Genomic DNA, 57671 nt, shown 5'->3' on the forward strand with positions numbered 1-57671 from the left:
GTCAGGGCCACCATTGGTCAGATCGAGGGCGAAGCCACGCACCCGAGCCTGTTGATCGGCAACGCTGCCAGCGCGCGGCGCGGCCGGTCGTGCCTTCTTTGTCGGAGCCGCGCCGCGCGACGGAGCGGGCTTGCGCACCGGGGTCGACTTGCGGCCACCGTTCTCGATGCGGAAGTAGGCGATGCTTTCCTGAAGCTCCTCGGCCTGGCTGGCGAGTTCCTCGGAGGTCGAGGAGATCTGCTCGGAGGCGGCGGCGTTCTGCTGCGTCACCTTGTCGAGCTGCTGGATCGCCTCGTTGATCTGGCTGGCGCCGATGTCCTGTTCACGGCACGCCGCGCTGATCTCCGACACCAGTTCGGCGGTCCGGCGGATGTCCGGCACCAGCTTCGTCAGCATCTCGCCGGCCTGCTGCGCGGCCTGGACGGTATCGGAGGACATGCCGCTGATCTCGCCCGCCGCCGTCTGGCTGCGCTCGGCCAGCTTGCGGACCTCGGCGGCGACCACCGCGAAGCCGCGACCATGTTCGCCGGCGCGTGCCGCCTCGACCGCCGCGTTCAGCGCCAGCAGGTCGGTCTGGCGCGCGATCTCCTGCACGATGCCGATCTTTTCGGCGATCGTGCGCATCGCGACCACCGCCTTCTGCACCGCGTCGCCGCTCTGCTCGGCCGACTGCGACGACTGGCGCGCGATCTTCTCGGTCTGCGACGCATTGTCGGCGTTCTGCTTGATGTTCGCCGCCATCTGCTCCATCGACGCCGACGCTTCCTCGGCCGCCGCCGCCTGCTCGGTCGCGCCCTGCGACACCTGCTCCGACGAGCTCGACAGCTGCTGGCTGCCCGCCGCCACGTTCTGCGCCGCCTGGGTGGCCTGCCCGATCGTGTCGCGCAGGCGGCTGGTCATGACGTTGACGGTATCGACCAGGTCCTTGATCTCGTCGTTGCTGGACACCGAGATATCGCGCGTCAGGTCGCCCTCCGCGATCGCGTCGACGGCCGTGGCGATCGTGCCCAGCCCCTTCGACACCAGCAGCGCGATCCAGAACGCACCCGCGGCGGCGATCAGCAGTGCGACGACCGCGGCGGTCAGCATCGTCGTGCGCGCCGAGGCGTACAGCGCGGCGGCTTCCGCGTTCGCCTTGACCATCTGCCCCTGGGTGATGGCGGCCAGCTTGGCCAGCGTGTCGCTGATCCTGGTCGCGATCTCACGGCCTTCGGTCGCCGATATCTGTCCGGCCTCGGCGTTGCGGTTCTGCATGGCCAGCGAGCGCGCACGGTCGCTGATGCTCCGATAGGCGCGCCATTCCTCCAGCGCCTTCGTCCACACCGGGCGGCCCTGCTCGGTAGCGATCTTCAGCCCCTTGTTGAGGCCGTCGACGATCTTGCCGTCATATTCCATGAACCGGGAGTCGAGCTGCCGCATCGCGGTCACGTCCTCGGTCAGCATCATGTTCTTTTCAGCGCGGATCGCGCGGCCGATATCGGCGTCGGCGGTCAGCGCCAGCTGGATACGCTGCGCCGGGCCGTTGACGATCTCGGCGATCATGTCGTTCAGCGCACTGATCCGTGACACGCCGAGACCGACCACCAGGCACAACAGAAGGATCACCATCGTGAACGTTCCGGCCAGCTTTAATTTGATAGTTGCTCGCATGTCATTCCCCCCGGGATGTGGATGCGGTGAATGGAAGCGGCCGAAGACCGCAAACGTACCTACGATTCTCAGTTAACCGCGAAGACGTGAAAGATTGGTTTTGACCGCAAAGAAAAATCGGGTCCGGCTCCAAGTATCGCGCAAGACATGACGAAGCCCGCGTCGCGACATGACCGCGCGACGCGGGATGCGTCTACCTCATTGGAAACAGGCACCTTACCGGCGAAGGCCGGGATGTTGCGGTCATGGCGTGGCGCAGAAGCCGCGCCAGGCCCGGCCTTCGCCGGGACGACGGTTGCGACCGGATGAATGAAGCGGCCGGGACGCTCGCGCACCCGGCCCACCCCGTCAGGCGGCGTGATTGAAGTTGTCGTCTTCGTGATCCGGACCGCCGGTGTTCATATCGAGCGCGAAGCCGCGTACCCGCGATTGCTGGTCGGCGATCGAGCCGGACCGGGCCGCGGAACGCCCCTTCTTCGCCGCCATGACCGCGTGACGCGTCGCGGCGGGAATCGCCGGCTTGCGGACACTCGACGCGCGCGCCGGCTCCGCGACGCGGAAGAAGGCGATATTCTGTTCCAGTTCCTCCGCCTTTCCGGCGAGCGATTCCGACGTCGAGGAGATCTGCTCGGAGGCGGCGGCGTTCTGCTGCGTCACCTTGTCGAGCTGCTGGATCGCCTCGTTGATCTGGCTGGCGCCGATGTCCTGCTCACGGCACGCCGCGCTGATCTCCGACACCAGTTCGGCGGTGCGGCGGATGTCGGGCACCAGCCTGGTCAGCATCTCGCCGGCCTGCTGCGCGGCCTGAACGGTATCGGAGGACATGCCGCTGATCTCGCCCGCCGCGGTCTGGCTGCGCTCCGCCAGCTTGCGGACCTCGGCGGCGACCACCGCGAAGCCGCGACCATGTTCGCCGGCGCGTGCCGCCTCGACCGCCGCGTTCAGCGCCAGCAGGTCGGTCTGGCGCGCGATCTCCTGCACGATGCCGATCTTCTCGGCGATCGTCCGCATCGCGACCACCGCCTTCTGCACCGCGTCGCCGCTCTGCTCGGCCGCCTGCGACGACTGGCGCGCGATCTTCTCGGTCTGCGACGCATTGTCGGCGTTCTGCTTGATGTTCGCCGCCATCTGCTCCATCGACGCCGACGCTTCCTCGGCCGCCGCCGCCTGCTCGGTCGCGCCCTGCGACATCTGATCGGCGGTGCTCGACAGTTGCTGGCTGCCGCTGGCGACCTGCGCGGACGCGGTCGCGACCTCGCCGGCGAACTTCGACAGATTGTCGACCAGCCCGTTGATCGCCTTCTTCATCCGCTCATGATCGCCCTCGCAGGTGATATCGACGCGCTGCGTCAGGTCGCCATCGCTGACCTGCGCCAGGACGCGATTGCCTTCCGCGATCGGCAGCAGGATGGCATCGAGCATCCCGTTGATGCCGCCGACCAGCGCGCCGAAATCGCCGGGGAAGCGCGTCGCGTCGCCCCGCTCGCTCAGCCGCCCCTGCGTCGAGGCGACGATCAGGCGCTGGATCTCGCCGATGATCTCGCGCAGGTTCCCGCGCAACTCCTCGATCGTGTCGTTGATGAACGCCTTCTTGCCGGGGAAGCTCTCCAGCGCGGCGTCGAAATTCCCCTCGCCGAACTGCTTGATGCAGGCCATCGCCTTCTTCTTCACCGCGATATGGCCGGCGACCATGTCGTTGATGCCCTGCGCCATCGTCGCGAAATCGCCGTTGAAGCGCGCCGCCGGCACGAAGGCGTCGATCTCTCCGCGATCGTGCTCGCTCGACATCTGTCGCATCTCGGCGATCAGCCCCTTCAGATTGCCGCGCAGCGTCTCGATCGTGTCGTTGATGAACGCCTTCTTGCCGGGCAGCCGGTCCAGCGGCGCCTCGAAATCGCCCTCGCCGAAGCGGCGGACGCACGCCATCGCCTGCTTCTTGACCGCGATATGCGCGCCGACCAGCGTGTTGACGCGCGTCGCGAGCTGCGCCAGCTCGCCGCGGAACACGGTGACGGGCACGACCACATCGATGTCGCCGGCATCATGTTCGGCGGTCATGTGATCGATCGCCTCGCGGAGATGCACGACCGGCGACAGCACCCTGTCGAGCAGTTCGTTGACCGCGACCATCACCTGACGCGCGTCGCCGTCGGCGTTGTCGGTGCGGAGACGATGCGTCAGGTCGCCGTCGGCGAACTGGTGCGCCAGATCGCGGATGGCGGATACCGCCCATTCGGGGCGCGACGTCTTGCTGAACTGCGACAACAAGGACATGAAAGTTACTCCACTGGACTGGAAAGAGCGCGACCCCCTGCACGCCGCGCTCTTTCCGGGTTCGTTCAGGCCGCGCGACCGAATTCGGCATCCTCGCCGTCCGGGCCGCCATTGGTGAGGTCGAGCGCGAAGCCGCGCACCCGCGCCTGCTGGTCGGCGACCGAATTCGGCTTCGGTGCGGACTTCGCCTTCTTCGCGGCGGGCGCGGGGGCCGCGCTGCGCGACGGCGCGGGCTTGCGCACCGGGGTCGACTTGCGGCCACCGTTTTCGATGCGGAAGTAGGCGATGCTTTCCTGAAGCTCCTCGGCCTGGCTGGCGAGTTCCTCGGACGTCGAGGAGATCTGCTCGGACGCGGCGGCGTTCTGCTGCGTCACCTTGTCGAGCTGCTGGATCGCCTCGTTGATCTGGCTGGCGCCGATGTCCTGCTCACGGCACGCGGCGCTGATCTCCGACACCAGTTCGGCGGTCCGGCGGATGTCCGGCACCAGCTTCGTCAGCATCTCGCCGGCCTGCTGCGCCGCCTGCACCGTGTCGGACGACATGCCGCTGATCTCGCCCGCCGCCGTCTGGCTGCGCTCCGCCAGCTTGCGGACCTCGGCGGCGACCACCGCAAAGCCGCGGCCATGTTCGCCGGCGCGTGCCGCCTCGACCGCCGCGTTCAGCGCCAGCAGGTCGGTCTGGCGCGCGATCTCCTGCACGATGCCGATCTTCTCGGCGATCGTCCGCATCGCGACCACCGCCTTCTGCACCGCGTCGCCGCTCTGCTCGGCCGACTGCGACGACTGGCGCGCGATCTTCTCGGTCTGCGACGCATTGTCGGCGTTCTGCTTGATGTTCGCCGCCATCTGCTCCATCGACGCCGACGCTTCCTCGGCCGCCGCCGCCTGCTCGGTCGCGCCCTGCGACACCTGCTCCGACGAGCTCGACAGCTGCTGGCTGCCCGCCGCGACATTATGCGCGGCCTGGGTGGCATCGCCGACGACGCCGCGCAGACGATCAACCATCGTCACCAGCGCATGGCCCAGCATGTCCTTGTCCGACAGCGGCTGGTGATTGACGGTCAGATCGCCCGAGGCGATCGTGTCGGCCAGCTGCGCGGTCTTGCGCAGGTTGGCGGTCATGCGGTTGACCGTTTCGATCAGATCCTTGATCTCGTCGTTGCTGGTGACGGTGACGTCATTCTCCAGATCACCGATCGCGACGGCTTCGATGGCGTCGCTGGCCCGCTTCAGGCCGATCGACACGATCCGCGAGATCCAGAACGCGCCGGCGATGGCGATCAGCAGCGCGACGACCGATACCGCGATCGTCAGCGACCGGGCGTTGCCGTACAGTTCGTCGGTATCCTTGTTGGCCTGATCCATGTCGGCCTTGGCGATCTTGACGAGCTGGCTCGCCGCATCGCTCAACTGGGTTGCGGTCAGGCGCGATTTGGTGATCGAAAGCTGGCCGGCCTCCGCATTCCTGTTGGCAAGCGCCAACTGCCGGATCTGATCGTCGATCTGCACCCAGTTGTTGTAGGTCGACTGGATCTGCGTCCAGATCGGCCGCGACTGATCGGTGGCGCCGGCGAGGCCCGCCCCGATCAGCGCCTGGGCGTCTGCGCGCGTCTTCATCAGCGAGCGATCGAATTCCTGCGTGAGCTGCGTATCGTCGGTCAGCGCCATGTTCTTTTCCTGGCGCAGCGCGAAGCTGATGCGCTCGCTCAGGGTTTCGGCGCGGTCGAGCCGCGCCGCCGGACCGGTGATGACATCGCTGATCGCGGTGTTCAGCGTGCTCATCTTGGTAATACCGACGCCGGCGACGGCGATCAGCAGGATGATTACGGCGGCGAAGGTCGCACCTAGCTTCAGTTTGATGGTTGCGCGCATTATGGGCATCCTATGGAGGAAGAGCCGCGGTTACGACCGGGCGGCGGAGGAAGCGCCGGATAACGCGGGCGCGAAGATGGCATGGAGATCGGGCAGGACGACCAGGTCGTCGCGCCACCGGACCAGTCGGCGGACATGTTCGCGCTGCCAGCGGACGCCGACGATCGGCGCTTCCTCGCTGCTGGCGGCGGAGAAGGTCGCGACCTCGTGGACGTGGTCGGTGCGCAGGCCCAGCAAGGTCGGCTCACCGTCCAGCGGCAGTTCGATGACGACGATCCGACTGTTCGCGGTGACGTCGGTGGCTTCCATCCCGAACGCCAGCCGCAGGTCGGCGACGGGCACGATGCGGCCACGGAAGTTGACGACATGGCTGACCAGCGGCGGCGCACCCGGCACATAGGTTTCGGGCAGCAGGTCCAGGATTTCGCGGACCAGCGTGGCTTCGAGCGCGAAGGTCTCGGTGCCGATGTCGAAGGTCAGCACCTCCAGCTCGCCACGCTCATCCCACACGATCGTGTTCGGACCGCCGCTCTCGGCGGCGTTGACGGCGTTAGCTCGCGGCACGAAGCGTCTCCTCACGGGGTTGCGCCATCGCGACCAGTTGGCCGACGTCGAGGATCAGCGCGACGTTGCCGTCGCCCAGGATCGTCGCGCCGGAGAAGCTGTTGACGCCGCGATGGAAAGCGGACAGCGACTTGATGACCGTCTGATGGTTGCCGATGATCTGATCGACGACCAGCCCGACGCGCTCGCGCCCGGTGGCGACGACCACGATCTTCTGATGGGCATCGGGACGGGTGCCGGTGGAAAACAATTCGCGCAGCCGCAGGAACGGCACCAGCCGGTCGCGCAGCGTGATGAGGCTGCGCCCGCGCGAGCGGAGATCGTCCTCCAGCGACAGTTCGAGGCATTCCTCGACCGCCGACAGCGGGATGACGTAGCGGCTTTCGCCGACCCGCACGAGCAGCCCGTCGATGATCGCCAGCGTCAGCGGGATGCGCAGCGTGATCGTCGATCCCTGCCCGTCCGTGCTGGCGACGCTGATCGAGCCGCGCAGGCTTTCGATCGTGCGCTTCACCACGTCCATGCCGACGCCGCGCCCGGACAGGTTCGTGACCTGCGCGGCGGTCGAGAAGCCGGGATGGAAGATCAGGCCGAGCAGATCCTCGTCCGAAATCTGCGCGCCCGGCTCGATCAGGCCGTTGGCCTCGCCCTTGGCGCGGACGCGCTCGCGGTCGATCCCGCGCCCGTCGTCGGTAATGGTGATCAGCACCTCGCCACCCGCCTGATGCGCGCTGAGGCGCACCAGCCCGGAGGCGGGCTTGCCCGCCGCCAGCCGGTCCTCGGGCTTCTCCAGCCCGTGATCGCACGAGTTGCGGATGATATGGACCAGCGGATCGAACAGCCGCTCGATGACGGTCTTGTCGACCTCGGTCGTCTCGCCTTCGGTGCGCAGCTCAATCGCCTTGCCGGTGTCGCGCGCCAGATCGTGGATCAGGCGACGGAAGCGGCCGAACAGCGTCGAGACCGGCACCATGCGCAACACCATCATCGTGTCGCGCAATTCGCCGGCCAGCCGCTCGATATCCTCGGATACCGAACGCAGCACCAGGTCGTGACGGTTGCCCGCCAGCTGCGACAGGCGGCTCTGCGCGATCACCAGTTCGCCGACGCGGTCCATCAATTCGTCGAGTCGCTCGGCGGGAACGCGGACGTTCTCGCCCGCCGGCTGGTTGGCCGCTGCGGTCGCGGCCGGGCGATCGGCGGCCGGCGTCGGTGCCGCCGCGGGTGCCGGCGACGCCGCCTGCGTGTCGGCGGCGGGGGCCGGCGCGCTCGTCGCGGTGGCCGCCTCCGCTGCCGTCTCGGCCGGCGCGGCGTCCAGCGGGCTCATCTCCAGCGTCATGTCGTCCATGACGAAGATGAAGACGTCCTCGATCGCCTCGCGGCCGATGTCGCCGCGCAGCGTCACGTCCCAGCCCAGGTGGCATTCGTTGGGGATCAATTGCCCGAGCGGCGGCAGCACGTCGGTGCGCACCGCGACCTCGCACTCGCCCAGATCGCGCAACTCATCGAGCAGCATCAGCGGGTTGGTGCCATTGGCCATCGCGTCGACGGGCAGGCGGAAGAACAGCTTCCAGCCCGGCGTCCCGGCCTTCGCCGCCGGTACGGGCGCATCGGCGGCACCGCCGCCCCGCGCCTTCTCCACCGCGTCGGCGAGCCGCGCCAGGATCGCGTCGCCATCGGCGGGCGAGGGGTTGCCGTCGACCAGCGCGCGCATATGGTCGCCCGCCGACAGGATCACCGACACCAGCTCCGGCGTGGCGGGCACCTCCCCCTTGCGGACGCGGTCGAAGGCGCTTTCGCAATGATGGGTAAAGCCCGCCAGCGCGTCGAACCCGAACATCGCGCCCGAGCCCTTCAGCGTGTGCAGGCCGCGGAAGACCGCATTGACCAGACCCATGTCGTCGAGCCGGTGCCCCAGGTCGAGCAATCCCTGCTCCACCTGGTCGAGCAGTTCGCCCGCCTCGACCCGGAATGTGGCTGTGGGATCCTCGCTCATTTGCCCAGTACCTTCTGCGCGACGCGGATGAGCTGGTCGGGCTGGAACGGCTTCACCAGCCAGCCGGTCGCGCCCGCCGCCTTGGCCTGCGCCTTCATGTCCGCGTCCGATTCGGTGCTGAGGAAGATGATCGGGATGCCGGCCTGCGACGGCTGCTCACGCAGCGCGCGGATCATCGACAGCCCGTCCATGTTGGGCATGTTCAGATCGGTGACGATCATGTCGAAGCGCGTCGAGGTTGCCTTGGCCAGTCCGTCCGTCCCGTCGACCGCCTCGGTCACGGTATAGCCGGCGCCGGTCAGGGCGATGCGGATGGCCATCCGCAGGCTCGCACTGTCGTCAACGGTGAGGATCGATGCGGTCATTGGGCGGCGTCTCCATGGAACCAGAATTGTGCGTCGTCGGCGGACGCGGTGTTGAAGCCCGCGCGCACCAGCAGCGCGCCGAAGCGCGCATCGACCGGCGCGGCGAGCGCGAAGTCATGACCACCGTCGCGCGCGGCGATCCGCGCCGCCGCCACCAGCTGCACCAGGCTCAGGTCCGGCGCGGTCACGTCGGACAGGTCGAGGCGGATCGCCTCGCTGCTGGCGAAGGCGTGCGACAGTTCGTCGGCAAGAACCCCGATCGTCGGCAGGCATGTCTCACCTGCCGCGACCACCGTGGTGATCGACATCTCTTTGACTACCCCAATCAGAGGATGCCCTTCGACGCGGTCGCGCCCAAGGTCGCATCACGAAGCGTTTGAACGCGCCACTCACAACCCATCTTGCGGGGACGGGCTACAGATTCCCTTGCTAAACATCCTAATCGGAAGGGAAATTTATTGCCCGGCCTGCATCCTTCCCCGTACAATGCACGTTGTATTGTGTAAGTGTGAAATGAACATTAACTGGGAACCGTATCGTGCCGACCAGTACCCGCTTCGTCCTGTCGCTGCACATGCTGGCGCTGGTCGCGAACAAGGGCGGCGCACCATTGCGATCGGACGATATCGCCAGCAGCGTGAACACCAACCCCGCGTTTGTACGCGCTATTTTCTCTCGGCTCGCGGCGGCGGGGCTGACGACGTCGCAACTGGGTCATCGCGGCGGCGCATTGCTGGCGCGCGAACCTCGGGCGATTACCTTGCTCGACGTTTTTCGCGCGGTGGAGGATCGCGACCTGTTTCCCTTCCCCCGCGCCCGGGCCGGCGCGGCGGCGAATCGCATCGATCGTCACATGACGACAACGCTCGAACGGGTGCTCGCGCCGGTCGGTAACGCGCTGGAGCAGGCGCTGCAGCAGGTCAGCCTGGATGACGTGCTGGACGACATTGTCACCCGCGAGCAGGTCGGCGCGCTGGTTTCGGATCACTAATCAACGTAGTTACAGAAACTTAGATCGATGGCTACACCGGAGAACGGAGGTAGGCCATGCGTATCCATCACCTGAACTGCGGAACCGACTGTCCCCTTGGCGGCGCCTTTTTCGACGGGCGAAGCGTGGGACCGCTGGGCCGGATCGTCTGCCACTGCCTGCTGATCGAAACCGATGCGCACGGGCTGGTGCTGGTCGACACCGGCTATGGTCTGCGCGACGTGGCGCATCCGCACGCGCGCCCCGATCCGCGCATCAGTGTGCCATGGCGAATGATGCTCAACATCCGCCTGCACGAGCGCGATACCGCGATCCGGCAGGTCGAGGCGCTGGGCTACCGGGCCCGCGACGTGCGGCACATCATCGCGACCCACCTCGATTTCGACCATGCCGGCGGGCTGGAGGATTTTCCCGATGCCGCGGTGCACGTGATGCAGCGCGAATATGACGATGCGACCGGACCGCGCGCCGGCGTGGTCGCGCGCAACCGCTGGCGGCCCGCGCAGCTAGACGGGGTCCGGCGCTGGCAGGGTTATGGCGCGCAGGGGGAACGCTGGTTCGGTTTCGACGCGGTGCGCGATCTGGTCGGACTGCCGCCCGAAATCCTGATGGTACCGCTGCCCGGCCATACCTGGGGCCATGCCGGGGTGGCGATCCGCAAGGGGGACGGCCGCTGGCTGCTCCATGCCGGCGATGCCTATTTCTACCGTGGCGAGATGCGCGGCGCGCGGCGACGCTGCACGCCGGGGCTGCGCGCCTATCAGCGGCTGATGGAGGTCGATGCCACCGCGCGGATCGACAACCAGCAACGGCTGCGACGGCTGTCGGTCGACCGGCGCGACGCGGTGACGGTCACCTGCACCCACGATCCGGTCGAGCTGGAGCGCCTTCAGGCCGGGCGCGCGCTCTGAGCCGCCAGTACCTCGCGTTGCGCAGGATAATTGAGCGCGCAGCCGGCCAGGAACGCAGCGACGTCCCGTTGCGCATGGAAATCCACGTCGTCGCGCGGCGCCTCGCTGACCGGCGGGAAAGCGCCATAGCCGGCGAGCAGGCAGTGCCATGACAGCTCGCCGAAGTGCGACGCATTCCCCTGCCGCCGCAACGCCTCCGCCAGATCGCCACGCCGGAACCAGGTGTCGAGGATGTCGAGCAACGGGTCGGGCAGCGCGACGTTAGCGGCATTGGCACGCCAGTAATCGCTGTCGGTGCGCGTGGTCAGCTTGTAGTGCGCGACGATATAGTCGCGGACCCCCTCGATCCGGGCATTGATCGTCTCGTTGAAGGCGCCCCTGTCTTTCGCGGTGCCCTTGCCCCGCGCGTAATGGCCGATGAACTGCTCGACCGTGTTCAGCACCAGATGCAGCGCGGTCGCCTCCAGCGGCTCGATGAATCCCTGCGACAGCCCGACCGCGACGACATTGCGCTCCCAATGCCGCGCCCGCCGCCCGACGCGGAAGCGCAGGTGGCGCACCTCATCCGCATCGACCAGGCCCAGCCGCGCGCGCAGCTCGGTTTCGGCGGCCTCGGCCGACTGGAAGGCGCTGGCATAGACATAGCCGTTGCCGACCCGGTGCTGGAGCGGGATCGACCAGCACCAGCCGTTCGACAGCGCGGTCGCCACCGTCTCGGTCGCGGGCGCCGCGACCGGCGGCGTCGGCGCGACCACCGCGGCGTCGTTGAACAGATGGTCGCCGAAACCGTGGAACGGCACGTCCAGCACCTGTTCGATCAGCCGCCCGGCAAAGCCGCTGCAATCGACGAACAGCTCGGCCGCGATCGCCTCGCCCGCGTCGGTGACGAGGGCGGCGACATCGCCATTCGCGTGCCGCGTGACCTGCTCGACGCGTGCCGCACGGTGCACGACGCCGCGCGCCACCGCGACGTCGCGCAGGAACGCGCCCAGTAGCGCGGCATCGAAGTGATAGCCATATTCCATACGGAACGGGAAATGCGGCGGGGCGATCGGCGCCTTGCCCTCCGCCGACAGCCTCGCGCCCAGCAGGAAGGCGTCGGGGTGGACCGGCACGTCATGCCCCAACCGCCGGTTCCGGCAGTTGAGGACGAACGCCTCGCGCGTGTGCACGTCGACCTGCGTGATGAACGGATGGCGGTACGACGGCCATGGCGCGGCCGGACTCCACCCGTCGAAACGGATCCCCGCCTTGTAGGTCGCGTGGCAGCGCGGCATCCACTCCGCCTCGGCGATGCCGATCACCTCGAAGAAGCGCTTGAGCGTCGGGGTGGAGCCCTCTCCGACGCCGATCGTCGCGATGTCGGGCGCCTCGACCAGCGTGATCGCCGCATCGGGCCACGCGTGGCGCATCAGATGCGCGGTGATCCACCCCGCGCTGCCGCCCCCCAGAATGACGACGCGCGGTGGCGTCACGCCGCCATCCCGCCGCACGCGCGCAGGAAGTCGTCGTGGAGCGGCATCTGTTCGACCGGCGCACGCTTCGCCGCCGCCAGATCGCGCAGCTGCGCGGCCAGTTCGTCGGCGCCGACGCCATCGGCCAGCGGATGATGCGCGGCGGGCACCACCCCCTGCCCCAGCAGCACCTGCACCCACGACGGCTCCATGAAGATGTCGAGCGGATCCTGGTTCAGCACCCCGCTCGCGCGGAACAGCTCCAGCTTGGCGGCCAGCCGGTCGGGCACCGGCATCGCGCGCAGATCGCGCCAGAAGGCGGAATCGTCGCGACGCGTGGCGTGATAGTGCAGGATGATGAAGTCGCGGACCGTCTCATACTCCAGCTGCGACTGGCGATTGTACTCGCGCACCAGCGCCGGCGCGATACCGCCCTGCGGGAACAGGTGGAGCAGGCGGACGATCGCCGACTGGATCAGATAGATGCTGGTCGATTCCAGCGGCTCCAGAAACCCGCTCGACAGCCCGACCGCGACGACGTTGCGATCCCATTGCCGCCGCGCGCGCCCGGTACGGAACGGGATGATGCGCGGTTCATCCAGCGCGCGCCCGTCGAGGTTGCCGAGCAGCAGCGTCGCCGCCGCCTCGTCGCTCAGATGGCGGCTGCTGTAGACCAGCCCGTTGCCGTTGCGATGCTGGAGCGGAATGCGCCATTGCCACCCCGCGCCGTGCGCGATCGAACGCGTGTAGGGTGCGGTCTGCGCGAAGCGTTCGGACGGCACCGCCATCGCGCGATCGCAGGGCAGCCAGTGCCCCCAATCCTCGAAACCGACGTTCAGCTGCTGCTGGATCAGCAATCCGCGCGCGCCCGAGCAGTCAATGAACAGGTCGCCCGCGACCCGCCGTCCGTCGCGCAGGACCAGTGCCGTGATGTCGCCGCGCTCGCTGTGGCGCTCGACGGCACTGACCATCCCCTCGACGCGGGTGACGCCCCGCGCCTCGCTGTAGCGGCGCAGGAACCGGCCGTAGAGCGAGCTGTCGAAATGATACGCGTAGGGCAGCGCAAAGGTGGGATCGTCGCTGCGCAGCTTCGCGAACTTGCCGTCGCGCGCGCACAGCGCGTTCAGGTCATAGTCCCAGTAATCGCGGTCCTGCGCACGATGCCAGAAGTGATGGAACGGGCAGAAGGCGATGTTGCGTCCCGCCGCGCCGAACGTGTGGTAATAGGAGTCGCCGATCGCGCCCCAGTTCTCGAAGCGGATCGCCAGCTTGATCGTCGCCCTGGTCTCGCGCAGGAACTCCGCCTCGTCGATGCCCAATGTCGCGTTGACGTGCTGGATCGGCGGGATCGTCGCCTCGCCGACGCCGATGATCCCGATCTCCTCGGATTCGACCAGCGTCGTGCGGACCTGATCGCCCAGCACCCGCGCGATCAGCGCCGCCGCCATCCATCCCGCGGTCCCGCCGCCGACGATGACGACGCGTTCGATCGCTGCTGGCATGTGGTGGCTCCCCGGTTCGTTCGTCATCTTAGTCACCAACCCCAAACACGACCACCCCGGCGGACGCCGGGGTCCAGTTGGGAGACTGATGTGGCGAAGCGCGACGCGTCACAACGACAGCTTTCCCAGCTGGACCCCGGCGTCCGCCGGGGTGGCAGCGTCGGGGATTGTCCGACCGACGCGATCAGAAGATCGCGTAGGTCAGGTTCAGCATGAAGTTGCGACCGAACTGTTCGTTGCGCAGGAACAGCCCCGTCTCCGAGTCCGAATAGGTATCGCGCGCGTTGGTCAGGTTCATCGCCTGCAACGACACGCGCAGTCCCTTGAGGTAACGGATGTCGGTGCCCGCGAAGTCATAACCGATCTGCGCATCGACCAGCGTCTGGCCGCTGCGGTTGAGCGGGGCGATCGTGTTGCTGCCGCCGCGATCTTCCGACACCCACTTCGAGCGGCTGTTGGCCGACACGCGCGCCGAGAAGCCGTACTTCTCGAAATAGGCGGTTCCCTGGAACACCCGCGCCGACAGGCCGGGGATGTCCTGACCATTGTCCAGCCCGCCGTCGGTCAGCGCCGCCGCGCCGGTCAGGCCGAAGCCGTCGAGCGCACCGGTCAGGATGCGCAACGGGAACGAGCCCTGAAGCTCGATACCCTTCACCTCGCCGCGCAGGCCGCCGCGATAGGTGGTGTCGACGCCCAGGAACGTGGCGGGCGTATAGACCGTCTGCCCGTCGCTGCTGACCGCCTGGTGATAACCGGGGATGTAGAACTGGCGATAATCGCGGATCGTGCTGCTCTGGATATTCCAGTTCACCAGCTTCTTGTAGAAGCCCGAGGCCGACACGAACCCGTCCGGGGCGAAATAGAATTCGTAGGACAGGTCGAGCTGGTTGGCCTCATACGGCCGCAGGCGTGCGTTGCCGCCGGTGGACAGCCACGGCCCACGCGCCGGATCGGTGCTGGTCACTTCCGCCACGTTGTTGCGGAACTTCACCGACGACCCCGGATTCAGGAAGTCGATGCGCGGGCGGCTGACCACCTTCGACGCGGCGAAACGCACCGTATGGCCGTTCCCCAGGTCGAAGTTCAGGTTCATGCTCGGCAGCACGCGGGTATATTTGGCGCCATCCGCGATCGGCGTCGCCTGCACGCGCAGGTTCGGGCCGACCAGCGAGGTGAAGCCGGTGCCGCGTTGGTCGGTGATCAGCGCCTGCACGCCGACGTTACCGAACATGCGCACCGCATCGGTCGTGACCTCGAAGTCGGCCTTGATCGACGGCTGCCACACCTTCTCGCGGATCGCATAGGTGTCGCCCAGACGATCCGGCTCCAGCGCGCCCGCGTCCCAGCGGCGATAGAAGTCGCTGTTGATCAGGCCCAGCGCGTCATAGGCGACGACATTGCCCAGCCCCGCCCAGCCGAGATCGGCGACGCCGCGCCGCGCGTTCTCGGGGATCGGACCGTCCGACGGATAGGTCTGCGCGGTCAGGAAGAAGCCCTGATTGGTCTTCGACTTCTTGTGATCGGAATAGCGCAGCGCGACGCTGATCGACTTCAGCACGCTGTCGTCGAAGCGATAGTTCGCCTGCAGCCGTGCCGCGTTCAGGAATTCGTCGAACAGTGCGGAGTTGACGAAGCCGTCCTGCGCCTGCGCGAACCCGATCCCGGCCGCGCGCGCGGCGGGCGTGTCCAGTTCGGTGATCGGCGCCAGGCTGCCGCCCCACGATTGCGGCCCGGCCAGCTTCACCACGCCGTAATTGTCGAACGACTGGCTGTTATTCGAGAACATAAGCCCGCGGTCGGTGTAGTTCCACTGACGGATCGTGTTCGGCCCCTGCGACTTCAGGCCCGCACGGCCCAGCCCCGAATAGCTCTCGCCACGCGTATCGTTCTTGCTGCTCTCGGAATGCGAGACGTCGAGCGTCAGGTCGAGGTTGGAGGTGGCGGCATAATCGAAATTGCCGCCGACGACGAACAATTTGCCCTGCTTGTCGAGCGGATCGCTGCGCAGCACCGAATTATAGCCGGTGGTGCGCGCCGACGTGACGAGGTTGCCGCTCGATCCCAGCACGCCGCTGCCGTTCGAGGCGACCGGCAACTGCTCGATGAAGCCGCGCGAAATGCCCTTGTCGGAGAAGTCGATGTACAGCGCATCGGCGGTGGCGGTGAACTTCTCGTCGGGGCGCCATTGCAGCACGCCCGCGATCGTGTTGCGCTTCAGCACGCGCGAGCGCGCCGCCGCCTCGTACCCCGACACCACGTCCTTGCCCGCGTTCGGGCCGGACGTGATCGCGCCGTCGTCATAGCCCCAGACGCTGGAGAACTGGTTCTGCACCGGCGACGAGGTGGTCGCGGCGGTCAGCGCGACGCCGATCGTGTCGTTGGCGAACTTGTCGCTGAACGACAGCGCGACGCGATAGCCGCGGTTGCTGAAATCGGGGTTGCGCGACGGCTGGCCGTTCTGCTCGACGCTGCCGTTGACGATCAGCGCGCGCTTGCGCTCCAGCGGACGGACGGTGCGGATGTCGACGGTGCCGCCGACGCCCATCGCGGTCAGCCCGGCGTCGGGCGTCTTGTAGACGACCGCGCTGCCGACGATCTCGGCGGGATACAGGTCATATTCGACGCCGCGATTGTCGCCGATGCCGATCAGTTCGCGGCCGTTGAGCGTGGTGCCGACGAAGTCCTCGCGGAAGCCGCGCACCGAAATGCCGCTGATCCGGCCCGAGCGGCGCTCGCCCGCCAGACCGGCGAGGCGACCCAGCGAGTCGGCGACGCTCGACTGCGGCAGCTTGCCGATATCCTCGGCGGAAACCGCCTCGACGACCGAGGTGCTGTTCTTCTTGATCGCCTGCGCGCGCTCCAGGCTGGCGCGCAGGCCGGTCACGATGATGTCCTGCGGCGCCGACGCATCCTGGTCGACCGAGGGCGCGACGGCGGGATCGGTGGCGGGCGCGGGTTCGGGGACGACATTGGTCTGCGCGAGCGCCGCGCCGCTTGCGAACAGCGCGAAGGCGGCGGTCGAGCAAGCGAGCAGGTGACGTGTCGTGGTCATCGCGGAAAAATCCCCTCCCAGTGACGGGCCCGGCGTTATTGCCGTAGCGTCAAGTAATGCGAATCAGATAACGATCTACGCAATCGTTTGCAATCGTCAAATTTGCCGTTATCGTTCCTATTTGAACGAGATGGCCCGGCGCCGCCTAGAGAGGATGCAGTCCATGCGAAAGAGCTTGTTGCGATTATCATCGGCGATAGCGCTATCAGTGGTAGCACTGTTGCCAAATTGCGTCAGTGCACAGGCACCTGCTGCTGTCAGGGCCGATAAGGTTGCATGGTGGAAACACGCCGTCATCTATGAAATTTACCCGCGCAGTTTTCAGGACACGAACGGCGATGGCGTGGGCGACCTGCGCGGCATCACGGCACGACTCGATTATCTGAAGTCGCTGGGCGTGGATGCGATCTGGGTGACGCCGTTCTTCCGCTCGCCCAACGCCGACTTCGGTTATGACGTATCCGACTATACCGCCGTCGATCCGCAATATGGCACGATGGCCGACTGGGACACGCTGGTCGCGGAGGCCAGGAAGCGCGGTATCCGCGTGATGGTCGATCTGGTCGTCAACCACAGTTCGGCGGAACATCCGTGGTTCAAGGAATCGCGCAGTTCGCGCACCAATCCCAAGGCGGACTGGTACATGTGGCGCGACGGTACGCCCGACACCCCGCCCACCAACTGGCAATCGATCTTCGGCGGGCCGGCATGGACGTGGGATACGACCCGCAAGCAATGGTATTACCATATCTTCCTGCCCCAGCAGCCCGATCTCAACTGGTCGAACCCGGGCCTGAGGAAGGCGATGTTCGACGTCGTGCGCTTCTGGCTGGATCACGGCGCGGCGGGCTTCCGCCTCGATGCGACGCCGTATCTGTTCGAGGATCCGAACTGGCCGCAGGATCCCGATCCGAAGGGCGGCGATCCGGTCTGGCTGAAGCCCTATAATTCGCAGCTTCCCGGCACCAATCAGGTGCTGCGCGAGATGCGCAGGATCGTCGACGCCTACCCCGGCGATCCGGTGCTGCTGGGCGAATCCTCGACCCGCAACATCCAGCAGCTTCGCGCGGTGTACGGGAAGAACAAGGACGAGATCCACCTGCCGATGAACTTCCTGGTCGGCAACATCGACAAGCTCGACGCCGCCACCTTCAAGCGGCGGTATGACGAGGCGGCGACGCAGCTCGACGGTCTCACCCCGGTCGAATTCTTCAGCAACCACGACCAGTCGCGCCAGTATAGCGAGTTCGGCGACGGGCGGCACGACGCGCTGATCGGCAAGATGACCGCCGCGCTGACCCTGCTCAACCCGGGCACCGCGCTCCTTTATTACGGGGAAGAGATCGGGATGGGCGACATGGACAAGGCGACGCTGGCCAAGGTGCCGCTCGGCCCCAACCGCCCGCGCACCGACGAGCGCGATCGCGCGCGCACCCCGATGCAATGGAGCGCCGCGCCGCACGCCGGCTTCACCACCGGCACGCCGTGGCTGCCGGTCAACGCGCGCTACACGGTCGCCAATGCCGAGGCGGAGGCGCGCGATCCGGCGTCGCTGCTCAACTGGTATCGCCGGCTGATCGCGCTCAGGAAGACCGACCCGGCGTTCCGCGACGGCGCCTATGTGCCGCTGGACAGCGGCAGCGGCGCCGTCTTCGCCTTCGCGCGCGAGAACAGGGACGGCAGCGGCGCGCTGGTGATGGCCAATACCGGCGCGGCGGCCGCGACGGCGCGACCGACCGGCTGGACCGGCAAGGCACCGACGTTCGGCACCGCCACCTGCGCCTCGGGGGCGACGGGCGCGGGGATGACGCTGGCGCCTTACGACACCTGCATCATCCGTTACCGGCGCTGAGCGCGATCGGCCTTCAGCACCGCCACGATCGGGAAATGGTCCGAGGGATAGCGCGCGCCGTCATGCGTGGTCAGCACCGTCGCCGACACGGGGCGAAAGCCCCGGACCATGATATAGTCGATCCACTTCCCCGGCTCGGGCGTCCCGGTGAAATCGTGGAAGGTGCCGGTCGGGGCCTCCTTCGTCCGCGCCAGTGCCGAGGCGTCGGTCAGGAACGCGGTCAGCCGGCCGATCGCCGCGCTGTCCGGCGTCGTGTTCAGGTCGCCGGTCAGCACGATCGGCAACCCCTTCGCGATGCCGGGCAAACGCTCTGCGATCAGCGCGGCGGAGCGGTTGCGCGCCTCGACATCCTCCGCGCCGCGATGCGCGAAATGCGTGTCGGCCATCAGGAAGCGGAACGGCGTCCGGCCCGTGCCGCCGATCGTCTCGAACACGCCCCATGTCACCATCCGCGGCAGGTTCGCGCCCCAGCTCATCCGGCCCGGCACGTCGGGCGTCTCGGACAGCCAGAAATCGCCGCTCTTCACCAGCCGCAGCCGGTCGCTGCGATAGAAGATGCCCATATGCTCGCCGTCATGCCCGCCGTCGCGGTCCCGCCCGAACCAGCGATAGGCGGGCAGGGCGCGCACCACGTCGTCGCCCTGCGTCTTCAGCAGTTCCTGCGTACCGATCAGGTCCGGATCCGCCTCGCGCACCGTGCGCACGAACACGTCGCGGCGCGCGGACCAGACGTTGGCGCCGTCGGCCGGATTGGCGAAGCGCACGTTGAAGGTCATGACGCGCACGTCCTGCGCCGGCGCGCCGCTTGCGCCCACCAGTGCCGCTGCCGCCGCGACCACCATCATCAAGCGCTTCATCTGCAACCCTTTCCTGTCCCGCATCCGGTCGTCTCCCTATCAATGCCGTGGCGCATGAAAAAGCTGCCGTTGGCGCGCGGCAACCAAATCCACGCCCCACGCGCCGGCATTTCCGCGCAAGGGATGACACGCGCATGACGGACCGGGCGCCGTGCCCGGCATAGAGGTTAGTGGATGTCACCGACGATCGATCACGAACGGCTCACCCATCTCCAGCGGCTGGAGGCCGAGGCGATCCATATCATGCGCGAGGTGGTGGCCGAGGCGGACAACCCCGTCATGCTCTATTCGGTGGGCAAGGACAGCGCGGTGATGCTGCACCTGGCGCGCAAGGCATTCTATCCCAGCCCCCCGCCCTTCCCGCTGCTGCATGTCGACACGACATGGAAGTTCCGGGAGATGTACGCCCTGCGCGACCGGATGGCGGCGGAAAGCGGGATGACGCTGCTGGTCCACCGCAACCCGGAGGCGATCGAGCGCGGGATCAACCCGTTCGACCATGGCGCGCTGCATACCGACATGTGGAAGACCGAGGGGCTGAAGCAGGCGCTGGACCATCACGGCTTCGACGCGGCGTTCGGCGGCGCGCGCCGCGACGAGGAGAAGAGCCGCGCCAAGGAGCGCATCTTCAGCTTCCGCACCGCCTCGCACGGCTGGGATCCGAAGAACCAGCGCCCGGAACTCTGGAACCTCTACAACGCGCGCAAGAACAAGGGCGAGAGCATCCGCGTCTTCCCGATCTCCAACTGGACCGAGCTGGATATCTGGCAATACATCCACCTGAACGACGTGCCGATCGTCCCGCTCTATTTCGCGGCCGAACGCCCGACCGTGGAGCGCGACGGGATGCTGCTGATGGTCGATGACGATCGCTTCCGCCTGCTGCCCGGCGAACAGCCGGTGATGCGCTCGATCCGCTTCCGCACGCTCGGCTGCTACCCGCTGACCGGTGCGGTCGAAAGCCGCGCGACCACGCTGCCGCAGGTGATCCAGGAAACGCTGCTGACCACCACCAGCGAGCGACAGGGGCGCGCGATCGACAAGGATGCCGGCGGCGCGGGGATGGAAGTGAAGAAGCAGCAGGGGTATTTCTGATGAGCGACGCACCTGCTCCCCAGTCGGCTTACGTCGTCGACGAACTGGTCGCGCGCGACATCGACGCCTATCTCGACAGCCACCAGCACAAGACGATGCTGCGCTTCATCACCTGCGGATCGGTGGACGACGGCAAGTCGACGCTGATCGGGCGGCTGCTGTACGATTCGAAGATGATCTTCGAGGATCAGCTCGCCGCGCTGGAAAGCGATTCGCGCCGGCAGGGAACGCAGGGTGGCGAGATCGACTTCGCGCTGCTGGTCGACGGCCTCGCCGCCGAGCGCGAACAGGGGATCACGATCGACGTCGCCTATCGCTTCTTCAATACCGAGAAGCGCAAGTTCATCGTCGCCGACTGCCCCGGCCACGAACAATATACGCGCAACATGGTCACGGGCGCCTCGACCGCCGACCTGGCGGTGATCCTGATCGACGCGCGCAAGGGCGTGCTGACGCAGACGCGGCGGCACAGCTACCTCTGCCACCTGATCGGCATCCGCAACATCGTGCTGGCGGTCAACAAGATGGATCTGGTCGATTACGATCAGGGGACGTTCGACGCGATCGTGGCGGATTACACCGCCTTCGCGCGGTCGATCGGGATCGAGACGTTCACCGCGCTGCCGATCTCGGGCTTCAAGGGCGACAATATCACCACGCGCTCGCCGAACATGCCGTGGTACGCCGGGCCGACACTGGTCGAGCATCTGGAAACCGTCGAGGTGCTGTCGTCGGTCGATGCTGACAAGCCGTTCCGGATGCCGGTGCAATGGGTCAACCGCCCGCACCTCGACTTTCGCGGCTTCTCCGGCCTGATCGCGACCGGGCGCGTCGCGGTCGGCGATGCGGTGCGCGTGCTGCCGTCGGGCAAGACCTCCACCATCACCCGGATCGTGACGCTCGACGGCGATCTGGACCGGGCGGTCGCCGGCCAGTCGGTGACGCTCTGCTTCGCCGACGAGATCGACTGTTCGCGCGGCGACGTGATCGCCACCGCCGATCGCCCGCCGCAGGCCGCCGACCAGTTCGAGGCGACGCTGGTATGGCTGGCCGACGACGCGCTGCGCGTCGGTCGCGGCTATTGGCTGAAACTGGCGACGCAGACCGTCTCGGTCACGGTCCAGCAGCCCAAGTACGTCGTCAACGTCAACACGCTCGAACAGCTCGCCGCCAAGACGCTCGATCTCAATGCGATCGGCGTCGCGGAACTGACCACCGACCGGCCGATCGTGTTCGAGCCCTATGACGACAATCGCACGCTCGGCGGCTTCATCCTGATCGACAAGCTGACCAACGCCACGGTGGCGGCGGGAATGCTGCATTTCAGCCTGCGCCGCGCGCAGAACGTCCACTGGCAGGCGGTCGATGTCGGGCGCGAGGCGCATGCCGCGCTGAAGGAGCAGAAGCCGGCGGTGCTCTGGTTCACGGGCCTGTCCGGCTCGGGCAAGTCGACGATCGCCAATCTGGTCGAGAAGAAGCTGCACGCGTTGGGGCGGCACACTTTCCTGCTCGACGGCGACAACGTCCGCCACGGGCTGAACAAGGACCTGGGCTTTACCGAGGCCGACCGGATCGAGAACATCCGCCGCGTCGGCGAGGTGGCGAAGCTGATGACCGATGCCGGGCTGATCGTGCTGACCGCCTTCATCAGCCCGTTCCGCGCCGAGCGCGAGATGGTGCGCGCGATGCTGCCGCAGGGCGAGTTCGTCGAGGTGTTCGTCGACACGCCGTTCGAGGAGGCCGAGCGCCGCGACGTGAAGGGTCTCTACAAGAAGGCGCGCGCCGGGCTGCTCAAGAATTTCACCGGCATCGACAGCCCCTATGAACGCCCCGAACGGCCCGAGGTGCGGATCGACACCACCGCCGTCTCGCCCGAACAGGCGGCGGAGCGGATCGTCGACCTGTTGCTCGGCGAGCGGCGATGACCGACGCGGAGCTGGCCGCACAGCTCGCCGACACCGCCGGACGGCTGCTGCGCACGGTGCGCGACAGCATGATGCTGGGCCGCGCGACACTGGGCGGCGCGGGCGATGCGGTCGCCAACCAGTTCCTGGTCCGGGCGCTGCGCGAACAACGCCCGGCCGATGCCGTGTTGTCGGAGGAGGAATGCGACGATCAGGCGCGGCTCTCGCATGAGCGGGTGTGGATCGTCGATCCGGTCGACGGCACCCGCGAATATGGCGAGTGCCGCGCCGACTGGGCGGTGCATGTCGGCCTGGCGATCGGCGGCGTGCCTGTGACGGGCGCGGTCGCCTTGCCCGATGCGCGCGGCGGCATCGTGCTGCGCAGCGACACGCCCGTGCCGCTGCCCCCTGCTCCGGCGACGTTGCGCATGGTCGTCAGCCGTACCCGACCCGCGCCGGAGGCGGTGGCGGTGGCGACGGCGATCGGGGCGGAACTCGTGCCGATGGGCAGCGCTGGCGCCAAGGCGATGAGCATCATCCTGGGCGACGCCGACATCTATCTGCATTCCGGTGGGCAGTATGAGTGGGACAGCTGCGCCCCCGCCGCCGTCGCGCTGGCGCACGGGTTGCACGCCAGTCGTATCGACGGATCGCCGCTCGTCTATAATCAGGCCGATACCTACATGCCCGACCTGCTGATCTGCCGGCACGACCATGTCGCGCTGGTACGCGACGCGCTCGCCGCTCAGGCGAAGTCGCCCAGCTCCTCCGCCTGATCGTCGGGCAGTTCGGCCGGTGGGTGATCGCGATCATCGTCGACGGGCGGATCGGTCGGGTCGATGAGGGTCATGGGCGTCGCTCCTGTCTGCTGCGCCCCGCACCAGCGCATCGCGCGCCGCGTCGATCCCTCGTCTCCCGTCATGCCGGACCCGTTCCGGCATCCACCGTACCGCCGGCCTACATATCATGGCTCGCACGGAACGGTGCTTCCCGGAACCGGGCGAAACCGCTGCAAGGGGCCGGAGCGTGGCGCGAACATTCGCCACCCCGGACGGGTTCCGGTGTCCATGATGCCGCGCAGGCCATCCCCTTGTTCTCATCCACACCACCGGAAACCGGCGTCATCCCGGCGAACGCCGGGGCGGCGACCCCGGATGCCGTTCGCGGCGATCTGGTGAAAGGGAGTTGCCTTCGCCGCCGCGCACGGTAGCGCAAGCGCCATGGGTATGAGCAGCACGCTGTCGGATCGCCAGGCGTTATGGGCCTTCGTCCTCGGCTGCGTGGCGGTGACGGCGGGGGTCGTCGCCCACCTGCCGATGTTCGCGATGGCGCGCACGATGCACTATCGCCTCGCCGGAATGCCGATGGATGCCGGGATGATCGCCGGCATGGGGCTGATCGTGGCCGGGACGCTGGTCGCCGCCTACGGGCTGTTGCCGCGCGACCTGCGCGCGCAGCGGCTGGCCGCCGCCGATCTCGTCGTCGCCGCGCCGGAGGATGCGCCGCTCGGCGTCGGGCATTGGGGGCTGATGGCTGTGCTGGTGATCGCGCTGGTCATCGATGTGATGAAGCCGGCGTCGCTCGGCTTCACCGTACCCGGCATGATCGCCGAATATGGCGTGCCGAAGAAGACCGTCTCGCTGGTGCCGTTCTTCGCGCTGGCCGGCACGGTCACGGGATCGGTGCTGTGGGGCTGGATCGCCGACATCTATGGCCGCAAGGCGTCGATCCTGCTGTCGGCGGTGATGTTCGTCGGCACCTCGATCTGCGGCGCGATGCCCAGTCTGGCCTGGAATATCGCGATGTGCTTCATGATGGGCGCGGCGGCGGGCGGGATGCTGCCGGTCACCTACGCGCTGCTCGCCGAGATGATGCCCAACCGCCATCGCGGGTGGAGCCTGGTGCTGGTCGGCGGGCTGGGCGCGGTCGGCGGCTATTTCGCGGCCAGCGGCGTCTCCGCCGTGCTTCAGCCGATCTTCGGGTGGCGGATCCTTTGGCTCGCCAATCTGCCGACCGGCCTGACGCTGGTGCTGCTGGGCGCCTTGATCCCCGAATCCGCCAAGTTCCTGCTGGCGCGCGGCCGCGTCGCGGAGGCGGAGGCGGTGATGCGCCGGTTCGGCGCCACCGCCCGCCGCATCGCGCCGACGCGCGTCGCCACGGGGAACGCGCACGCGCTGACCGGCGTCCGGTTGTACGGAAAGCTGGCCGCGCTCAGCGCCTGCGCGCTGTCCTGGGGCCTCATCAACTTCGGCCTGCTGCTCTGGCTGCCCGCCGATCTGGTCGCCCGCGGCTATTCGGTCGGCGTGTCGAGCCGGCTGCTCGCCGAAAGTGCGCTGATCGCCTTCCCGACCGTCTTCGTCGCAGCGTTGCTCTACAGCCGCTGGAGCACGAAATGGGCGCTGGTGACGATGATCGCGCTGACGCTGGCGGGGCTGCTGCTGGTTCTGCGGCTGGAAGTGGCGGGGGGCGGCAGCCCGGTGCTGCCGGTCGCGCTGCTGATCGTCGGCAGCAACGGGATCATCGCGATCGTGCTGCCCTATGCGGCGGAGAGCTTTCCGCTGCGCGTCCGCGCCCGCGCGACCGGCTGGGTCGCGGCCTGTACGAAGGCGGGCGGCCTGCTGGCGCAGGCGGTGACGATCGTCGGCGTGACCGTGTCGATGGGCCGCGCCGCGCTGCTGGTGATGGCGCCCACCGCGCTGTCGCTGCTGCTGGTGGCGCGGTTCGGGCGCGAGACGCGTGGCCGCGACCTGCGCGAACTGGACGTGGACGACGCCTGACGCCTGACGCCTGACGCCTGACGCCTGACGCCCGGCGCGGGCGTTGCTCCCCTCCACAAACCGTTGCGTCGCTGGAACGGGATCGCTTAGCCCTTGTTTTACCGGGCTTAGGGAGAAGCACATGAACGCCAGCGCGCGCCTGACGACCTTGACCCGGGTGGGGTTCGCCACGCGCGGCCTGCTCTATATGGTCATCGCCATGCTCATCCTTCGCACCGGCCGGGCGGAGGATCCGAGCGGCGCGATCGCGTATCTCGGCCGGGGCGGCGGCCAGGTGCTGCTGGGCGTGATCGCGGCCGGGCTCGTGGCCTATGGCATCTGGCGGCTGGCGGACGCCGTCCTCGACATCGAGCGGCACGGCACCGATCGCAAGGGCGTGATGGAGCGTCTCGGCGCGGGTGTCAGCGGCGCCATCCATCTCCTGCTGGCGTCGCAGGCCGTCCAGTTGATGCGCGGCGCGGCGCTGTCCGGCGACGGCACGCGCGAGGGCGCGCAGACGGCGATGCGGCTGCCGGGCGGATGGGCGCTGGTGCTGGCCGGCGCGGCGGTGCTGGCCGTGCTCGGCGCGGTTCAGCTCGCGAAGGCTCTCAAGGGCTCGTTCCTCCGCTACCTCGACCCATCGATCGCGCACCGGTCATGGGTGCAATGGAGCGGCCGGGCGGGCTATGCGGCGCGCGGGCTGGTGTTCCTCATCAGCGGCTACCTGCTCGCCCGCGCCGGGATCGAGGAGCAGGCGAGCCAGGCCGGCGGCATGGCGCGCGTGCTCGCGTGGCTGACCAGCCCGTTCGACGTGATCGTCGGCGCGGGCCTGCTGGCGTTCGGGCTCTTCAGCCTCGTCGAGGCGCGCTATCGCCGTTTGCATGACGTGCCCGTCGACGGCGCGATCCGGCGCGCGACCGGCTGGCTCTGACCCGCGCGCGCCGGGCGCGCGTCACGGTTCGGCGCGCAGCCGGTACCCGACCCCCAGTTCGTTCGCGATGACGCTGCCCACCGGGCCGGGCGATTCCAGCTTCTGGCGCAGGTTGCGGATCACGATGCGCAGATATTCGATCCGCGGCTCCTCGTCCCCGCCCCAGCAGGCGGTCAGCAGCCGCTGATGCGTCACCACGCGGCCGAGATGCCGCGCCAGCACACCCAGCACTTCCCGCTCCTTGCGGGTCAGGTGGATCTCCTCCGCGCCGCGCCGGATCATCGGCCGCGCCAGGTCGATGGTCAGGTCGCCGCGCCGGATGATCGCCGGTTCCTGGTCCGCCCGCCCGCGATGCCGCAAGGCGACGCGCAGCCGGGCCAGCAGTTCGTCGGTGTCGAACGGCTTGGTGACGAAGTCGTCCGCGCCCAGGTCCAGCGCGGCGACCTTCTCGTCCACCGCGTCGCGCGCCGACACGACGAGGATCGCGGCATCGCCCTGCTTGCGCAGCAGCGGAATGATGCTCAGCCCGTCGCGATCGGGAAGGCCCAGGTCCAGCAGGATCGCGTCGGGACGCTCGGCCCCCGCCTGCTGCAGCGCCGCCTTCGCATCCGGCGCCTCGACGACGGCATGATCCGCGCGCAGCAGCGTGTTGCGCAGCAGGCGGCGGATCGCGGCATCGTCATCCACGACGAGGATCTTGGCAGGCATGGCGTCATCCACCTTCGGTCGGAAGATCGCGAACGATCAGCGCGGCCGGAAAGACCAGTGCGAAGACGGCGCCCCGGCCGTCCGCGCGGTTGCCGGCCTCGACGGTCATCCCCATCGCCTCCGCGAACGCCTTGACGATGGCGAGGCCCAGCCCGGTGCCGCCGATCGAGCGGTCGGAGCCCTCCAGCCGGCGGAACGTCTCGAACACCTCGCCCTCGCGTCCGGGCGGCAGCCCGGGGCCGTGGTCGAGCACCGCCAGCCGCAATTCGCCGAAGCGATGCCGCCCTTCGATCACGATCGCGGTGCCCGGATCGCCATAGCGCCCGGCATTGTCGAGCAGGTTCAGCAGACAATGGTGGAGCAGTTGCGGGTCGGCGCGCACCAGTGGCAGGTCGGGCGGCACGTCCAGCCGCACCTCATGCCCCTCCAGCGCGCGGCGCGCGTCATGCGCCGCGCCGGCGACGGCATCGCTCAGGTCGGTCGCCTCGACGTGGAGCTTCAGCGCGCCGGCCTCGACGCGCGCCATGTCGAGGAGGTTGGCGACGAAACGATTCAGCCGCTGCGCCTCGCTTTCGATCGTCGCGATCACCTCGGGCGTGGCGCCATGCCGCAATTGCGCCGCCCCGGCCAGCACGGCGGTCAGCGGCGTGCGCAGGTCGTGGCTCACCGAGGACAGGAGCGCGGCGCGCAGCCGGTCGCGGGTACGCACGGCATCGACGTCGCGCATCTCGTCCTGCAGGCGCAGCCGCTCCAGCACCAGCGCCGACTGGTCGATCAGGCTGCCGAGCAGCGGCAGCTGGTCCGGGCGCACCGGGCTGCCGGTCCGGTCGCTGGCGACGCCCAGCACGCCGACCACCCGGCCGCCGGCCTTCATCGGCTGGAACAGCCATTCGGAAGCGGCCAGCGTGCCCGATCCCCTGCCCGCCGGGGTGCCGGAATCGAACGCCCAGCTCGCGGCGGCATGGTCCATCGTGTCCAGCCGATAGCCCGGATCGCTGGCCGCCAGCATCGCCAGATCGGCGCCATGTCCGCGCCCCAGCAGCACGACCTGCACGTCCAGCAGCCGTCGCACGTCGTCGCAGATCATCCGCGCGGCCATGTCGACATCGTTCACGCCGGCGATCTGGCGCAGGAAGCCGGCCAGCGTCGCGTTGGTGCGCGCGCTGGCGGCGGCCAGATCGGCCTGCGCGCGCACGCGGGCGGTCAGCTGGCTGGTCGCGACCGCGATCCCCAGCAGCACCAGCACCGAGACGACATTCTCCGGATTGCGGATCGTCAGCGTGCCGGTCGGCGGCAGGAAAAAGAAGTTGTAGGCAAGGCTGGAGGCGATACCGGCGTACAGGCCGGGCCGCAGGCCGTACAGGCTCGCCGCCGCCATGACCGGCAACAGGTACAGCAAGGCGACATTGCCCAGGTCCAGGATCTGGAACAGCGCGCTGGCGATCGCGGTGATCCCCGCCACCATCGCGGTCGTGATCGCATAATGCGCGGGCGTGCCGCGATGCGGCGCGGGCCGGCGGGGCGGCGCGCGCCCGCTGGCGTCGCTGGGCATCGGCAGCACATGGACCGTGACGTCGGGCGTGTCGCGCACCAGCGTGTCGACGACGGACCCGTGCCGCAGCTCGAACCAGCGCGATCGTCGCGACTTGCCCAGCACCAGCTGCGTCGCGCGCAGGTCGGTCAGCACGGACTGGAGGCCGTCGACCACGCTGGCGGCGGGCACGGTCGCGACGGCGCCGCCCAATTGCGTCGCCAGCGTCATCGTCGCGGCGATGCGGGCGTGCTGGGCGTCGGTGAATCCGGCGGCGCGCGGCGTCTCGACGAACACCGCCGTCCAGGGACCGCGCAGGCCGTCGGCAACCCGCTTGGCCGCGCGGACCAGCGTGTCGCACCCCGGCTGCTCGCTGATCGCCACCACGATACGGTCGCCGCCGGCCCAGGTGCCGCCCAGCCCCAGCGCCCGCACATCCTCCAGCATCCGCGCGTCCACCGCCTGCGCGGCGCGGCGCAGGGCCAGTTCGCGGAGCGCCGAAAGGTTGGACTTGGAGAAGAAATGCCCCAGCGCGCGGGTCGCCTCGGCGGGCAGATAGACCTTGCCCGCCTTCAGCCGTTCGATCAGTTCGTCGGGCGGAATGTCCACGACCTCGATCTCGGCCGCTTCCAGAATGGCGTCGGGCACCGTCTCGCGCACGCGGACGCGGGTGAAGCTGGCCACCACGTCGTTCAGGCTCTCGACGTGCTGGATGTTGACCGTCGAATAGACGTCGATCCCGGCCGCCAGCAATTCCTCGACATCCTGATGGCGTTTCGGATGCCGGCTGCCCGGCGCGTTGGTGTGGGCCAGTTCGTCGACCAGCACCAGCCGGGGCGCGCGGACCAGGATCGCGTCGAGATCCATCTCGTGCAGCGTGCGCCCCTCATAGCGCACGGCGCGGCGGTCGATGACCTCATGCCCCCGGATCAGCGCCTCCGTGTCGGCCCGCCCGTGCGTCTCGACCACGCCGATGACGACATCGACACCGTCGCGCCGCCGCGCCGCGCCTTCGGACAGCATCTCATAGGTCTTGCCGACGCCCGGCGCCGCGCCCAGGAAGATCTTCAGCCGCCCCCGCCCCTCCTGCGCGGCGGCGCGCAGCAGCGCGTCGGGATCGGGACGCGCCCCCTCCCCCATCAGCGCGGCAGCGCGTCCAGCGCGCGGTTCAGCGTCAGCACGTTGACGTGCGCCGCGCCGAGCAGCGATGTCTCGGTCGTCGCGTCCACCAGCGCGCGCACGCGATCGGGGGCGATGCCGCGCACGCGCGCGATCCGGGCCGCCTGCGCCAGCGCGGCGGCGGGTGACAGGTCGGGATCGAGCCCCGAGCCGCTGGCGGTGACCAGATCGGCCGGGATCGCGCCGGTCACGCCCTCGCCCCGCCGCCGCGCGACATCGGCCGTGACGCGATCGACCAGCGCGCGGCTGGTGGGGCCGAGGTTCGATCCGGACGAGGCGAGCCCGTCATAGCCCTTGCCGGCTGCCGAAGGACGCGTCTGGAAATAGCGGTCGGCCGTGAACGCCTGTCCGACGACCGTCGATCCGATCACCCGCCCGTCGGCGTCGCGCACCAGACTGCCGTTCGCCTGCGCGGGGAAGAGCGCCTGACCGGCGCCGGTCATTGCCAGCGGATAGGCGATGCCGAGGAGCGCCGCGAACAGGATCGTCATGACGATCGCCGGCCGTAGCGCGGAGGTGAAGTCCTTGCCCATGGATAGTGTCCTTTATGCGAGGCCGAGGCCGCCGACCACCAGGTCGATGAGCTTGATACCGACGAACGGCGCGACGAGGCCGCCGAGCCCGTAGATGGCGAGGTTGCGGGCCAGCAGCGGGCCCGCGGCCATGGGGCGATAGGCGACCCCCTTCAGCGCCAGGGGCACGAGCAGCGGAATGATGAGCGCGTTGAAGATGATCGCGCTCAGGATCGCCGATTGCGGCGTCGCCAGTCCCATGACGTTGAGGATGCCGAGCCCGGGATAGAGCGCGACGAACATCGCCGGGATGATCGCGAAATATTTCGCCACGTCGTTGGCGACGGAGAAGGTCGTCAGCGCGCCGCGCGTCATCAGCAATTGCTTGCCCAGCCCGACTACCTCGATCAGCTTGGTCGGGTCGCTGTCCAGGTCGACCATGTTGCCCGCCTCGCGCGCCGCCTGCGTGCCGGTGTTCATCGCCACGCCGACATCGGCCTGGGCCAGCGCGGGCGCGTCGTTGGTGCCGTCACCGCACATCGCGACCAGCTTGCCACCGATCTGTTCCTTGCGGATCAGCGCCAGCTTGTCCTCGGGCGTCGCCTGCGCCAGGAAGTCGTCGACCCCGGCCTCGGCGGCGATGGCGGCGGCGGTCAGCGGGTTGTCGCCGGTGATCATCACCGTGCGGATCCCCATCGTGCGCAACGCGCCGAAGCGTTCGCGGATGTTGGCCTTTACCACGTCCTTCAGGAAGATCGCGCCGAGCAGCCGGCCGTCCTTCGCCACCGCCAGCGGCGTGCCGCCCGCGCGCGCGATCTCGTCGGTGATGCGGCGCAGCTCGGTCGCGGCGGCGGTCGATCCCGCCCCCTCGTTGGCGCGCAGGATCGAATCGACCGCGCCCTTCTGGATCAGCGTCGCTCCGAAACGCAGCCCGGACACGCGGGTCTGCGCGGTGAACGGGATGACCTCGGCCCCGTCCGGCATCGCCCGGCGCAGGTCGAACCTGTCGCGGGCCAGCACGACGATCGAACGGCCCTCCGGCGTCTCGTCGGCAAGGCTCGCCAGCAGCGCCGCTTCCGCCAGCTCGGCGTCGCCGGCGCCCCCGACCGCGCGGAACTCGCTCGCCTGCCGGTCGCCGATCGTGATCGTGCCGGTCTTGTCGAGCAGCAGCACGTCGACGTCGCCCGCCGCCTCCACCGCGCGGCCCGACTTGGCCAGCACGTTGAAGCGGACCAGCCGGTCCATGCCCGCGATCCCGATCGCGGACAGCAGCGCGGCGATCGTCGTCGGGATCAGCGTGATCAGCAGCGCGGCGAGGATCACAATTGGGATGCCGCCGCCGGCATAGGCCGCGAACCCCGGAATGGTGCCGACCGCGATCAGGAAGATGATCGTCAGCCCGACCAGCAGGATGGTCAGCGCCACCTCGTTCGGCGTCTTCTGCCGCTCCGCGCCCTCCACCAGCGCGATCATCCGGTCGAGGAAGCCCTTGCCGGGCTCGACCGTCACCTTCACGCGGATCTCGTCGGAGATGACGCGGGTGCCGGCGGTGACGGCGGAACGGTCGCCGCCCGCCTCGCGGATCACCGGCGCGCTCTCGCCGGTGATCGCGGCCTCGTTGACGCTGGCGACGCCCGCGACGACATCGCCGTCCGACGGGATCAGGTCGCCGGTCTCGACCAGCACGAGGTCGCCGACGCGCAGCTGGCTGGCGGGCACCTCGTCGAACTGGCGGCCGTCGCCCTTCAGCCGCTTGGCGACCAGTTCGGCCTTGGTCGCGCGCAGGCTCGCCGCCTGCGCCTTGCCGCGCCCTTCGGCCAGCGCCTCGGCGAAGGTGCCGAACAGCACCGTCAGCCAGAGCCACAGCGCCAGCTGCGCCTTGAACGCGATGCCCAGATCGTCCTGCCCGACGACGAGCAGGACCGTCACCAGCATCGCCACGACGGCGGTGACGAACATGACGGGGTTGCGGATCAGCTCCCCGGGATGGAGCTTCAGGAACGACTCCCTGATCGCGGGCACGACGAGGTCGGCCGTGAACAGGCTCTTGGATCGGGATTGTGCCATCATGGGCCCCCAGGTCAGAACAGCTGGCCGCGGATCATCGCGAGATGATCGGCGATCGGACCGAGCGCGAGGCTCGGCAGGAAGGTCAGGCCGCCGAGGATCAGGATGATCCCGACCAGCAGGCCGACCCAGAGCGCGCCGGTCGTCGGGAACGACCCCGCGCTTTCGGGCGTGTACGTCTTGGCCGCCAGGCTTCCGGCGATCGCCAGCATCGGCACGATGACGAAGAAACGGCCGAACCACATCGCCACACCGAGCAGCCCGTTATAATAAGGCGTATTCGCTGAGAGCCCCGCAAAAGCGGACCCGTTGTTCCCGACCGCGCTAGTGAAGGCATACAGGATTTCGGAGAATCCGTGCGGTCCCTTGTTCAGCGGCCCCGCCAGTCCCGGCGGCACGACCGACGACAGCGCGCTGAAACCCAGGATGACCAGCGGCAGCACCGCGATCGCCAGCACCGCCAGCTTCACCTCGCGCGCCTCGATCTTTTTGCCCACATATTCGGGGGTTCGCCCGACCATCAGCCCGGCGACGAACACCGCCAGGATCGCGAACAGCAGGAAGCCGTAGATGCCGGCGCCCACGCCGCCGATCACCACCTCGCCCAATTGCATGTTGAACAGCGGGATCATGCCGCCCAGCGGCGTGAAGCTGTCGAGCATCCCGTTGACCGCCCCGCACGACGCGGCGGTGGTCACGACCGAGAACAGCGCGCTGGCGGCGACGCCGAAGCGCACCTCCTTGCCCTCCATGTTGCCGCCCGCGACGCCGATCTGGTGCAGGATCGGATTGCCTGCCGCTTCCTGCGCATAGGTGACCGCGACGCCGGCCAGGAACAGGATCACCATCGCCGACAGGATCGCCCAGCCCTGCCGCGTGTTGCCGACCGCCTTGCCGAACGTCCACGTCAGGCCGAAGCCGATCAGGAAAATCGACAGCATTTGAACGAGGTTGGTCAGCGCGGTCGGATTCTCGAACGGGTGCGCGCTGTTGGCGTTGAAGAAGCCTCCACCGTTGGTGCCCAGCATCTTGATCGCCTCCTGGCTGGCGACCGGCCCCAGCAGGATCGACTGGCGCGCGCCTTCCAGCGTCGAGACGTCGACCACGCCGGCCATCGTCTGCGGAACGCCGCTCGCGATCAGGAACAGCGTGTAGGCGATGCAGATCGGCAGCAGCAGATACAGCGTGATCCGCGTCATATCGGCCCAGAAATTGCCGATCGTCGCCGCGCTGCGCCGCGCGAAGCCCCGGAACAGCGCGAAGGCGAGCGCGATGCCCGTCGCCGCCGACAGGAAGTTGTGGATCGTCAGCCCCAGCATCTGGCTGAGGTTCGACATGGTGCTCTCGCCGCCATAGCTCTGCCAGTTGGTGTTGCTCGTGAAGCTGACCGCGGTGTTGAAGGCGAGGTCGGGGGACAGCCTCGCCAGCCCCTGCGGATTGCCCGGCAGCACACCCTGCAGGCGCAGGATCGCATAGGTCAGCATCAGCAGCGCGACGTTGAACGACAGCATGTGCACCGCGTAGCGGCGCCAGCCCTGCTCGGCCGCCGGATCGATACCGGACAATCTGTAGAAGCCGCGCTCGACGGGGCCGAACACGACGTGCAGCGGCGTCCTCCGCCCCTCGTATAGCGCGTGCAGCCACAGCCCGACCGGCCTGGTCAGCGCCAGGAGGATGCCGACGAACAGGAGGATCAGGAACCAGCCCTGAAATGTCATCGCTTGCGCTCCCTTCAGAAGCGTTCGGGGCGGATCAGCGCCGCCACCAGATAGATGAGAAGCCCCAGCGCGGTCAGCGCGGCGAGCCACAGGTCGAACGTCATCGCCGATCCTCCCTCACGCGCGGTCGCACAGACGGGCATAGGCCAGCGTCAGCGCGAAAAGGCCGAGGACGATCGCGATCCAGAGCAGGTCTGCCACCCTTCCCTCCTCAGAATGCCGCGGTGAGCGCGACGAGGACGGTGCTGCCGGCGATGGTGCCGGTGCCGTCCTGGCCCTTGCTGAAGCTGGGACGGAGATACGCCGCGTCGCGGTCCGAAATGTCGGTATCGACGTAGCTGATGCCCAAAGTCAGGTTCCGCCACGTCGTATCGGCGCCGAGCGACCAGTCCCAATAGCGTCCGGTCGGCGACAGCGCAGTGGCGTTCGGCCCCAGCCCGTTCTGGCCCCGGCTATGCCCGACATGCGCCCTCGCCGTGATCGGCGTGCCGGTGATGGCGAGCGCACCGTCACCCCAGATATAGAGGTTGTCCCCCTTCGCGCCCGGCGCCGTATAGACGCCGGCGACGGCATCGGCTCCGGTGCGATACCAGCGCCCGAGCGCCTGCTGACGCGGCGCATAGGCGACACCGGCGGTCAGCGTCGCGGGCCCGGCCGTCCCGCTGAGCTTCGCATAGGGTTCGGCGAAGTCGGTACGATCGGCGCCGCCCGGATACATATACCAGGTCAGCCCGACATCGAGCGTTCCGCCCGCGACCGGCATCCTGTAACCGCCGATCAGGTCGAGTTCCATGTTCGCGCCGCCGAACGTGCCCCAGCCGGCCAGGTTCGATCCCCATAGTCCCGCGTACAGACCGCTGTCGTGGGCGATCGTCACGCCGCCCTGCACCGCCATGTGCCGGTCGGACTGGGACACGCCGCGAAAGCGATAGTCGGAGGCAATGGTCGCGGAACCACTCACCGTGACCACGGGCGGCGCTGTCGGCTCGTCGGCGGGTCGCGCCTCGTCCACCACCGTCGACTGCGCCTGCGCAGCCATCGGAAACGTCAGCAGCGCCACGATGGCGACCGCTCTTGCACACCTCATCTTCGCATCCCTCGCGCGGCGCGGTGCCGCGTGGCAGCGCCTTCAGGGATGCGCGATTAGGCGCGCCGGACGTAGCAATTCGAGATCGAAACCGGGAAAGTGCATAGTGCTGGCGTATAGATTCCATCGTCCCGCCGCGCTCGTCGGCGCGCAGCGAACCGCGTTCCTCAGCTGGCCGGGGCGAGCCGCCCGGCCAGCAAGTGCGTGAAGCGCGTGATCGGGCAAAGGCGCGCGCAGCCCGGCACCGTCATCGCGGTCGTCGTGACCTTGCCGCCCAGCCGCCCCAGCTCGGCGGGCGTCTGGGTCCGGTAGGACAGCCGCACGAACCGCGCGCCGCGCGCGTCGCGCAGCACCTCCATCACCAGCGCCCCTGCCGGCGCGGTGTCGTTCTTCGCATAGCCCGGCGACACCAGGTCGACACCCAGCGCCGCCGACAGCGCCGTGACGTTGGTGTCGTGCCCCACCAGCAGGTCGAGCGCCACGCGATCCGATGCGGTCAGCGCCGCGATGACGCGCCGCCCGAGCGGACCGGCCTGATGCGCCGCCATATAGGGCGAGCGCGTGAAGACGTCGAACAGCGCGGCATGCAACCGTCCCACCCGCTCCAGCACCTTCGGGGTCGCGCGGCCCCAGCCCGGGCGCGACATGCCCTCCGCCGCCTCCAGCAACAGCACCTGCGCGATCCCCGACGTGCGGCGGATCGGGCCGGTCAGCTCGATACCGAGCCCGTCGTCGCTGGCGCGCAACCCGGCGGGTTCTCCGGGGCTGCACGTCGGCCGTACGCACGCCAATATCCGGTCGAGCAACCGCAACTCCGGTGCATGGCGCGTCACCAGCCGGTCCATGCCGCCGGTGAAGCGCGCGATCGAGGCGATCGCGTCGGCGGCGCGGAAGTCGGTGGTATGCGCGCGCAACGCCTCGAACAGCGGATCGACCTCGCCCGCCGCGCGATGCCCGACCGCGATGCCGCAACCGGGCGCGAAGCCGGCGACGAAGCCTTCGCCGCTGTCGATCGTCCGCTGGCTGACGTTGGTCCATATTCGCACGCTGCCGCTCAGCGGACAGCCCTGTGCCGGCATCACGCCGAGCGCCGCCAGCCACGCGCGGTCGGCGCGTCCGCGAATCGCCATCGCGCGCGCGCCGTGCGGCGTGATCTGCTCCGCCGCGACCGGCCAGCGCGGCCACGGCGCGGCGGTCAGCGTACCGGCGGGCACCTCCCCGTCGATCGGCGCACGCACGCCGTGGCGCATCACCATCACCACCCGTTCGACGGTCGGCCCGGCGTTCGCGACGCCGGGCGTGAACACCAGCGCCAGTGCGAGCAGGAAGCGCGGCAGCGTCATTCGTCTCTCCAATTTTTGTCGTTCTGGGGCGCGCCGCACAGCGGTCCGGGCTTCGCGATCCGGGCCGGATCGCTCCGCGACGCTCCCCGCGATGACGTCGGGCCTTACCGCGTCATGGTCAGGCTGAGCTGGAACACGCGGCCGGTCTTCATGAAGCCGCCGTTGCGATCGGGCGCGATATAGCGGTCCGACGACCCCACGGTAGTCCAGTACGCCGCCTGATTCAGCAGGTTGCGCGCCGATGCCCCGACCTCCAGATGGTCGGTGATCGCGACCGCCACGCCGAAGTTCAGCTCCTTCAGCGGCTGGACATAGATGTCGGGCTGGCTGTCCTGCACCGTCGCCAGCACACTGCCGGTGTAATTGTACCACAGGTTCGCGCGCATAGGCCCGGCGGCATAGAACAGCTCGGCGTTGTAGATCAGGTTCGGGGCCTGCGGCAGCCGCGAGGTGCGGATGTCGTTGGCCGCGATCTGATACGTCGCCTCGGTCTTCTGCCAGGTGATGTTGCCGCCCACGCCGACCCCGCTGAGCAGCGGCGACGCCACCATGTCGCCCAGCGTGAAGCGCCCCGATGCCTCGATGCCGGTCGCCTTGCCGCCGCGCCCGTTGGCGGGGCGGATGCGGACGATGCCATCGACCGTCTCGCCGATGGAACGCGTGCCGGTCGGCACCAGGATGTTCGACAGGTCCTTGTGATAGACCGCGACCTGCGCATAGCGCCCGGTGCCGCCGTAATATTCGACGCCCAGGTCATAACTCCACGCCTCGACCGGCTTCAGGTCGGGATTGGGCTCGGTGATCGACAGGATCGCGTTGCTGGCGGCGTCGCGCGAGATCACGGTCGGTCCCGCCAGCTGGTTGAACGCGGGACGCGCGTAGCTGGAGCGTACCGCGCCGCGCACCACCAACCGGGAATTCGGCCGCCACGCCGCCAGCAGGCTGGGATCGACATGGTCGTAACGGCGCCCGGCGTTGACGAACCGCGCATTGGTGCCGTCGACCTGCCAGAAGCGCGCGTCGTAGCTGTTGTCCTCGTAACGTATACCCGGCACCAGCTCGATCGTCCCCATGGCCAGCGTCGCGGTCGCATAGGCCGCCTTGCGCTGCTCGCTGCCCTCCAGCAGCCCCTGGTTGATCGTCGCCTGCGACACCGTAACCGACGGCACCAGCAACCGCGCCTGACTGTCGAGCTGCGCGCGTGACAGCACCTTGATCGGGCGGACCGGATAGTAATCGAGGAAGTCCTTCAGGACGTAGCCCAGATATTCGTTGATCGACGGCCCTGTCATCGTGCCCGCCTGAAGCGCGGTGCGGAAGCGGTAGCGTGTGGCGTCGGGCGTCAGCGTGCGTCCGGTGCGATCCGAATCCTCGTACAGGCCGCCGATCTCGACGCGGCGCAGCCACCCGTCGCCGTCATGCCCGATGCTGGCGCGCAGCGTCTTCTTCTTTTCCGACAGATAGTCGTAGCCCTGCTGGACATAGAGCTGCGTCGGGCGATCGAGGGACGCGACATAATTCTGCGCACCCTGCGAAATCACCGGGCGCGGCGACACCGGATTCGACAGATCGACGCTCCACGCCTCGGTCGCCAGGCCGGTCTGCGCGGCATTGCCATAGGAAATGCCGCGGAACGCCGCCTCGATCCGGCTCGGCTGGTCGAACCGGCCGTCCGCATACGCGCCCTCCAGCGCGGCGGTGAAGCCGTTCCAATGCGCCTTGCCGCCGACCTGCGCCGAGAACAATTCCTGCTCGACGTCCTCGGTACGGAAATAGCTGGCCGGATTGACACCGATCGGCGTGTAGACGCCGGCGGCGTTATAGGCCGTGGTGCGCCCGCCATTGTGCACCTGCGACGGATTGGGGTTGACCTGACCGTTGTTCAGCTCGTTGCGCAGACCGGTCTGATTCATCGTGTTGGTGTTCAGATAGGTCGCGTAGTTGACGCGGGCATACAGGTCGATCGGATCGGTGCGCATGTCCAGCGACCCGCTGGCGCCGTAGCGCTTGATCTTGTTGTTGTAGAAATTCCACTGCACGCCGTCCGCCGACAGCGCGTCACCGTTGGCGCGCGCGGTGCCGACGTTGACGCGCGTCGTCTTGTAATCGTTCTGCACGGCGGTCGATTCCGCGGCGTTCGCGCGCTCCTCGTAATACCCCGCGATATAGACGCCGAACTGGCGATCCGCACCGAACCGGCGCGCGGCGTCGATCCCCATCGCACCGCCCCACGCTTCCTGGCCGCGATCGAGCGCGAGGCCCGCCCCCTGTGCCAGCACGCGACCGCGCGTGAAGTTGGTGCTGAAATCGAACGCGGTCGGGGTACGCAGATCGATGATCCCGGCGATCGCATCGGCATCGCGCGACGCCCCCGGGGTCTTGTCGGCCACCAGCCCGCCGATCGCGAACGGCGAGAACAGGTTCAACGAGATCGCCCGGCCGCCGCCCGACGTCTGCGGCAACCGCACGCCATCCAGCGTGTAGGCGTTGAATCCGGTATCGAACCCGCGAATCGTGGCGAACTGCGTCTCACCGGTCGCGCTCTGGTTGCGACCCTGGTCGCGCGCGACCGATATGCCGGGCAGGCGACGCGCCAGGTCGGTGACGTTGGTCTGCGAATTGATCGCGACATCGCCCGTGGTCACGATATCGACCACGCCCGGCGCCTCGCGCTCCTGCGCCAGCGCGCTGCGGTCACGGCGCCCGTTGACGACGATATCCCCGGTCAGCACCTCGCTGGTCGTCTGCCCCGCGATATCGGCGGCGGTCGCATCGGCATCGGGCGCCTGCTCCTGCGCGACGGCAGGCGCGGCGAGCGCGAGCACCGAACCAGCCAGCAGCCGCTGGACGATGGACGAACGGAACCGACGCCGCCGGACGCCCGGCAGCGGATGATGCGAGTACATGGTCTTCCCCGGAACTATGATTATGAGCGGCCTGCGCCGCACCGGCCCGATAGAACCAATTTAAGGCGTTTTCATTACATGTAACTGATGCAGGTAAAATGTGTGGGGTGCTTCGCCGGGATCGAGGGGCGGGCCGCGAGCTTCCTGAATATCGCCCTCGGCGCGATGCAGATCGGCCATCACCGACGAGAATTGCGACGATCACGACAACCTCGTCGGGCAGCGACGCATCCCTCACAAGCTGCCGCGCCTCAGGTCGGCGGCAACCCAGGTCAGGGCATTTGTAACGGAACGTTTCCACCCACCCGGGATTTTTTTGGCTGATGGTCTGCGAGGGGCGGACCCAGTGAGGAAGCCGCCATGCTCTGGACAATCGCCGTCATTCTGCTCGTGCTCTGGCTGCTCGGCTTCTCGCTCCACGTGGCGGGCGGCCTGATCCACATCCTGCTGGTGATCGCGGTCATCGTCGGTCTCGTGCAATTGTTCACCGGGCGTCGGTCGGTCTGACGTCTCCGGGCAAATCGGGGGCGCGGGGCGAGGATAAAGACAATCACCCGGGGTCCGCCCGCCGATCGTGCGCCGTGGGGCTCGAGGTGCCCCCTCTCATCCGCGCGGACCGGTCGTTGATGTGCGTCAGAACGATTGTTCGCCACGATCCGGCCGGCAAAGGCGTTGATCCGGCGTGACTGGGAGAACGTCGATGTCGTTGAACCGAAGCGCTGCCGAGGCCCGGGCCCGAAGCCTTTATGCAGAAAAGGATCGGGAGAGAACGATCGCCGCGACGTTGCCGCCGGGCGACGAGCAGGATCTGCATGTCATGCGCGCCGAACGCCTCTGCGACGAGGCGTGGTCGATCGAGGAGCAATTCGACCTCGACCCGGAACCCAGCGGCCTGTGGCACTGACGCGGTCGCGGACTCACGGATCGGCATCAACGCAATCGCAAGTTTGTGCGCGCATGACAGCGACATGGCACGCACGCTGGCGGGGACGATCGGGCAGACCGCGAACGACTTTCACCTCCTGCGCACCGCCGCCGCGCTGGCGGTGATCGTGTCGCACGCCTTCCCGCTTGGTGCCGGGAATGCCGATGCCGAGCCCTTCTATCGCAGCGGATGGACGCCGGGCGGCTGCGCGGTCATCGTGTTCTTCGCCATGTCGGGCTTCCTGATCGCGGGGAGCTTCGAGCGGCGCCCCGACTTCGTGCACTTCGCGGCGTCGCGCGCGCGCCGCATCCTGCCTGCGCATCTGCTCGCGCTGCTGATCGTCACCGTCGGCTTCGGCACGACCGTCACCACGCTTGCTCCGGCCGAATATTGGAGCGATCCCGCCACGTGGGATTTCCTTGCGCGGAATGCGGTGCTCGATACCTCGGCAAAGACGCTGCCCGGCGTATTCGTCGCCAATCCGCATGTGGCGACGGTCAACGGCTCCTTGTGGTCCCTGCCGCAGGAGGTGCTGTGTTACACCTTCCTGTATGCGGCCGGTCGCGCCGGATGGCTGCGGCGCGATCGTTGCGCATGGTTCGTTCTCGCCGCGATGGCGGCGCTGGTGCTGCTGCGCGTCACCGGGACGGGCGGGCGGTTGCCGCATGTCGCGCCGAGCTTCCTCGCCGGGATCGCCTTCTACACGTATCGCGAGCGGGTGCCGGCGCGTTTGACGTTCTTCGCCGCCTTGCTGGGCGTTGCCTGGCTCGCGCGCGACCTGCCGCTGCATGGAGAGATCACGCGGGTGGTCATCGCTTACGGAGCGCTGACCGTGGCCACCGGATCCACGCGGCCGGGGCGATGGATCGCCGGCACGGGCGATTACAGCTACGGTCTGTATCTTTATGGATGGCCGGTCACGCAGACGATCGTCGCCACGCTGCCGGGGATCGGGGTCGGGCCCTTGATCGTGCTGGCGGTACCGATCACCGCCGTGTTCGCGATGGCGTCATGGCACGGCATCGAGCGGCCGGTGCTGCGTGGGAACGGGACGCGGCCGAACGATATCGCCGGCGCGACCGCATCCTGCGCTCAGCCGGTGGTCGCCGATGTCTCCAGCCGCGGAACGAGCAGGTGGACCAGCAGCAGCGCGACCAGATACGCGCTTCCTGCCCAGAGGAATACCGGCACATAGCTGCCGACCGTCTCCAGCACCTGTCCGACATAGCGCGCCATGATCATGCCGCCGACCGCGCCCGCCGCGCCGCCGATCCCCATGACCGAGGCGATCGAGGTGCGCGGGAACGTATCCGAGACCATCGTGTAGAGGTTCGACGACCAGCCCTGGTGTGCCGCGGCGGCCAGGCCGATGATCGCGACCGCGGCCGACAGGCTCGACACGCTGCTGGCGAACACGATCGGCGTCACCAGCACCGCCGAGGCGAGCAGCGCCAGCTTGCGACCGGCATTGACGCTGAAGCCGCGCTTGATGAGCGCCGAGGACAGCCAGCCACCGCCGATGCTGCCCACATCGGCGAGCAGATAGACCGCGATCAACGGCGGACCGAAGGTCTTCAGGTCCAGGCCGTGGCGCTTGGCGAAGAAGTCCGGCAGCCAGAAGAGGAAGAGGTACCACACGGGGTCGGTTAGGAACTTGGCGACGACGAACGCCCAGGTGGCACGTCGGCGGAACAACTGCGTCCAGGCGATCGGTGCGGCGCCCGCGTCATTGTCCTGATCGGCGGTGATATACGCCAGTTCCTGCGGGCTCACGCGCGGATGGCTGGCCGGCGCGCGATAGAAGGCGAGCCACGCGGCCAGCCACACGAAGCCGAGCAGGCCGGTAATCAGGAAGGCGGCTCGCCAGCCGTAATTCAGCGCGATCATCGGCACGACGATCGGCGTCGCGATCGCGCCGACGTTCGCTCCGGCATTCAGGATGCCCGCCGCCAGCGCGCGTTCCTTCTTCGGAAACCACTCGGCCACCGACTTGATCGCGGCGGGGAAGTTCGCCGCCTCTCCCAGACCCAGCGCGAACCGCGCCATCGCGAAGCCGCCCGGGCTACGCACCAGCGCGTGGACCATCGCCGCCAGGCTCCACACGGTGATCGCGGCGGCATAGCCGAGCTTCGACCCGACGCGGTCGATGATCGGGCCGCACGCCAGCAATCCGATCGCGTAAGCGGCCTGAAACCAGAAGACGATCATCCCGTAATCGACTTCCGACCAGCCCAGATCGGCCTGTAGCGTCGGCTTCAGGATGCCGATCACCTGCCGGTCGATATAGTTGATCGTCGTCGCGAAGAACAGCAATGCGCAGATCACCCAGCGGACGTTGCCGCCGGGTCGCGCGCGCGCCGCCGGATCGGTCGAAGCGGCGCTCACGTCAGAACTGGAAGTTGACGGCGAGCGCATAGGTGCGTCCGAAATAGGCGGTGTAGAGCGGATCCCGCCGCACGGTATCGACCGTCAGCCGATTGGTTTCGTTGGTGATGTTCGTGACCTCCGCGATCAGCTTGATGTTGTGGGTCAGCGCATAGGAGGCCGAGGCGTCGACGAAGATCGAACTGGCGTTCGACGTCGAGTCCGCATCGACCGATCCGCTCGGCACCGCGGTCAGGAACGACCCGCGATAATTGACGGTCGAGCGGATGCTGAACTTGTCGTCCTCGTAGTAGAGCGTCCCGCTGGCGGTTTCGGGCGACAGGCCGACCAGGGGCGCGGTGCGCGAGAGAGTGGGCGAGATGATGTAGTTGATGTCGGAACGCACGCGCGTGAAATTGGCGAGCGCACCGAAATTGCTGAGCGCGCCCGGCAGGAAGCGGAACGGCAGCTGCAGGTTGACCTCGAACCCGCGCAACGGGCCACCCGGGGTATTGTTGCTGCGCTGGACCGTGAACAGATCGTTCGGGCTCAATTGCGTGCCGGTCAGCAGGCTGAGCGGCAGGCCGATGTCCTGGAATGCGACCTGCCGGCTGGTCGTCTGAATGTACGTCTCGATATTCTTGTAGAAGTACGCGACCGAGATCAGCGAGCCCGGCGCGAAATACCATTCCAGTGCGGCGTCGAAGGTGTTGGCGCGGATCGGATCGAGGAACGGATTGCTGAACGACGCGGTCTGGATCACCAGGTTGGCGGATCCGGCCGGGATCAACTGGCCGTAGGACGGGCGCGACATCACCCGTGCGGCGGAGGCGCGGGCGATCAGGTCGGGCGTGATGTCGAGCGCAAGGTTCATCGACGGCAGCCAGTCCTCATAGGAACGTCCGACCTCCGAGATGACGAAGCGCGACGAATAGGTCGATCCCGCCGGCGCCGCGGTCGTGATCGGGCCATAGGTATCGAGACGTGTATGGACGTAGCGGACACCGGCATCGCCGCGCAGCGCGAACGGCAGCGTGTTCTCGGTGTTGAACTTCACCATCAGATAGCCGGACGAATATTTCTCGCTGACCCCGCCATAGGTGCCGCGCGCGCATTCGATGCTGCAATAGGCATAGGAATCGAGCCCGACCGCCGAGCGGAACCGGCCGGGATCGATCGTCACGAAATCCTGCAACTGGCCGCCCAGATTGCTGCCGACGCCCTTGGTGACGGTCGTGAAGCTGGCCAGCGACACGCCGGTCGGCAGTGCCAGCGGGGTGGTGGTGCCCAATTGCCGCTCGCGCGCGACATATTCGTTGGTGCGATACTGGCCGCCCGCCTGCAATGTGAAGCCGGGGGCGGCTTCCCATTCGCCATTCAACTCGGCGGTCTTGCTGGTAATGGTGTTGCGGCGGATGAAGTTCGACAATTGCCCGCGCTGGTCGGCGGTGGCCAGCGGCGGACCGTATTGGAACAGCGCGGGATTGGTGGTGTCGATCCCGTAGCCGATCTTCGGGATATCGGGATTGTCGCGGAAATCGATCGACCAGTTGCGCGTGTCGTTCGAGTCGATCGCGACCTGCAATCGGTTTACATCGAGTGTCGAGCGGTTGATGCCCACGAGCCCGTACAGCCGCACCGTGTCCGAGAAGCGATGATCGATGTTGAGGTTGGCCTGCTTGAATTCGGACGTGAACCGCTCGTCCTGCATTTCGGAACGCAGGTCGACGCCGTCGAACAGCCCGTGGATGAGCGATCCGTTGTCGTCGACCTCGATCTCGCGCACCGACGTCAGCGGCTGCCCGTTGTTCGAGATCGCGCGCCCGAACGAGCGCGCGTCGAACATCGTATCGAGCCGATTGACCTTGAAACGCGAATATAGCCCGTCGAGCGAAATGTCGGTCCGGTCGTCCGGCTTCCACTGCAAGGTCAGCGACCCGGCCAGCCGCTGCTGGTCCTGGCTGCTCTTCACCGGACGCGGCAGGCGCGGGAGATAGACGCCGCCGCCCGGACGGCCGTTCACCCCGGTGCGGCTCATGATATAGTCATAAGCCGACGCGGTGCCGGTACGCGGGTTGTTGGTGCTGCAATTGTTGGCGTCGGCGCCGATCGGGGTGCCGTTGGGCTGGCGATAGCCGGGCACCGGACTGTTCACCGCCACACCGCGATACGTGTAGCCGACGGGCGTGCAAAACGGGAAGATGACGCCCGCGTTCGCGGTTCCGGACGGCTGTGCCAGACCATATACCGTCGTCGGGATTACATCGACCGCCGAATAGGCATATTCGTCGATATGGCGACGCGAATAGGCAATGCTGCCCAGGATGCCGAACGTGTCGCCGAACTTCTTCGACACCAGCGCCGACAGGCGCGGATCGACCTGTTTGCGGATGTCGTTGTAGATGCCGCGCGCGGTGCCGGAGAAGACGAAATCCTTGTCGCTCTTCTGGTCGAACGGGCGCGGCGCGCGCAGGTCGACGGTCGCGCCCAGCGAGCCTTCCTCGACATCGGCCGATAGCGTCTTGCGCACCGACAGCGCCGAGAAGATCTCGGTCGGGAACGTCACGAAATCGAACGATCGACCGGTCGCGACGCCGCCGCGAATGTCGGTGCCGCTGACCTGCGACACGCCCTCCATGCCGTTGATGCGCACGCGCGTGAACTGCGCGCCCAGCCCGCGGACCGAAATGTTGCGCCCCTCGCCGCCGTCACCGCGCGACAGCGCCACGCCGGGGATCCGCTGCATCGATTCGGCGAGGTTCGAATCCGGGAACTTGCCGATATCTTCCGCGACGATGCTGTCGACCGCCGCCGTTTCATTGCGCTTCTGGTTCAGCGCACTGGTCAGCGCGGCGCGAAAGCCGGTGACGACGATATCGTCCGCTGCGTCAGGGTCGGCGACGGTGGCGGCGGCCGATGGCGCCTGCGCGGGGGTGTCGGGCGCGCGCGTCTGCGCCTCCAGGGGCAGCGCCGCGGCGAGGCTCGCCAAGCTGATCGAGACGTAGAGTTGATGCGTGCAGCGGCGCTTGTCGGTCAACATTCCTCTCCCTGACGACCGCCGCGCCGTGTGATCCCCTCGCCTGTTGACGATCGGGAGATGCGCGTTTCGGCCTTGTGGTCAGGTAGCATTGTCAGTCCATCGTGGCAACGGCGGCACGCGCCGGCAAACGGTCCCTCGCAAAATGGCGTGTCATCGAGTCGCAATCTCACCCTCCGCCGTCCGCCACTTCTTTCCATTTACCAGACGCGCTTTTCGTGATGATCGCCGTGGCGCTGGCCGAACCGCGACCCGCCAAGAAATGTCTGACATCTCTATTGCAACTGGTCCGGCCGCGACTTAGGCTCCGACCCCGGAGAGGTGCAGAAGCACTGACATAAAAACGACAGTAATCGGGGCGAGGCGCTTGATGGCGAAGCGAAATCTGGCGGTATGGGCATTGGCGGCGGCCGTGCCGGTCGCGATCGGCGCGTCACCCGCGCCGCAGGTCAGCGCGCGACAGATTCCCTGGCGTGACGTGACGCCGCGCGACGGGCTCGCCGGGTGGCACAAGGTCGGCGGGAACGCGACCTATGAGGTGGTCGATGGCGAACTGGTCGGGCGCGCGGAACCGGGCAAGGCGAACAGCTGGCTGGTGTCGGATGCGCAGGTCGGCGACTTCATCATCGAATTCGACGCGAAGACCGATCCCGTGCTCAATTCCGGCGTGATGATCCGCGGTCAGAGCCGGCCCGATTATCGCAACGGCGTCGTCTTCGGCTATCAGGCGGAGATCGATCCGAGCAAGCGGGCGTGGAGCGGCGGCCTGTACGACGAGCAGCGGCGGCAGTGGCTCTACACGCTCGGCCGCAACGAGGCCGCGCGGCGCGCCTTCCGCTCGGGCGACTGGAATCACTATCGCGTCGAGGCGATCGGCAACCGGCTTCGCACCTGGATCAACGGCGTACCGGCGGCCGATATCGTCGACGACATGGACGCGCGCGGCTTCATCGCCTTTCAGGTCCATGCGATCCCCGACGCCGACGCCGCGCGTCACCCCGAGGCGCGGTTCCGCAGCGTACGTATCATCACCGACCGCCCGGCGCGCTTCGCCATGCCCGCGACCGGCATCGCGCAGCAGGGTTGGCTATCGAACCGGCTGTCGGATGCCGAACGGCGGGCGGGCTGGAAGCTGCTGTGGGACGGCCGCACCAACGCCGGCTGGACCAGCGCGAAGGGAACGCGCTTCCCCGCGAAGGGCTGGACGATGGCCGATGGCCTGCTGACGGTCGAAGGATCCGATGGCGCAGAATCCGCCAACGGCGGCGATATCGTCACGACCCGCGATTACCGGGACTTCGAACTGTCGGTCGATTTCCGGCTGACCGAGGGCGCGAACAGCGGGATCAAATATTTCGTCGATCCGGCGCTGTCGAAGGGTGCTGGTTCCGCGATCGGGCTGGAGTATCAGCTTCTCGACGACGCGCGCCATCCCGATGCGAAGCGCGGGCGCGACGGCAACCGGACGCTCGGTTCGCTGTACGACCTGATCGCGGCGCGCAACCTGTCCGATCCCGAAAGCCCGGGCAAGCGCATCAACCCGCCCGGCGAATGGAACCGCGCGGTGATCGTCTCGCGCGGCCGCCATGTCCAACACTGGCTCAACGGCTTCAAGGTGGTCGAGTACGAACGCGGGTCGCCGGCGTTCCGGGCGCTGGTCGCGCAGAGCAAATATGCGCGATTCCCCAACTTCGGGGAGCGGGAGCGTGGGCCGATCCTGCTTCAGGATCATGGCAACCACGTCGATTTCCGCTCGATCAAGATCCGTGAATTCTAAGGGGGAGGCATCGATGATCGACCGTCGCACGATGATGACCGGCGCGGGCGCGGCGCTGGGCGTCGCGATCAGCGCGCGCAGCTATGCGCAGATCAAGGGCGCCAACGACCGGCTGCGCGTCGCGGTGGTCGGGGTGAATGGTCGCGGACAGGCGCATCTGAGTGCGTTCGCCAAACAGCCGAACGTCGCGATCACGCACATGGTCGATGTCGATTCGGACGTGCTCGCCAAGCGCGCGGGCGAGTTCGCGGCGCGGGGCCATCCGGCGGTGAAGATCGAGCGCGACTACCGCCGCCTGCTCGACGGCAAGGCGGTCGATATCGTGACGGTCGCGACGCCCGATCACTGGCATGCCAAGCTGGCGATCGACGCGATGGACGCCGGGCGGCATTGCTATCTCGAAAAGCCGATCGGCATCGCACCGGCCGAGGGCGAGGCGCTGATCGCCGCGCAGCGGCGCACCCGACGGCAGTTGCAGGTCGGCAATCAACAACGATCGAGCCCCGAGACGCAACAGCTCGCGGCGCTGATCCGCGCCGGCGAACTCGGCGACGTGTACGAGGCGCAGGCCTGGTATGCCAACAACCGCAAGTCGATCGGCAATGGTACCGAGATCGCGCCCCCGCCCAACCTCGACTGGGATTTGTGGCAGGGCCCGCGCCCACGCGGCCCGTATCGCTCCAACCTGGTCCACTATAACTGGCACTGGTTCTGGAAGTACGGCACCGGGGAGATCTGCAACAACGCGATGCACGAACTCGATGTCGCGCGCTGGCTGATGGGGCTGACCTATCCCAGGACGGTGTCCGCACGCGGCGCGCGCCATTTCTACAAGGGCGACGATTGGGAGATGTACGATTCGCTCGCGCTCGACCTGATCTATGACGATGATCGCGCGATCCGCTGGAACGGGCAGAGCTGCAACGGGCAGCTGACCTACGGGCGCGGACGCGGGGTGTTGTTGCTCGGCACGAAGGGATCGGCGGTGGTCGACCGCAACGGGTTCGAGCTGTACGATCTCGCGGGCAAGCCGGTCCGGCAGGTCAAGGCGGCGGCGACATCGGAGACGACCGGCACCGTCGGTGAGGGCGTGCTGGACGTCTATCACGCGCGCAACTTCGTCGACGTGATCCGTGGACAGGCGTCGGCGCTGGCCTCCCCGATCGCGGAGGGGCATATCAGCACGACGCTCTGCCATCTGGGCAACATGGCCTATCGCACCGGCAGCGTGCTGACCGTCGATCCGGCGACCGGCAAGCCCGCCAGCGCGGAGGCGATGAAGCTCTGGTCGGTCGCCTATCAGCCCGGCTGGGAGGTTCGCGCCTGACCCGATCGGCTGCCCTGATGCGCGATGCGGCGCCGGTGCGGGAAGCGAGCGGGATCGAACGCTTCCTGGCGATGGGCACACGGGTCGAACTGCACCGCTTCGGCCCCGGCGATGCCGACGCGCTGGCGCGGGCGCGGCGCGCGATCGAGGCGGTCGACGATGCACTGACGATCCACCGTCCCTCACCCGCGACGGCGCTGAACGAGGTGCTGCGAAATGGCGGGACGGCGCGGATCAACGATCCCCTTCTGCTCGACGCACTGTTGCGGATCGCGGCGGGACGCGCGATGACCGACGGGCTGTTCGATCCCGCCGCGCAGGTCGGCCGGGCCGATGCCGGCTGGCAGGCGCTGCACATCGACGCACGCGCCGCGACGGTGGCGAGCGACCGGCCGGTCGCGCTCGACTTCGGCGGGTTCGGCAAGGGCTATGCGCTGGACCGTGCGGCGGCGGCGTTGCGAGACGCCGGCGTGACCTGTGCGCTGCTGTCGGCGGGCGAAAGCTCGATATCGGTCGTGGGCGAACATCCGCTGGGCGGCGCGTGGTCGTTCGCGATACCCGATCCGCGTTCGGCGGATCGCACGCTGGCGGAGGTCGATCTGGTCGACGAGGCGCTGTCGGTATCCTCGACGCTGGGCGCGGGCGCGCTGGCGCCGGGCCGGGCGGCGACGGTGCGCCCCATGGACGGCGTTGCGATCCGCGCGCCGCGGACGGCCGTGGCCGTGGACCGCCGCGGCGCCGTGGCGGAAATGCTCAGCACCGCGCTCATCATCGCGGATGACCGGCAGGCGCGGTGCCTGCAGGCGAACGGGCGGCGCATGATATTCGAACTGGCGCATGACGCTTGCGACGGGATGGTGACGGAATGACGGACAAGACCTTCGACCTGTCGCGGCGCGCGTTTCTCGACCGGGCGTTGCTGGCCACCGCCGGCAGCGTGATGGCCGGCGCCACGCCGTGGGTGGCGCTGGCGGCGGGCGCGCAGACCGCCGGGGCGGGCCGGGTGCGGCTGGGCGTGATCGGCACCGGCGATCGCGGCCGGGCGCTGATCCAGAACATCGCCAAGACCCGCAACTGCACCGTGGCCGCGATCTGCGACAGCTATGCGCCCAACCTCGGCAAGGCACGGCAATGGGTGCCGGCGGGCACGCCGGAATTCGCCGATCACCGCGCGATGCTGGATGCGCGCGGGCTGGATGCGGTGGTGATCGCGACGCCGCTCGACATGCATGCCCGCCACACGCTGGACGCGTTCGACGCCGGACTGCACGTGTGGTGCGAGAAGGCGATGGCGCGCACGATCGCGGATTGCGGGGCGATGGTGACGGCGTCGCAGGAGCGCGGCAAGATCTTGCAGATCGGGCACCAGCGGATGTTCCACCCGACCTATCTGAACGCCCTCAGGCGCGTGAAGGCGGGCGAGATCGGCACCATCACGCAGATCCGCGCCAGCTGGCACCGCAACAACAGCTGGCGGCGCAAGGTGCCCGCCGACAGCACCGATCGCCGCATCAACTGGCGACTGTATCGCGAAAGCTCGGCCGGGTTGATGACGGAACTGGCCACGCACCAGTTGCAGGTCGGCAACTGGTTCCTCGACGCTGTGCCGACGCGCGTCATGGGCTCGGGCAGCATCTGTTACTGGAAGGACGGTCGCGAGGTCTACGACCATGTCGCGCTGATCTACGAATATGCCGGCGGGCGGAAGCTGATCTATACCTCGCTGCTGAACAATGCCCGTTATGGCTGCGAGGAGCAGATCCAGGGCAGCAAGGGGACGATCGAACCCGAACTGGGGCGCATCTATCAGGAGGTGCCGCCCCGCGCGCTGGCGCTGGAGCGGATGCAGGCCGACGTGCAGCGGGGGCACAAGCGCACGATCCCGATCGGCGGCGCGACATGGTTCCCCGAACTGCCCGTGACCACGCCCGGCGAATCGCTCGGCTGGGGCGAATATGACGAGACGATGCTGCAGTTCGAGGGGTTTGGCGAGGCGGTGCGGACCGGAAAGCCGCTGCCCGGACTGCTGCGACAGGCCTATCAAGCCAGCGTCGCCTCGCTGCTGGGCGAACAGGCGATGGATGGCGGACAGGCACTGGCCTGGCCGACGTCGCTGGTGACGATCTGAAAGGGAAGCGAGCCGTGACCGACACCGACCGTCGTGCGATTCTTGGTCTGGGACTGACCGCCGGGCTGGCGGGCCTCGCCGGCGAAGCGCTCGCGCAATCCGCGACGCGCGGCGACGCGCCGACCGAAAGCGCGGTCGCCAAGCCGGCGCCGGACGCCAGGTATCGCGTCCCGTTCGCGGTGATCGGGATGGACCACAACCACATCTACGGCATCACCGACGCGATGATCCGTGGCGGCGGGGTGCTGACCAGCTTCTATTCGGCCGACGCGAGACAGGTCGCCACCTTCCGGAAGCGGTATCCGGCGGCGAAACTGGCGCGAAGCGAGGACGAGATCCTCGACGATCGCGCCATCAAGCTGGTGTGCAGCGCCGCGATCCCCAGCCTGCGCGCGCCGCTGGGCATCCGCGTGATGCGGGCGGGCAAGGATTATCTCAGCGACAAGGCGGCGGTCACGACCCTGCAGCAACTGGCCGACGTGCGGCGCGCGATCAGGGAGACCGGGCGCAAGTACGGGATCATGTATTCCGAACGGCTGGAGGTGCCCGCGGCGGTGATGGCCGGGCAATTGGTGCACGACGGCGCGATCGGGCGCGTGATCCAGACGATCAACCTCGCCCCGCATCGCCTGTCCGCCCCCAACCGCCCCGACTGGTTCTGGGATCCGGCGCGCAACGGCGGCATCCTGACCGATGTCGGCAGCCATCAGGCCGATCAGTTCCTCTACCTGACCGGCAGCAAGCGCGCGCAGGTCATGGCGGCGCAGACCGGCAATTTCGCCCATCCCGACCACCCGACGTTCGAGGATTTCGGCGACATGATGCTGCACGGCGACGGCGGCACGGGCTATGTCCGCGTCGACTGGTTCACGCCCGACGGCCTGCCGACCTGGGGTGACGGGCGGCTCTTCATCCTCGGCACCGAGGGGTATATCGAGCTGCGCAAGTACGTCGATATCGCCGGGCGGCCGGGCGGCAACCACCTGTTCGTCGCCGATCGCAAGGGCACGCGCTATCTCGACTGCTCCAAGGTGCCGTTGCCGTTCGGGCCGCAGTTCATCGCCGACATCGTCGAGCGGACCTCGGTCGCACAGGATCAGGACGGCGCCCTGCTGGCCGCCGAACTGGTGCTGACCGCCGAGGAGAAGGCGACGCGCGCCACCGCGCGCTGACGTCGCCCTCCCGCGCGGTGCTTGCCCCGCCAGCGAAGCGCGATGGCGCGCCGCACCCCGACCGACCAGCGAGCGGCAAGCAGCAAGCCGGCCCTGCGGATCAGGCCGGCTTCTTCTCCTCGTAATAAAGCGGGCCGAGCGCGTCGATGATGGCGGCCGCATCCAGCGCGCGAGCGGGCTCGACCCCCGCATCGACCGTGCGGATGGTCAGCTCGCTCTTGTACCCCGTCGGGATGCTGCTGATCTCGGCACCATATCGCGTCTGCACCAGGCGGCGCGCGTAATCGTTGCGCTTGACGATCACGAACGCCGGCTTGCCCGCCGCCTTCGTCACCTCGGCGGCGCGCAGCAAGGTCATTTCCTGTACCAGCGTCGAGGAGGGCGTGTTGCCGAGGAACTCCACGGTGGTGGTGCCATCGGTGTTGGCGGTCGAACGGAAACCGTCGGTCCGGCTGATTCCGCCGAGCAGGCTGGTGCCCATCGACAGTGCGCCCCCGATCAACGCACCCAGGATGTTGGGGCGCGCGCGTTCGTAATCGACGACGGTCCGCGGCGTCTCGGGAGCGATCAGCACGGCCGGCACCATCTTGACGAGCGCTTCGGCGGCGCCTTCGTCCGCTGACGGTGCGAAGGGGCCGGGATCGGGCACCAACGCCGCCTTGTCCGCCGGCACGGCCTTCTTCAGCGCCTTCAGCAGGTCCACCGTGGCGGCATTGTGCGGCAACGGCGTGCCCGCGAGCGCGCCCAGCGCGTCGGCCGATCGATTCTCGGCAATGGCGATGCGTGCATCGACCTGCCTGGCGCGCTGATCGATGAAGCGTTCCATGGTGCTCCGGACGCCATCGACGGACGCTGCCGGTGTCGACGCCCCCTCCGGCGCGACGGGCACGGTCGGCATGACGGCCGCGACCCGCGCGCGAGCCTCCGCCAGGTCGCGTCGCGCGCCGGCGACATCACCGGTCGCGGCGCGGGCATAGGCCGTATCGAGCGTCATCACCAAAGCGGCGAGCAACTGGTTCGCGGCGGGCGCGCGCATCACAAACGCCATCGGTGCCAGGCGCTCGGTCGGCCATTCGGCCACGACGGCGTCGCGCATCGCGACGACATTGGCGAAGTGTCCCGCTGCGGCCTCGCGGATCAGTAACATGCTGGCCGCGCCGGGATCGAGGCGAAGCAACCCCGCGGTCGCGCCGGCGGTGGCGCCGGGGTCGAGTTGCAGGATCGCGTTGCCGACCTGCTGCACCTCCCACGCATAGGGCCGCGCCGCCATCGCCTGCCGCGCGAGCGTGGTGGCGACCGCCAGATCACCCTGCCGCGCCTGCGCCATCGCCCGCAGCAACGTGAGCGAGACCCCCATGCTCCGCGCGTAGAAGCGGTCGGCGGACAGCGGACCCGCCGCCTGCTCGGCCGCTGCGATGTCGGCCAGCGCCGGGGCGATCTCGCCCGCGCGCAAGTGCGCCGCGGCGCGCGCGCGGAGCAGGTGCGCCTTGCGCAGCGTCTGCGTGGGCAGCAGGCGCGGACTCGCGAGCGCGCGGGTACAGGCGGCGATCGCCTGGGCGGTCATGTCGCCGCCCACCATCTGCCACGGCGTCGTTCCGGGGAAACCGCGCAAGCCGTCGGCCTGCTTGCCGGGATGGACCCGTCCGTCACACGCGTCGAAATCATGCTTGTCGTCCGCGCCCGCTGCGGTCGCAACCAGCATCCCGGCCGCGATCAGCGCTGTCGTTCCCCGCATCATACCCCTGCCCCATTCCGTTACGCGCCATCCGTGCGGCCCCCGCCCCACGTCCCCGCTGTCGCTCGCTTCTTTGTCATAGCGACGAACAATCAATCGTAAACCGCGATTGAAATCACCCGAACCGCTGCGACCCGTCACGGGCGCGAATTCATCGGCCATGATATGGTGGCCAACCGCGATTGGCAGGGCGAGGTGAACCCGCCCCGACCATGCCCGGCCCTACCCCGCTCGTCGGCGGGCAAATCCGGTTTGACGGGCCGTCGCGCGTCAATTCCTTGTAAAGAGGCCGGGAGCCTTTAAGCCTCTCCGCCAGAGCCGGTTTGGCGGGCGCGACGATGGCAGGAGAGTGGTGATGCGGTATACCGTCCGTGCGGGGCGCATGTTGCGGCCCCGCGAAAGGTGCGCCGGCGCGACCGCGCCCCGCACGAAGCGTCCGACCGCGCGTCGGCGGGTGCCGGGCGGGCGGTCGTGCGACGAGGGCGCGGCGGCATGACCGCGACCGCCACGAACGGCGCGGACGCCGCCGTCGACGTCATCATCGTCGGATCCGGCGCGGCGGGCGGCATGGCCGCCTATACGCTGACCAGGGCGGGCGTGCGCTGCCTGATCCTGGAGGCCGGCCGCGACTATGATCCGCAGGCCGAGGTCAACATGTTCGCGCCCGAAAGCGACGCGCCGCTGCGTGGCACGGGCACGTCGGACAAGCCGTTCGGCTATTTCGATGCGACCGTCGATGGCGGCTGGCAGGTCGAGGGCGAGCCCTACACGATGACCGAGGGCAGCGACTTCCGCTGGTGGCGACCGCGGATGCTGGGCGGGCGCACCAACCATTGGGGTCGCCACGTCCCGCGTTTCGGCGCCTATGACTTCAAACCCTTCTCGCGCGACGGGCTCGGCGTCGACTGGCCGATCGGCTACGACGACGTCGCCCCCTTCTATGATCGCGTCGAGCGGATGATCGGGGTGAACGGCGGACCGATCGGGCTGGAGAATCACCCCGACTCGCCGGCCGGCTGCCTGATGCCCCCGCCCAAGCCGCGCGTTCCCGAGCTGTTGATCGCGGCGGCGGCGGAAAGCCTTGGCATCCCGGTGCGCGCCGCGCACACGGCGGTGCTGACGCGCGACATGCCCGACAAGGTCGCGCCACGCAGCGCCTGCTTCAACGCCACGCCCTGCACGCGCGGCTGCACGATCGGCGCGATGTTCCAGACGACCACCTCGCTGCTGCCGATGGCTAAGGCGACCGGCAAGCTGCGCGTCGTCACCGACGCGATGGTGTCGCGCGTGGTGATGGGCGCGCGCGGGCGGGCGGCGGGCGTCGAATATGTCGATCGCAAGACCGGGCAGCGCCACACGGTGACCGCGCGCGCGGTGGTGCTGGCGGCGGGCACCGGAGAGACGACGCGCCTGCTGCTCAACTCCGGCGAAGCGGGCCGTGGCCTCGCCAATTCGTCCGGCGAGCTGGGGCGCAACCTGACCGACTCGACCGGCGCGTCGTTTCGCGCCTTCATCCCCGGACTGGCGGGGCGCCCGCGCTACAACGAGGACGGGATCGGCGGGCAGCATATCTACATCCCGTTCTGGCTCTACGAACAGCAGAAGCGGGGCGAGCTCGACTTCGCGCGCGGCTACCATTTCGAGATCGGCGGCCGGTTCGGCATCCCGTCGGACGCGGTGCTGCCGCGCGTCTGGGGGAAGGATCTGAAACAGGCGGTGCGCAATGCCTCGGGCGCGACGATCAACCTGACGCTGCGCGGCGAGATGATCCCGAACAAGGATACGTTCTGCGAGATCGATCCGACCGTGAAGGACCGCTTCGGCATCCCGGTGCTGCGTTTCGCCTTCCGCTGGTCGCGGCATGAGGTCAATCAGGTCGCGCACGGCCGCCGCGCCGCGCATTCGGTGTTCCGGCGGCTGAACGGCACGATCCTCGATCCCGATCTGCCGCCCGAGAAGATCATGACCGCGGGCGGCGAGATCATCCACGAACTCGGCACCGCGCGCATGGGCGCGGATCCGAGGTCCTCGGTCGTCGACGGCTATGGCCGGACATGGGACGTCGACAATGTCGTGCTGATGGACGGCGCTACCTTCGCCTCCGGCCCCCACAAGAACCCGACGCTGACGATCCTCGCCCTGGCGCTGCGCGCGTCGGAACGGCTCGCCACCCGTCTGTCGTCAGGAGCGCTGGCATGACCTTTTCCCGCCGCACGACGCTGCAATGGCTCGCCACCGCGACCGCGCTGTCGCTCGCCCATCGCGGCGCCGCCGCCACGATCGCCGAGCCGAAGGCGTTCGGTGCGCCGCCACCGTTCAAGGTGGTCGACTGGCCCGCCGGCGTCGCGCCGATGGCGCCCGCCGCCGGCTATGGCCGCGATCCCGACCTGACCGCGCCCAAGGTGCCGTGGCCGCTGACGCTGACCAAGGCCCAGCGCGCGACCGTCGACATGCTGGGCGACATGATCCTGCCGGCGGACGCCGCCTCGCCCGGGGCCGGGACGCTGGGCGTCGGCGCGTTCATCGACGAATGGATCAGCGCCCCCTACGCGCAGCAGCAGGCCGATCGCGCGACGATCCTCGCCGGGCTGGCGTGGATCGATGCGCAGGCGCGCGTGCTGCATGGCGGCGACTTCGCGACGGGCACGCCGGCGCAGCGGGCCGCGTTGCTCGACGCGCTGACCGTCGAGGCGCCCGGTGCGGACATGGTGCGGCCGGTCGCCTTCATGGACCGGTTGCGCAACCTGTTCGTGCTCGGCTTCTACAGCCTGCCGGAGGGCAAGGCCGACATGGGGTATATCGGCGACCAGCCGACCGAAGGCCCCTATCCCGGTCCGAGCAGCGACGCGCGGGCGCATCTCTCCGCGCTCCTGACGACGCTGAAACTGCCGGCGGGCAAGGTTTGACGCCGGCCGGACAACGTCTGCCGTAGCGTCCGGGAGCGCGGGCGCCCGCCGTGTCGATACAGACCGGATCCGCCTGCCCGTCCCCGCGCCCGCCCGATCGCCGCTGTCCGATCGCATGCTTGCCGTCGAACCCTTAGCGCGTCAAAGGGCGGCCGACGACCATCGTAGCCGATAGGGAGCAACTCATGTATGCAGAATTGATCCTGTTGCTGAGTGGCCGGACGCTGGATGAGGAAACCGCGCAGGCGAAATCGATCGAGCTCGAAGCGGCGCTGAACGAGCCCGAGGAATGGATGCTCCATCTCGATCCCGAGGAGATCAGGCAGCTGACCGTCGAGATCGCGATCATCGACTATGTCCTGATCGGCGACAAGATCGACGAGCTTCACGAACTGATCAGCCATGAATTCGCAGAGCCGCTGAAGCCGTTCCCCACGCGCGAGGATAACGAGAAGGTCCGGGTCGCGGAGTATTTCGCCTGGCTCGACCGCGAGCTGGACGCCCGGTCCCCGTCATGGGAACTGCTGGCGTGGGACAATGATATCGATGACAACCTGCACGTCATCATCGTCCGCCGCTCGGATACCGACAATATCCTGGCGCTGGCCGGCACGATGGGGTTGCGCGCGCGGCGCGCGACGGACGTCTGACCGGCACGATCATCGCCGCTCGGCCGTCTCCACGAGGGACGGCCGACGCTGCCGTCACGTCCGGACGCGCGGGACGATGAACATCGCACGGGCGGGACTGTCCTCGGCCCGCGCGCGCCGGCGCACGCGCAGCATCGCATAGGCCAGCACCACCAGCCCGGCCAGCCAAAGCGCGAACGTCACGACGAAATGGCCGGTCAGCGCGAACAGCATGAAGCCGAGCAGCAACCGGCTGAGCGGTCCCGCGCGGCGCAACGCCAGCCACACGAACGGCGCGAGCACCACTGTGCCCAACAGCGCGACGAGCAGCGCGGCATATCCGCATCCCCCCTCGAAACACGAACCGAAGACGCCGGGCTCGATCGCATTCGCGATGGCCGTGCCCGCCAGCGAGAGGACGAAGGCGAGCAGCAGGGATAACGGAAGCCTCATGCATCCCATGCGTGGCGGCGACGTGCCCGTGGGTCAAGGTCAGCCCGCCGTTGCCCCGGCCGCCGCGTGCTGGCAGGATCGCGACATGATCCGCAGCATGTCCGTCATCCTGCCCCTCGCCCTGGCGCTCGCCATGCCGGCC

At 68.2% G+C, this 57671-nt stretch carries 44 protein-coding genes (2 of these 44 running past the window's edge); 20 read left to right on the forward strand and 24 right to left on the reverse strand.

Features of this window, described 5'->3' with window-relative positions; translation table 11 throughout:
- The 7 genes from NS334_RS04425 to NS334_RS04455 form a co-directional block, all read right to left on the reverse strand.
- Positions 1-1650: the 5' portion of a methyl-accepting chemotaxis protein gene (locus tag NS334_RS04425; protein WP_058754773.1), read on the reverse strand. 33 nt of this gene lie to the left of the window's left edge; only the first 1650 of its 1683 coding nucleotides appear in the window; the start codon lies at positions 1648-1650; the stop codon falls past the left edge of the window.
- A 348-nt stretch (positions 1651-1998) separates the two neighbouring features.
- Positions 1999-3924 (reverse strand): methyl-accepting chemotaxis protein, encoded by a 1926-nt coding sequence (locus NS334_RS04430; RefSeq protein ID WP_058754774.1) that lies wholly within the window; start codon positions 3922-3924, stop codon positions 1999-2001.
- A gap of 65 nt (positions 3925-3989) precedes the next feature.
- Entirely contained in the window at positions 3990-5795 is a 1806-nt protein-coding gene (locus NS334_RS04435) for a methyl-accepting chemotaxis protein (protein ID WP_058754775.1), read from the reverse strand.
- 30 nt (positions 5796-5825) lie between these two features.
- A complete protein-coding gene (locus tag NS334_RS04440) occupies positions 5826-6359 on the reverse strand; it encodes a chemotaxis protein CheW (RefSeq protein ID WP_428835035.1) in 534 nt (177 codons plus the stop codon).
- Positions 6346-8355 carry a chemotaxis protein CheA gene (locus NS334_RS04445; protein WP_058754776.1) on the reverse strand — a complete coding sequence of 670 codons (2010 nt, stop codon included), beginning with the start codon at positions 8353-8355 and terminating at the stop codon, positions 6346-6348. The genes NS334_RS04440 and NS334_RS04445 overlap by 14 nt, the downstream gene beginning before the upstream one ends.
- Positions 8352-8720, reverse strand: coding sequence for a response regulator (locus tag NS334_RS04450; RefSeq protein WP_058754777.1), 369 nt, complete (start codon positions 8718-8720; stop codon positions 8352-8354). The genes NS334_RS04445 and NS334_RS04450 overlap by 4 nt, the downstream gene beginning before the upstream one ends.
- Positions 8717-9028 carry an STAS domain-containing protein gene (locus tag NS334_RS04455; protein ID WP_058754778.1) on the reverse strand — a complete coding sequence of 104 codons (312 nt, stop codon included), beginning with the start codon at positions 9026-9028 and terminating at the stop codon, positions 8717-8719. Before NS334_RS04455 ends, NS334_RS04450 begins: the two co-directional genes overlap by 4 nt.
- Before the next feature lie 230 nt (positions 9029-9258).
- Between NS334_RS04455 and NS334_RS04460 the strand changes: the two genes are divergently transcribed.
- Both NS334_RS04460 and NS334_RS04465 read left to right on the forward strand, forming a co-directional pair.
- On the forward strand, positions 9259-9711 hold the full coding sequence (locus tag NS334_RS04460) for an Rrf2 family transcriptional regulator (protein ID WP_058754779.1): 453 nt from the start codon (positions 9259-9261) through the stop codon (positions 9709-9711).
- A 56-nt stretch (positions 9712-9767) separates the two neighbouring features.
- Positions 9768-10622 (forward strand): MBL fold metallo-hydrolase, encoded by an 855-nt coding sequence (locus NS334_RS04465; protein ID WP_058754780.1) that lies wholly within the window; start codon positions 9768-9770, stop codon positions 10620-10622.
- On the opposite strand, the gene NS334_RS04470 is transcribed toward NS334_RS04465, so the two are convergent.
- The 3 genes from NS334_RS04470 to NS334_RS04480 all read right to left on the reverse strand — a co-directional run bounded on the left by NS334_RS04470 (position 10601) and on the right by NS334_RS04480 (position 16630).
- Positions 10601-12097, reverse strand: a complete 1497-nt coding sequence (locus tag NS334_RS04470; RefSeq protein ID WP_058754899.1) for a tryptophan halogenase family protein — start codon at positions 12095-12097, stop codon at positions 10601-10603. The genes NS334_RS04465 and NS334_RS04470 overlap by 22 nt on opposite strands.
- Entirely contained in the window at positions 12094-13578 is a 1485-nt protein-coding gene (locus NS334_RS04475) for a tryptophan halogenase family protein (RefSeq protein ID WP_058754781.1), read from the reverse strand. Before NS334_RS04475 ends, NS334_RS04470 begins: the two co-directional genes overlap by 4 nt.
- A 184-nt stretch (positions 13579-13762) precedes the next feature.
- Complete coding sequence (locus NS334_RS04480; protein ID WP_058754782.1) at positions 13763-16630, reverse strand: TonB-dependent receptor; 2868 nt, start codon at positions 16628-16630, stop codon at positions 13763-13765.
- 343 nt (positions 16631-16973) lie between these two features.
- On the opposite strand from NS334_RS04480, the gene NS334_RS04485 reads away from it, so the two are divergent.
- Positions 16974-18482, forward strand: a complete 1509-nt coding sequence (locus NS334_RS04485) for an alpha-glucosidase (RefSeq protein ID WP_058754783.1) — start codon at positions 16974-16976, stop codon at positions 18480-18482.
- On the opposite strand, the gene NS334_RS04490 is transcribed toward NS334_RS04485, so the two are convergent.
- A complete protein-coding gene (locus NS334_RS04490) occupies positions 18470-19339 on the reverse strand; it encodes an endonuclease/exonuclease/phosphatase family protein (protein ID WP_058754900.1) in 870 nt (289 codons plus the stop codon). The two genes, NS334_RS04485 and NS334_RS04490, sit on opposite strands and share 13 nt — an antisense overlap.
- 174 nt (positions 19340-19513) lie before the next feature.
- Here NS334_RS04490 and cysD point away from each other — a divergent pair, with 174 nt between their 5' ends.
- From cysD to NS334_RS04515, 5 genes are all read left to right on the forward strand, one after another.
- The gene (gene cysD, locus NS334_RS04495) at positions 19514-20434 is read left to right on the forward strand and encodes a sulfate adenylyltransferase subunit CysD (RefSeq protein WP_058754784.1); all 921 of its coding nucleotides are present in this window, start codon (positions 19514-19516) and stop codon (positions 20432-20434) included.
- Positions 20434-22359, forward strand: coding sequence for a sulfate adenylyltransferase subunit CysN (gene cysN, locus NS334_RS04500; RefSeq protein WP_058754785.1), 1926 nt, complete (start codon positions 20434-20436; stop codon positions 22357-22359). Before cysD ends, cysN begins: the two co-directional genes overlap by 1 nt.
- Positions 22356-23114, forward strand: coding sequence for a 3'(2'),5'-bisphosphate nucleotidase CysQ (locus NS334_RS04505; RefSeq protein WP_058754786.1), 759 nt, complete (start codon positions 22356-22358; stop codon positions 23112-23114). Before cysN ends, NS334_RS04505 begins: the two co-directional genes overlap by 4 nt.
- 444 nt (positions 23115-23558) lie before the next feature.
- Positions 23559-25115, forward strand: a complete 1557-nt coding sequence (locus NS334_RS04510; RefSeq protein WP_241491805.1) for an MFS transporter — start codon at positions 23559-23561, stop codon at positions 25113-25115.
- Positions 25116-25236: 121 nt separating this feature from the next.
- Positions 25237-26025, forward strand: a complete 789-nt coding sequence (locus NS334_RS04515) for a DUF1206 domain-containing protein (protein ID WP_058754788.1) — start codon at positions 25237-25239, stop codon at positions 26023-26025.
- 21 nt (positions 26026-26046) lie between these two features.
- Here NS334_RS04515 and NS334_RS04520 read toward each other — a convergent pair whose 3' ends face one another.
- From NS334_RS04520 to NS334_RS04560, 9 genes are all read right to left on the reverse strand, one after another.
- Positions 26047-26733: a response regulator transcription factor gene (locus NS334_RS04520; protein WP_058754789.1), complete on the reverse strand. Its 687-nt coding sequence runs from the start codon at positions 26731-26733 to the stop codon at positions 26047-26049.
- A gap of 4 nt (positions 26734-26737) precedes the next feature.
- The gene (locus NS334_RS04525) at positions 26738-29404 is read right to left on the reverse strand and encodes a sensor histidine kinase (protein WP_058754790.1); all 2667 of its coding nucleotides are present in this window, start codon (positions 29402-29404) and stop codon (positions 26738-26740) included.
- A complete protein-coding gene (gene kdpC / locus NS334_RS04530) occupies positions 29404-29976 on the reverse strand; it encodes a potassium-transporting ATPase subunit KdpC (protein WP_058754791.1) in 573 nt (190 codons plus the stop codon). The genes NS334_RS04525 and kdpC overlap by 1 nt, the downstream gene beginning before the upstream one ends.
- A gap of 12 nt (positions 29977-29988) precedes the next feature.
- On the reverse strand, positions 29989-32022 hold the full coding sequence (gene kdpB, locus NS334_RS04535) for a potassium-transporting ATPase subunit KdpB (protein ID WP_058754901.1): 2034 nt from the start codon (positions 32020-32022) through the stop codon (positions 29989-29991).
- 14 nt (positions 32023-32036) lie between these two features.
- Entirely contained in the window at positions 32037-33740 is a 1704-nt protein-coding gene (kdpA, locus tag NS334_RS04540; RefSeq protein ID WP_058754792.1) for a potassium-transporting ATPase subunit KdpA, read from the reverse strand.
- Positions 33741-33754: 14 nt separating this feature from the next.
- The gene (gene kdpF, locus NS334_RS04545; protein ID WP_058754793.1) at positions 33755-33844 is read right to left on the reverse strand and encodes a K(+)-transporting ATPase subunit F; all 90 of its coding nucleotides are present in this window, start codon (positions 33842-33844) and stop codon (positions 33755-33757) included.
- A 107-nt stretch (positions 33845-33951) separates the two neighbouring features.
- Positions 33952-34827: a TorF family putative porin gene (locus NS334_RS04550; RefSeq protein ID WP_083500249.1), complete on the reverse strand. Its 876-nt coding sequence runs from the start codon at positions 34825-34827 to the stop codon at positions 33952-33954.
- 167 nt (positions 34828-34994) lie between these two features.
- A complete protein-coding gene (locus NS334_RS04555) occupies positions 34995-36170 on the reverse strand; it encodes a histidine-type phosphatase (RefSeq protein ID WP_193752999.1) in 1176 nt (391 codons plus the stop codon).
- Positions 36171-36274: 104 nt separating this feature from the next.
- Positions 36275-39076 (reverse strand): TonB-dependent receptor, encoded by a 2802-nt coding sequence (locus NS334_RS04560; protein ID WP_058754794.1) that lies wholly within the window; start codon positions 39074-39076, stop codon positions 36275-36277.
- A 360-nt stretch (positions 39077-39436) separates the two neighbouring features.
- Here NS334_RS04560 and NS334_RS18100 point away from each other — a divergent pair, with 360 nt between their 5' ends.
- The 3 genes from NS334_RS18100 to NS334_RS04565 all read left to right on the forward strand — a co-directional run bounded on the left by NS334_RS18100 (position 39437) and on the right by NS334_RS04565 (position 41196).
- Positions 39437-39583, forward strand: coding sequence for a lmo0937 family membrane protein (locus NS334_RS18100; protein WP_153002586.1), 147 nt, complete (start codon positions 39437-39439; stop codon positions 39581-39583).
- Positions 39584-39776: 193 nt separating this feature from the next.
- Positions 39777-39980: a hypothetical protein gene (locus NS334_RS18535; protein WP_193753000.1), complete on the forward strand. Its 204-nt coding sequence runs from the start codon at positions 39777-39779 to the stop codon at positions 39978-39980.
- 64 nt (positions 39981-40044) lie between these two features.
- Positions 40045-41196: an acyltransferase family protein gene (locus tag NS334_RS04565; protein WP_058754795.1), complete on the forward strand. Its 1152-nt coding sequence runs from the start codon at positions 40045-40047 to the stop codon at positions 41194-41196.
- On the opposite strand, the gene NS334_RS04570 is transcribed toward NS334_RS04565, so the two are convergent.
- Together NS334_RS04570 and NS334_RS04575 are read right to left on the reverse strand one after the other, a co-directional pair.
- On the reverse strand, positions 41094-42416 hold the full coding sequence (locus tag NS334_RS04570; RefSeq protein WP_083500251.1) for an MFS transporter: 1323 nt from the start codon (positions 42414-42416) through the stop codon (positions 41094-41096). The genes NS334_RS04565 and NS334_RS04570 overlap by 103 nt on opposite strands.
- Entirely contained in the window at positions 42388-45402 is a 3015-nt protein-coding gene (locus NS334_RS04575) for a TonB-dependent receptor (RefSeq protein WP_241491806.1), read from the reverse strand. Before NS334_RS04575 ends, NS334_RS04570 begins: the two co-directional genes overlap by 29 nt.
- A 370-nt stretch (positions 45403-45772) precedes the next feature.
- Here NS334_RS04575 and NS334_RS04580 point away from each other — a divergent pair, with 370 nt between their 5' ends.
- From NS334_RS04580 to NS334_RS04600, 5 genes are read left to right on the forward strand one after another with little or no spacing between them, the layout of a single operon-like run.
- Positions 45773-47179, forward strand: a complete 1407-nt coding sequence (locus NS334_RS04580) for a 3-keto-disaccharide hydrolase (RefSeq protein ID WP_083500252.1) — start codon at positions 45773-45775, stop codon at positions 47177-47179.
- Positions 47180-47192: 13 nt separating this feature from the next.
- Entirely contained in the window at positions 47193-48506 is a 1314-nt protein-coding gene (locus NS334_RS04585) for a Gfo/Idh/MocA family protein (protein WP_058754798.1), read from the forward strand.
- 17 nt (positions 48507-48523) lie between these two features.
- Complete coding sequence (locus NS334_RS04590; protein WP_058754799.1) at positions 48524-49375, forward strand: FAD:protein FMN transferase; 852 nt, start codon at positions 48524-48526, stop codon at positions 49373-49375.
- A complete protein-coding gene (locus NS334_RS04595) occupies positions 49372-50634 on the forward strand; it encodes a Gfo/Idh/MocA family protein (protein WP_058754800.1) in 1263 nt (420 codons plus the stop codon). Before NS334_RS04590 ends, NS334_RS04595 begins: the two co-directional genes overlap by 4 nt.
- Before the next feature lie 14 nt (positions 50635-50648).
- Positions 50649-51806, forward strand: coding sequence for a Gfo/Idh/MocA family protein (locus NS334_RS04600; protein WP_058754801.1), 1158 nt, complete (start codon positions 50649-50651; stop codon positions 51804-51806).
- Positions 51807-51906: 100 nt separating this feature from the next.
- Here NS334_RS04600 and NS334_RS04605 read toward each other — a convergent pair whose 3' ends face one another.
- Entirely contained in the window at positions 51907-53541 is a 1635-nt protein-coding gene (locus tag NS334_RS04605; RefSeq protein WP_153002587.1) for a hypothetical protein, read from the reverse strand.
- A 492-nt stretch (positions 53542-54033) separates the two neighbouring features.
- Between NS334_RS04605 and NS334_RS04610 the strand changes: the two genes are divergently transcribed.
- The 3 genes from NS334_RS04610 to NS334_RS04620 all read left to right on the forward strand — a co-directional run bounded on the left by NS334_RS04610 (position 54034) and on the right by NS334_RS04620 (position 57097).
- A complete protein-coding gene (locus NS334_RS04610; RefSeq protein ID WP_058754803.1) occupies positions 54034-55740 on the forward strand; it encodes a GMC family oxidoreductase in 1707 nt (568 codons plus the stop codon).
- Complete coding sequence (locus NS334_RS04615; RefSeq protein WP_058754804.1) at positions 55737-56447, forward strand: gluconate 2-dehydrogenase subunit 3 family protein; 711 nt, start codon at positions 55737-55739, stop codon at positions 56445-56447. The genes NS334_RS04610 and NS334_RS04615 overlap by 4 nt, the downstream gene beginning before the upstream one ends.
- Before the next feature lie 185 nt (positions 56448-56632).
- Positions 56633-57097 carry a hypothetical protein gene (locus NS334_RS04620; RefSeq protein ID WP_058754805.1) on the forward strand — a complete coding sequence of 155 codons (465 nt, stop codon included), beginning with the start codon at positions 56633-56635 and terminating at the stop codon, positions 57095-57097.
- 54 nt (positions 57098-57151) lie between these two features.
- Here NS334_RS04620 and NS334_RS04625 read toward each other — a convergent pair whose 3' ends face one another.
- The gene (locus NS334_RS04625) at positions 57152-57529 is read right to left on the reverse strand and encodes a hypothetical protein (protein ID WP_058754806.1); all 378 of its coding nucleotides are present in this window, start codon (positions 57527-57529) and stop codon (positions 57152-57154) included.
- Positions 57530-57614: 85 nt separating this feature from the next.
- On the opposite strand from NS334_RS04625, the gene NS334_RS04630 reads away from it, so the two are divergent.
- Positions 57615-57671: the beginning of a hypothetical protein gene (locus NS334_RS04630; protein ID WP_058754807.1), read on the forward strand. It continues 630 nt past the right edge of the window; the window shows 57 of its 687 coding nt (coding positions 1-57); the start codon lies at positions 57615-57617; its stop codon lies off the right edge, out of view.

Source organism: Sphingomonas endophytica (assembly GCF_001476895.1).
GTDB lineage: Bacteria > Pseudomonadota > Alphaproteobacteria > Sphingomonadales > Sphingomonadaceae > Sphingomonas > Sphingomonas endophytica_A.

Bases quoted from the DNA above. Each gene is read 5' to 3' on its own strand.
- NS334_RS04435 (WP_058754775.1), bottom strand. From the start codon at position 5,795: ATGCGCGCAACCATCAAACTGAAGCTAGGTGCGACCTTCGCCGCCGTA.
- NS334_RS04585 (WP_058754798.1), top strand. From the start codon at position 47,193: ATGATCGACCGTCGCACGATGATGACCGGCGCGGGCGCGGCGCTGGGC.
- NS334_RS04445 (WP_058754776.1), bottom strand. From the start codon at position 8,355: ATGAGCGAGGATCCCACAGCCACATTCCGGGTCGAGGCGGGCGAACTG.
- NS334_RS04580 (WP_083500252.1), top strand. From the start codon at position 45,773: ATGGCGAAGCGAAATCTGGCGGTATGGGCATTGGCGGCGGCCGTGCCG.
- kdpF (WP_058754793.1), bottom strand. From the start codon at position 33,844: ATGACGTTCGACCTGTGGCTCGCCGCGCTGACCGCGCTGGGGCTTCTC.
- NS334_RS04565 (WP_058754795.1), top strand. From the start codon at position 40,045: ATGGCACGCACGCTGGCGGGGACGATCGGGCAGACCGCGAACGACTTT.
- kdpB (WP_058754901.1), bottom strand. From the start codon at position 32,022: ATGGCACAATCCCGATCCAAGAGCCTGTTCACGGCCGACCTCGTCGTG.
- NS334_RS18100 (WP_153002586.1), top strand. From the start codon at position 39,437: ATGCTCTGGACAATCGCCGTCATTCTGCTCGTGCTCTGGCTGCTCGGC.
- NS334_RS04430 (WP_058754774.1), bottom strand. From the start codon at position 3,924: ATGTCCTTGTTGTCGCAGTTCAGCAAGACGTCGCGCCCCGAATGGGCG.
- NS334_RS04450 (WP_058754777.1), bottom strand. From the start codon at position 8,720: ATGACCGCATCGATCCTCACCGTTGACGACAGTGCGAGCCTGCGGATG.
- NS334_RS04595 (WP_058754800.1), top strand. From the start codon at position 49,372: ATGACGGACAAGACCTTCGACCTGTCGCGGCGCGCGTTTCTCGACCGG.
- NS334_RS04520 (WP_058754789.1), bottom strand. From the start codon at position 26,733: ATGCCTGCCAAGATCCTCGTCGTGGATGACGATGCCGCGATCCGCCGC.
- NS334_RS04475 (WP_058754781.1), bottom strand. From the start codon at position 13,578: ATGCCAGCAGCGATCGAACGCGTCGTCATCGTCGGCGGCGGGACCGCG.
- NS334_RS04490 (WP_058754900.1), bottom strand. From the start codon at position 19,339: ATGAAGCGCTTGATGATGGTGGTCGCGGCGGCAGCGGCACTGGTGGGC.
- NS334_RS04515 (WP_058754788.1), top strand. From the start codon at position 25,237: ATGAACGCCAGCGCGCGCCTGACGACCTTGACCCGGGTGGGGTTCGCC.
- kdpA (WP_058754792.1), bottom strand. From the start codon at position 33,740: ATGACATTTCAGGGCTGGTTCCTGATCCTCCTGTTCGTCGGCATCCTC.
- NS334_RS04605 (WP_153002587.1), bottom strand. From the start codon at position 53,541: ATGCGGGGAACGACAGCGCTGATCGCGGCCGGGATGCTGGTTGCGACC.
- NS334_RS04480 (WP_058754782.1), bottom strand. From the start codon at position 16,630: ATGACCACGACACGTCACCTGCTCGCTTGCTCGACCGCCGCCTTCGCG.
- NS334_RS04620 (WP_058754805.1), top strand. From the start codon at position 56,633: ATGTATGCAGAATTGATCCTGTTGCTGAGTGGCCGGACGCTGGATGAG.
- kdpC (WP_058754791.1), bottom strand. From the start codon at position 29,976: ATGGGCAAGGACTTCACCTCCGCGCTACGGCCGGCGATCGTCATGACG.
- NS334_RS04555 (WP_193752999.1), bottom strand. From the start codon at position 36,170: ATGACGCTGCCGCGCTTCCTGCTCGCACTGGCGCTGGTGTTCACGCCC.
- NS334_RS04505 (WP_058754786.1), top strand. From the start codon at position 22,356: ATGACCGACGCGGAGCTGGCCGCACAGCTCGCCGACACCGCCGGACGG.
- cysD (WP_058754784.1), top strand. From the start codon at position 19,514: ATGTCACCGACGATCGATCACGAACGGCTCACCCATCTCCAGCGGCTG.
- NS334_RS04570 (WP_083500251.1), bottom strand. From the start codon at position 42,416: ATGCGCTCGCCGTCAACTTCCAGTTCTGACGTGAGCGCCGCTTCGACC.
- NS334_RS04610 (WP_058754803.1), top strand. From the start codon at position 54,034: ATGACCGCGACCGCCACGAACGGCGCGGACGCCGCCGTCGACGTCATC.
- NS334_RS04550 (WP_083500249.1), bottom strand. From the start codon at position 34,827: ATGAGGTGTGCAAGAGCGGTCGCCATCGTGGCGCTGCTGACGTTTCCG.
- NS334_RS04525 (WP_058754790.1), bottom strand. From the start codon at position 29,404: ATGGGGGAGGGGGCGCGTCCCGATCCCGACGCGCTGCTGCGCGCCGCC.
- NS334_RS04465 (WP_058754780.1), top strand. From the start codon at position 9,768: ATGCGTATCCATCACCTGAACTGCGGAACCGACTGTCCCCTTGGCGGC.
- NS334_RS04510 (WP_241491805.1), top strand. From the start codon at position 23,559: ATGGGTATGAGCAGCACGCTGTCGGATCGCCAGGCGTTATGGGCCTTC.
- NS334_RS04590 (WP_058754799.1), top strand. From the start codon at position 48,524: ATGCGCGATGCGGCGCCGGTGCGGGAAGCGAGCGGGATCGAACGCTTC.
- NS334_RS04625 (WP_058754806.1), bottom strand. From the start codon at position 57,529: ATGAGGCTTCCGTTATCCCTGCTGCTCGCCTTCGTCCTCTCGCTGGCG.
- NS334_RS04560 (WP_058754794.1), bottom strand. From the start codon at position 39,076: ATGTACTCGCATCATCCGCTGCCGGGCGTCCGGCGGCGTCGGTTCCGT.
- cysN (WP_058754785.1), top strand. From the start codon at position 20,434: ATGAGCGACGCACCTGCTCCCCAGTCGGCTTACGTCGTCGACGAACTG.
- NS334_RS04615 (WP_058754804.1), top strand. From the start codon at position 55,737: ATGACCTTTTCCCGCCGCACGACGCTGCAATGGCTCGCCACCGCGACC.
- NS334_RS04455 (WP_058754778.1), bottom strand. From the start codon at position 9,028: ATGTCGATCACCACGGTGGTCGCGGCAGGTGAGACATGCCTGCCGACG.
- NS334_RS18535 (WP_193753000.1), top strand. From the start codon at position 39,777: ATGTCGTTGAACCGAAGCGCTGCCGAGGCCCGGGCCCGAAGCCTTTAT.